Here is a 57,671-nt window from a genome sequence, read left to right as displayed (position 1 = left end):
AACGCGTCCGTGTAGGGCAGGAGCTCATCGATGACGGTCGGGAGCGTGCGCTCTCCTCGGTACACCGGAATGACGATGGAGATCCGGTGGAGGGTCTCGTTCACCTGATCAGTCATGACATCCTCTTCTTCAGGATTCGGTAGGAGACTCGTCGGCGCTGGGCCATCAGCCACGCCCGTCGATTTCCTACTCGCACGTCGGCCTCGCTCACCAAATCGGGCCTTCGCGCATGCAGCGCCCGGTGGAAACCCGACACCTGCTCGTACTGGTAGCCGGTCAGCGCGACGCTCCATTGCCCGTTGTTCAACCGGAACGCGGCGCCCGATCGGAATTCCGGAACGAACGAGCCGGTCATCAGCACGTTGACGTAGGTCGCTTCGTCGACCAGATAGGGGTGCGAGAAGTCCCAGTAGCCTGCCGCCTCGAGCGCGGAGCGCCGCATGAGGACAGAGCCCGGCTCACCGAAGATGTTCGACCCCGCTCGGACCGTTGAACGGATCGCGTCAGGCCCGCTCAGCGGGCCGCGGACGCCCTTGAGTCCGTAATCGCGCAGGAGGTCGGCGCCCCTTGCGTCCACCAGCACGCGTTTGCATGCCGTGAGCATCGCTCCCGGATTCGAGTCGAGAATCGCGACCTGGCGTGCGAGCATGCCCGGCAGCAGGTAATCATCGCCGGGCAGGAGCTTCACATACTCTCCGGTCGCCTCGGCCGAGACGCGGTTGAAGTTCGACTCGGCGCCGCCGCCCGCAGGCGTCGTGTGGAGGCGAACGCGCGGATCATCGGCGAACTCCGCCATTGCATCCCAGGTGCCGTCGGATGAAGTGTGGTCGGCGACGACCAGTTCGAGGTCGACGTCGGCCTGGTCGAGCACCGAGCGCATCGTCTGCCGGATGAACGGCTCGTTGTTGTACGCCGGAACGACGACGGACACTTTGGGGGCGGTCACGATTCTTCCGTCCTTCGGTGGAATGAGAAGTAGTTGTGCCCGATGTAGCTGACGATCGTCGTCACGACGACGATGACGACCTGGGCCCACAGCGGATGCCAGCCGAGCAGCTCCACGAGCGCGGGAAGCACCAGGAGGTTGATGCCGAACGAGACGGCATAGACGGACGAGAATCGGATCAGGTCTCGCCACACGTGCCCGCGGACGCGGAACACGAACCGACGATAGAGGACGAAGGCGCACAGCACGCTGACGATCTGCGCTGCGACGAGTGCGATCATGTAGCCGGCAGGCAGCGCCTGCAGGAGCCAGAGGAACAGCGTGTACCAGAGGAAGCCGATGACGGTATTGACTGCCCCGACGATCAGGAACGCCACTCTCTTGTCTTTGATGAGGCGCAGGAGCGGCCCGGGGGGCGCCTCAGGCTCGATGGGGTCGCTCAACGCGACACCTCCGGCGGAGTCCAGTCGGCAAGTTCGTCGAGCGTGACGCGGCGATGCTGTGCTGCGGAGCGGCGCACGGCCTCCATCACGGCCGCGTGTCGCAGACGGCGCTCGAGTTCGGCCGCGCCGTTGCCGGAGGCGACGAGGTCCCGGAAGTAGCCCATCTGCAGTGCGAACTGATCCGCGGGCGGCAGATCGATGCGATCAGCCACCGTGTTGCGGGTGATCGTGACGTCGGGCCGGCGGTCCGCCGGTATCGAGAAGGCGCGCTGGATCTCGATCTGACCGGAATCACCCCAGATCCGCGCTTCGTTGCGGTAGTCGTGAAGGAATCCGAACGACACGGCCGCCGTCAGGCCAGCCGTGTACTCCAGAAGTGCCGAGCCGATGACGTCGACCTCGTAGTCGGCGTCGGCAAGACTCGCGGTGACCGCGGTCGGCCAACGACCGAGGTAGAACGCCGCCATGTCGACGCAGTAGGCTCCCGCATCATTCAGTGCACCGCCGGCGAGCGCGCGCGAATTGCGGAGATCATCGGCCGGAAAGGGTGGAAAGCCGAACGACAAGGCGGCGTGGCGTATCGGTCCGACGGCGCCGTCGGCGATCTGAGCGCGGACGAACTCGTTCTGCGGATGGCGCTCGCACATGAAGTTCTCGACGACCACGAGGTGGTCGGCGCGCGCGGCGGCCACGATGTCGCGTACCTCGTCGTACGAGCCCGCGAGGGACTTCTCGCACAGAACGTGCTTACCGGACTGCAATGCCGCGAGCGCCCATTCCGCGTGCAATCCGACCGGGAGCGGAATGTAGACGGCATCGACGTCGTCGTCATCGATGACCGAGCGGTAGTCGGCATACGCGGCGATGCCGTGGACATCCGCGAACTCGCGCGCACGCGCGAAGTCCCGCGCCGCCACGCCCGCCACCTCGATGCCGGGCGTCGCGAGCAGAGCTGGTACGGACGAGCGATGGGCGATCTTCGCCGCGCCCAGTACGCCGATTCTCAGAGGTGGCACAGGATGCCTCGCACGTGGGGGTTGATGTAGTTGTCTTCCCGGAGCAGCTGCTTGATCTGCGACAGGGTGAACCATCGGTACTCGTCGGGAAGTACGGGCAGATCTTCGGCGGCGACTTCGACGAGCATGTTGAGGTTGGATTTGAGGAAGAACCGGCCGCCGTCCTCGGCGAGCCACTGACGATAGACGACCTTGCGTGGCGCCGCACCCTCCTCGACGAAGAACTCGCTGAAGCGGGGCACTCGTCCACCGTGGGCGGTCTTCAGATTCGAGTACGTCGCCTGCAGTGTGGGCGAGATCTGGTAAAGGAGCGTGTTACCCGGTTCTGCCTTCGCATTCAGCAGGTAGTGCCAGACTCCGTCGAACCGGGTGCGGATGATGCCGAGGATTCCGGCTTCCTTCTGATAGATGAACGGCTGATCCCAACCGCTCACCTCGCGCGCCGAGTTCGTGATTCCCACGCCGATGACGCGGAAGAACTCGCCGGAGGCGTGAAAGATCTCACCTGTGATCGGGTCGACGTGCCAGTTGCGCAGGTCCGAGATGTTCTTGCGGTCGAGCTGGATCGGCGATGCGGCGCGGATCGCATCGATCCATTCGCGCAGCTCATCGGTGTTGTAGAACGCGTTCTCGTCGCTCAGCACCAGATCGATGTATTCACGGATCTGATCGCGATCGGCAGCGTTCTCAAGCCGCGCCGCGACTGCGAAAAGTTCGTCTCTCAGCGTCATTGTTCCTTCTTCGAGCGTGTCGGGTTGTGCGCCATGATCGCGCTGATGCGGGTCGGGTCGCCCCACACTCCGGGCGAGTCGAACGGGCGGTCGGGGAACGCGCCGTACTCGAGGCGTATGGAGAGGCCCCGCGCGGCGATGAAGCCCTCGACAGCGTCTGCGAGTGACTGCGGGGTGCCCGAGCAGCAGTCGATGACGCCGAGAGCCTGTCGATCGAGAGCAGCGGTCACGAGCTGATCCGCGAGGTCAGCAACGTCGCTGAAATCGTAGAGATTGCGTCCGCTGGTGAACGGGAACGTCGTGTCGCCGCGCCCCTCGGCGAGCAGGATCTTGTTGAAGACCGAGTTGCTGCGCTCGTCATCTCCGGTGATGTAGTAGCAGCGCAGCCATGCCAGCGAGGTCTCCGAGCCCTCCAACGAGGTCTCCAGGAGGCGACGCAGTGCGTGCTTTGCGATCCCGTATGGAGTCGTCGGATTGCTAGGGGTGTCTTCGCCGATCGCGCCCTCCCAGTAGCCGATCTCGTGCATCGTCCCGAGAACCGCGATTCTGCCGATCCCTTCGTCGGCTGACCGCAACAGGAATTCGTAGTGACGGGACACATCCTCGCCGTGCGCACGCGAGCGAAGGACGAAGCCGTCGCGCCACGCCAAGTGCATGAGCGCATCGCACGCGGTCAGTCGCGTCCAGTCGGAGGTGTCGAGGTCGAACACGTCGGCTTGCATGATGCGGTCGCGTCCGAGCTCGGCGGCGAGCTCGGGATCAGGTTGCCGCACCACGGCGAGAACGTCGTCGCCCCGTTCGAGGATGCTGCGCACAACGTGTCGACCGATATAGCCTCCGGCGCCCGTGACAGCGACAGTCGCACCCATCGATGAAAACTCCTCCGCGCTCACCTGTGCCCGGCGGGCACGCCTACCCAGCGTACTAGGCGTGCCTCTGGGGTTCCGTCGGGGAGCGCTCGCGCTCGCCCGGTACCCTCGTATGGTGCAGACCGCTCCGCCCTCGCGTGCCCATACCGACACCCGTGCGCAGCGAACGTCGCAGGCCGGTGGCGGCGGAGCGCGGAGGATGCCGGAAGGAGCCGCCGTCTGGTGGCTCCTCGCGTGCGCCGCAACAGTTCTGATCGCGCTGGTCCGTGTGGTCGTCACCACCCGGTACTTCTTCTGGGACGACACGCAGCTCGGGGCGTACGGTCAGTGGTACGGACTGGGCTCGCGCCTGCTGTCCGGGAGCTGGACGATGCTCGATCCCGGCGCATGGCAGGGCGGGAACTACTTGGCCGAGGGTCAGTGGGGCCTGTTGAGCCCGCTCGCCTGGGTGATCGCCGTCGGATCCCATGCAGTCCCCAACGCGGTCGTCTATGCGACGGTCGTGAAGGTCGTCTTTCTGCTCGCACTGTGCACTGGCGTGTTTCTGCTCGCGCGCGAGTTCGGGGCCGCACCCCACTGGGCCGCGGTGGCAGGATTCATCGCGACGACGGGCGGGCAGACCGCCTATCTCGACGCCCCATCGTGGGTCACGGGATTACAGAACGTCGCCCTGTTCGCCCTGACGTGGTGGGCGGTTCGACGCCACGTACGCGGCGGCCGAAGCCCGATCCCGTTCTTCATACTCGCCCTCCTGCTGATCACGGTCGGCTACGTCTTCGGCGTGATCGAGCTCGCATTCCTCTTAATCGCCACAGTGATCGAGGAATGGGTCCGTCGCGGGTTCCGGGCGACGGTGAGACCCCTTGTTTTGGGTGTGTATGCAGCGCTCCTCACCGTGCTCGTGTATCTCCCCGGCGTCCTCACGGCGCCCGTGACGGAACGAGCGAACGCAGGCATTGCGAACGACCTGTTCCTCAACATGGACATCGGTGACCTGGCCACGTCTGCGATCCCCACCGCCGTGAGCACCGTGAAAGGGTACTGGGGCGACATCGCCCCGGTGCCCCTGCAGTACGTGACTTGGCTCCTGCCGCTGTTCGTTCTCTTCGCCCGTGCAGCCGTCAAGAACTGGCGCTCACTTCTGGTCCCGTATGCGATGCTCGCCGTGAGCGTCGCGCTCGTGATCGGACCGAGCGTCATCGGTCCGCTGCGGTATCCCGCGCGCATGATGCCGTACGTCGTGGTGGTCGTCGCCCTGGTCTTCGCCGTGCTGGCGAGCCGCGGAATGCCACCCGTGGTGACCTTCCGCCAGCGCGTGGGCATAGTGCTGATCACGGTTCTCTCGGCGTGGCTGGCCTGGGCGGCGCAGCCGGCCGCATGGGCGTGGGTCGGATTGGGACTGACGCTGCAGCTCATTCTCTATTGGCTGCTCGACCGGTGGTATCGAACTGGGGGATCCGCGGATACCGGATCGGAGCCCGATCTCGTGGCAGGGGGATCCGGCGCAGGACGCGAGGGCGGCGGGCGAGCCGGGACGTCGCGTGCGGCCACGCTGGCTCTGCTGACTCTCGCCGCATCCGTGGTCGTCCTCGCCCCACAGCTCGCAAAGTATCCGACGAGTCCGCTGGGCGACTTCCGCGTGCCGTCGTCCGTCGCGCAGCTCCGTTCGGTCGGTGACGGCATGGACTCGGGCATCATGAGCGTCGGTGACGTCTACTCGCTGCAGTCGCATCCCGAGTCGTACCAAGAGTCGCTGCTGGCGAATCTCTGGTACGTCACGGGGAAGGACTCCGCCAGCGTCTATACCGTCCTTCCCTTCAGTGCGTTCGTGAAGGACCTGTGCATCGACCTCCGTGGCTGGACGTGCCCCGGCGCGTACGATGCCCTGTTCGGCGGACAGGCGCCGCTCCTCGTCGATGACCTCTCGCTCAACACGGTCATCGTGATCAAGGGCGAGGGGCTCGAAGAAGAGCCTGTGGCGCCGGAGGGCTGGACCGTGGAGCCGGGAGAGTTCACCTGGACGCTTCATCGGAACGACCCGCTCCCGCCCGCTGGTGGCGTCGCGCGCACCGCAGGCGGCACTGAGGTCACCGTGCTGTCGCAGTCGGATACCTCCGTCACATTCACCGTGGACGCGGTCGGCGCGAGGGGCGGCGAGGTTGTCTTCAGCCGCTTGGCCTGGCCCGGGTACGCGACCGATCGTGGGGCTCTGGCAGACCCGGAGCGCGGGTACCTCCTGACGGTCGAAGTCGGCGCCGCCGATGTCGGAGAGACGGTGACGGTCACCTTCCGCCCGCCAGGGTGGGCGTTCGAACTGGGCGCCGGGATCGCCGCCGCGGTGCTCGCGATCGGGTGGTCGGTCGCCTCGCCGATCGTGCTTCGCCGCGCGGAGCGGACTCAGCCCGCGTCGGCCGCCGCGGCCTGATCTGCCAGCGCCTGGTCCAGTCGCTCGCCCAGAGGACCGCGAAGCGACCCTGCGAACGATCGAGTCAGGTGGTTGTCGTCGCTGTAGACGATGAGTCCTCCCACCTGCGGAAGGCAAAGATCGTCGTCGCAGAAGAGATCGTTGAGCGAGAGCAGACCCGCTCCGGTCATCTCGGCGGCCGCTCGCATCGGGTCGGCGAACTCCGCCTGGGGAGCCCGGAGCGCGCACGCTTCGACATCGCGAGTGCGCAGCAGGCAGTCTGAAGCGCTCTCCGCCTCTCTGGGGGGTGTCTCGTGCATCTCCGGCGTGTCCTCGAGCACGATGACCTGCTTCTGCGCGGCTTGGAGCAGTGAGATCGTGTCTGCGACCTGCTCGGCCGTCAGCGGGAGATCGGCAGGATCCGTGGGGAGGTACAGACGCGTTCGGTTGTTGAGGATGACGACGTCGATCGACTCGTCAGCGGCGATCTCATCCAGTGCGGCGGCGGAGGTCTCGCGACAGAGATCGGGGCGATCGGGCATTCCCCACACCGTTCCCACCTCCTCTCGGGCCACTGCGGCGCATCCGTTGATGAGGAATGTGCTCAGTCCGTGATCGCGCTCCCTCGCGATGTCGCCGAGAGGCTCGACGAGACGCACCGCATGCGAGTCTCCGAGCAACGCGTAGCGGCGCGGCGCAGACGGGTCTCCGAACTCGCATCGAGCGTACGTGCCGCTCTCCGCGGCGCGGCTGCAGCCGATGATCTCGGAGGGAGGGAGATCCTGCGCGAACGAGGTCGGATCCGCGATGAGCGGAGCGGCCGTGACATCGCCGCACCCTGCATCCAGCATCGCCATGGCGCCGAGACATCCGGCCGTCGTGGGTTCCGGCGCGGGCACCGGTTGGGCGGTCCATCGCGCCATCGGCAGCACAGCGACCATGGTCAATGCCATCGCGGCGGCCGTGACGGCGAACGTCCATCGCGGACGGTGCTGGGTGACAACCCGATGACGCCGGATGGGATCCTCGACCAGCTTCTTCGAGAGGAAGCCGAGCGCGATCGACGCGGCGAGGACGATCACCTTGAGCCACGTCGGGAGCGGCGCTCCCAGAGCGTATGGAATCAGGATGATGAGCGGCCAGTGCCACAGGTAGACACCGTACGAGACATCACCGACGAACTGGACAGGGCGCACCGCCATCACGCGGCTCGGTGCCCAGCGCACAGAGGGCATGCCGGCGACGATGACGAGGCACGTCCCAACCACGGGCAGCATCGCCGTGTACGACGGGAAGGGCGTGGCAGGGCCGTACGTCACCATCGAGACGATGACGCACGCGATGCCGGCCCACGACACGACGGACGCCGCCCTGGGACGCAGAGCGACGCGACCGGAGCTGAGCCAGAGAGCGAGGATCCCACCCGCCGCGAATTCCCACACTCGAGTCGACGTGAAGAAGTAGGCCGGACCCGGATCGCTCGAAGAGTACGAAACAGAATGAATCAGGCTCGCGACGGCGACAGCCACGAGCGCGCCCGCCGCCACCGCCCGCCGATTCTTCTTCATCCGCGTCGCGAGCCAAGCGGCAAGGAGCAGCAGGAGGGGCCAAACGACGTAGAACTGCTCTTCGACGCCGAGAGACCAGAAATGCTGGCTCGGGCTCTTGACGTTCGACAGCGCCATGTAGTCGACCGACTGCCAGGCCAGGTACCAGTTCTCGACATAAAAACCCGACGCGATGATCTCCTGGCCGAACTGTGGCCATCGACTAGCGGGAACGAGCGTGTATACGCCAACGGCAGTCGCGGCGATGGTTGCGAACGACGCGGGGAGGAGGCGCCGGATGCGGCGTGCCCAGAACCGCGGGAGGCTGATGGAGTTCGTCCTGTTGAGCTCCCGCATCAGGTGATCGGTGATGAGAAATCCCGACAAGACGAAGAACACGTCCACGCCGACGAAACCGCCCGGCAGCGCCGAAGGCCACAGATGGAAGAGCACGACCCCGAGGACAGCCAGAGCGCGAAGTGCTTGGATCTCGAGCCTGACGTCCCGGGGAGACGCGCCGGACCCGGCAGGGGCCACAGCGTCGACGTCGAGGACGCGAGCCGTCACCGGTCGGCCTCGTCGATCGCGGGTGTGGTCGTCGAGCGCGGAGTGGCGGTGGATGTGCGCGTGAGCATGACGTCTGGTCCGTAAGGCGTGGGATCCCGATGCGAGAACAGGAGTGAACGATGCCCGTGCTTCGTCCGTGGAAAGCGGCGTTCGCCGCCTCGTGAGTATATCCGGCAGTGCATCGCGCGGCGGCCGGGGCGCTCCCAGTCGGCATCCAGTCCGCTCGCCGATAAAATGGCACGTACGCGGCGGAACGATTCCGTCGCGTCGCCGTGTCGTCGGCGCCCGTCTCAGGAAAGCAGTTCGCTACATGGATCTCCTCGTCGTCGGCTCCGGCTTCTTCGGCCTCACAATCGCGGAGAGAGCCGCGGCATCCGATCGCAAGGTCACCGTGATCGACCGCCGCCCTCACATCGGCGGAAACGCGTACAGCGAAGACGAGCCGAACACCGGGATCGAGGTGCATCGCTATGGAGCGCACCTGTTCCACACGTCCAACCCGGGAGTGTGGGAGTACGTCAATCGCTTCACCACCTTCACCGACTATGTCCACCGGGTCTACACCAACCACAAGGGAGTGGTGTACCCGCTGCCGATCAACCTCGGGACCATCAACCAGTTCTTCAACGCGGCGTACTCGCCGGATGGCGCGCGGGCGCTCGTCCAGGAGCTGGCAGGAGAGTTCGACGCGAAGGATGCCGCGAACCTCGAAGAGAAGGGCATCGCCCTGATCGGGCGTCCGCTGTACGAGGCGTTCATCCGCGACTACACCGCCAAGCAGTGGCAGACGGATCCCAAGAATCTCCCGGCTGAGGTCATTAGCCGGCTGCCCGTGCGCTACAACTACGACAACCGTTACTTCAACGACACGTGGGAGGGCCTGCCGACCGACGGGTACACGGCGTGGCTCGAGCGCATGGCAGACCACCCGAATATCGAGGTGAAGCTCGACACGGACTTCTTCGACGAGTCGCAGCCGCTGAACAAGGGCACGACAGTCGGGCAGCTGCCGATCGTGTACACGGGGCCCGTCGATCGGTACTTCGACTACACCGAGGGCGCGCTGTCCTGGCGCACGCTCGACTTCGAGCAAGAGGTGCTCGAGGTCGCGGACTTCCAGGGCACGCCGGTCATGAACTACGCCGACGCGGATGTTCCGTACACCCGCATCCACGAGTTCAAGCACTTCCACCCCGAGCGCGCCGATCGCTACCCGACCGACAGGACGGTGATCATGCGGGAGTTCTCGCGGTTCGCCTCGCGCGAGGACGAGCCGTACTACCCGGTGAACACGGCTGAGGACCGGAACGGCCTGCTCGCGTATCGCGAACTCGCGAAGAGTGAGAAGGACGTCCTTTTCGGCGGGCGTCTCGGCACGTACCAATACCTCGACATGCACATGGCCATCGGCTCGGCGCTGTCGATGTGGAACAACCAGCTCCAGTAGGCGAAAGCTTGCACGGGGTGTCGACCGACCGTGAGGAGGGCGTGGCGCCGGTTGACAGCCGCGCTCGTCGCCGTCACGGTCGCGGCGGCGCTGATGGGATGCGAGGGTACGCCGAAATGGGATCTGAGATCGCGCGGCAGCTGGCGGCGGCGCTGCGCAAGTGACCACGGGATGCGCGGACCGTCGTGCTCCCGCCGCCTAGAATCGAGTGCGTGACCACCGCCGCCGTCGGCGCCCCCGGATCGCCCCGGCGCTACCTCCACTCCCTGTGGCTGCTGTCGGCGCGCGACCTCAAGGTCCGGTACTCGACCAGCGCGCTCGGATACCTGTGGTCGATCCTCGACCCGCTCGTGATGAGTGCGATCTACTGGTTCGTCTTCACCCAGGTGTTCCAGCGGACGGTCGGGCACGATCCGTACATCGTTTTCCTCATCACCGCGCTCCTGCCGTGGGTGTGGTTCAACGCTGCGGTCTCGGACTTCACGAGGGCATTCAATAAAGACGCCCGCCTGGTGCGGTCCACAGCGATCCCGCGGACGATCTGGGTCAACCGAATCGTGCTCTCGAAGGGGATCGAGTTTCTCTGTTCAATCCCCGTACTCGCCCTGTTCATCGTCGTCTCGCAGTTCACGAAGACTCCGGCGGAGATGAACTGGGGGCTGCTCTGGTTCCCGGTCGCCATCTTCCTTCAGACGGTGCTACTGATCGGCCTCGGACTGCTGGTGGCGCCGCTCTGCGTTCTCTGGACTGACCTCGAGCGCACGACGAAGCTCATCCTGCGTGCACTCTTCTACGCATCGCCCGTGATCTACGGGGTCGAAGACCTGCCTGGCTGGGCCGAAGCGCTCGCCGCGTTCAACCCGCTCTCCGGCATCTTCGCCCTCTATCGGGTCGGGTTCTTTCCCGGCGAATGGGATCCGTGGGTCGTCTGGATCGGAGCGGTCATGTCGTTCCTCTTCTTGGGCCTTGGTATCTTCACCTTCCGCCGGCTCGAGCGTCCCATGCTGAAGGAGCTGTGATGACAGCATCCGGTCTCGCGATCGAGGTGAAGGATCTCGGCGTGCGCTTCCGCCGCAACCGCCGTGGTCGCCGGAATATCAAGGACCTCTTCGCCGACTCGTCCCGGCGCTCGAAGCCCGGCGAGTTCTGGGCGCTGCGTGACGTGAGCTTCAACGTCGAGCCGGGGGAGTCGATCGGCGTTGTGGGGCGCAACGGTCAGGGCAAGTCGACGTTGCTCAAGCTCGTGGCGGGTGTCCTGCTCCCGGACGAAGGCACGGTGACCGTCCACGGCGGAGTCGCCCCCCTGATCGAGATCACCGGCGGCTTCGTCGGCGACCTGACGGTGCGTGAGAACGTGCGACTCACGTCGGGACTTCATGGGATGTCGAAGGCCGAGGTCTCGCGCCGCTTCGACGGCATCATCGACTTCGCCGAGTTGGGCGACTTCGTCGACACGCCCTACAAGCACCTCAGCAACGGCATGAAGGTGCGACTCGCCTTCTCGGTGGTGTCGCAGCTGGAAGAGCCGATCCTGCTGGTCGACGAAGTGCTGGCTGTCGGCGACAAGGCGTTCCGTGAGAAGTGCTATCGGCGCATCGACGAATTACTCGCCGATGGGCGGACGCTCTTCTTCGTCTCCCACAATGAACGGGATCTGCGCCGCTTCTGCACGCGCGGGCTCTACCTCGATGGGCACCGCCTGGCGCTGGACGCTCCGATCGACGACGTCCTGGACCGCTACAACGAGCAGTACAACAGCGGCATCTCCTGAGCATCGTGCGGCGCAGCGTCGCCGCGGACGTCATTCCGCCGTCTGGCGCAGTCGGAAGATGGCGATCGAATCGTTGGTGTACACCAGATCGGCGAGCTCGTGAAGGCGTGGTGAGACCGGAGTTGCTCCCTCCGTCGCTACGAGCCAGCCCACGCCCTGCGCAGCGGCTTCGTCGAGCAGCGCCTCGGTCGGGCGCTCGAAGAGGGACTGATTGAACGTGAGGAGTTGCGGGTCGAAAAAGGCTCCGTGTCCGGACTGAGGAGTGTAGGTCCACGCTTCGACGAGAACCCGCCGCTGTCCGAGCCCCGAAGCCCAGAACGTGCGGGCGTCGCATTCCACGGTCTCGTCTCCGAGGCAATGATCGTTGACGGCGAGCAGCGCATCCGTCGGCGTGTTGCGCGCGATCCAGCGACCCGCCTCGGCTTGCGCCGCCGCGATCGACGTCGCCGCTGCGGGCGGGGCATCGCGCATGAGAGCCGTGTAGGGGAGCGACGCGATGATGGCGCCGATCGTCAGAGACAGCGCTATGACGATCGCGGGGCCGTCGCCCACCCCACCGCGCCGGTGCCGGACGGTCTCCACCACGGCTACGGAGACGCTGGCCGCTAGCAGCACGACGCCGGCGAGCGCCGCACTGCGAAGAACCGACTCCGGACTCCATCCTGATGCATGTCGCGCTGTGCCCCACCAGTAGGAGCCCGTCGCGATGATCGCACCCACGATGCCTGCCACGACGGCCGTGCGGGCGGCCCAAGGGCGGTCGGCGATCGCTGTCACCAGCCACCAGGCGCCGGCAATCGCCCCGAGAGGAAACGCGGTGTACAGGAAGTAGAGCTGGCTGAATCCGGGATGACCGAGGACGAGGAACGCGAGAACGCCCGCGCCGCACGCACCGGAGATCATCCACGCCTCGGGTCTACGCCTCAGATTCGACTGGAAGAGAGCACCGGTGCCCAGAAGCGGACGCACAGCCCAAAGCGCCGCGAAGGTCACTCCTGCGGCAAGCCGTCCCGACGACGACAGAAGTCCAGCAGGGTCGAGGCTCCCACCATGCGATGAGGTCTCCCGGAACGCAGCGAACAACGTGAGTGACGCGAACAACGAAATGCCGGTACCGGCATCGCCGCCCGATACGAACAAGAGCGAGCCGACGAGGAGGGCCGCCGTGGCAGCGGCCGCGGCGAGCATCGGCCAGACGGGACGCCGGAGGATCGCACTCGCGGTGGCCGCAATCACGCAGCCCGCCAGCAGGAGCGGCAGAAGCGTAGGCTTCGTGCCGGCCGCCACCGTCAGGCTGAGGGCGAGGACGACAGCATCTCCAGGCCGTCGGTCTGGACGACTCCAGGCGAAGGCCGAGTGCAGTCCGAGGAGGAGCGGAATCATCCCGAACAGCTGCGAGGGCGAGAGGGGCCGGAAGGCGTCATGCGGGCCGGCCGCCTCCACCCACGGGATGAAGAACATCGTCGACGCGGCGAGCGCCGCAGCCAAGGGAGCCGCGGGACTCCTTTTGGACAGCGAGTGGGCGATCACGGCGGTGAGGGTCACGGCCAGTGCCGAGAGGGCGAGCGGCCAGAGCCGAAGCAGGAGCAGCGATGGATCGATGCCCGAGATGAGGGATTCGCCGGCGATCTCGGCGTTTGCGAACCAGTGGTAGCGCAAGGGCCCGGCCGTTACCGCTTGCGGGGTTCCGAGGGGAATGGACCGCATCGCTTCGCCGATGAGGCCCAGGTGCCAGAGCAGATCCTGATAGAGAGCGACGTCCGACGGCGGAAGCGGTGTCACGGCGAAGAAGGAGCGGTCGATATGAAGGATGATCGCTGCTGTCGACGCCCCCACGCCGATCGAGGCCCCGGCACCCCATGCGTCGCCAGCCGGGCGAGCCAGCACCCGCCCGCGAGTGCGGGACGGGATGAGCAGGGCGAGCGTCAGGACAGGCCAGATCCACAACGCGTTGCCGACTCCGGTGGCCACGGCGATCGTCGTCGGGACGACGAGCAGCACGAATCCGGTTGCGGCGCCGAGCGCGATGTCGTGCGGCCAGGCCTGCTGCGGCCCGCGAGCGCTCCTGTGGACGATGAAGCCAGGGAGGACCACGCCCCAGAGGAGAAACGCCAGATACCAGCCGACTGTGGCGAGCGGCGTACCTGACTGCACGAGGACGGCAGCAGCCAGCAGGAGAACAGCGGCAACCGATAGGGAACCGGCTATCCATCGACCGCGCGCGGCGGTCAGTCGAGCGGGGGCATCGGCTTCCACGCGGAATCCTTCGCGATCTTCCGTCCGTCGCGCAGGCCCCGGAACAGGTTCGACGTTCCGCGCACCGTCCGCTCGACGAAGACGAGGCGGATCAGCTCCTTGCCGAACGTGAGCGCCGTGCCCAGTGCGAACGGCACGCGCCGGTAGACCCCGAGCGACTGGTAGTAGCGCTTAATGATCGCGCGGTTGCGCATGATGTAGTAGCGGTACGCGTTGCTCGACGCGTTCATGTGGCGGATGCCCATGTCCCACTGCTTGATCTCGCGCGTGCGGCGCAGCACGAACTCGTCCACGATCACCGACTGGGTCTTGCGCGAGGCGAGCCAGCCGTACGTCTGGTCGTCCCAGTAGATGAAGAAGCGCGGATCGGGCAGCCCGATCTGCTTCACGATGTCGCGGTGGATGAACATGCCCTCGAAGCATCCGGAGTTCATCGGCTTGTAGCCGGAGGAGTCGAAGGATGCCGGCGCGAACGGGATCGGAATGCCCATCTTCTCGGCGATGCGGTACTGCCAGTAGAACTCGCTGCCGTCGTAGTCGTAGCGGCGGCCTTGGATGCTCTTGAAGCGAGGCGCCCACTTGCCCATCTTGGCCAGGCCGTCGTCGATGACTTCGACGTCGTCGTCCATGAGCCAGATCCACTGCGAGCCGAGCTCGTACGCGACGCGCATGCCTTCGCTGAATCCACCCGAGCCGCCGGTGTTCGTCTCCATGCGGCGGTATACGAGCTCGGTATCGCCGAGTCGGTCGCGGTACGACTCCACCACGTCCGTCGTGTCGTCGGTCGAGGCGTTGTCGATGACCACGACGTGACCGGGCTTCGGATCCATCGCTGCAATGCTCCCGAGAAGGCGCGTCAACAGGCCCGAGCGGTTGTACGTGACGATCGCGATGGTGGCGGTCGCCGGGTCGAACTCGGCGTCTGACGGAACGTGTGTCACGGGGGTGATCTCCGGGAGCGGGGCAACGGGCGCCGAGGCGTCGGGCCGGAGAGAAGCCTACCCTGCCGGTCCGTCCGGTCCCTGAGCGCCGGGTGGCCTGTCGGCCGCTGCTCCGGGGCGCCCGAAGCCCGGAACGTGGGGGAGGCCGGTGCCACCGGCATCCGTTCCGCCTCCGATGCGCTCGCGCCATGACCGGGACTGTCCGGCGCGCACGGCGCACAGGACGAGCATCATCCAGCCGAGCCCGGTCAGGGTGAAGCTCTCGAACATCGAGTCGACGAGCAGTGCGACGAGCATGAGCGGCGTCCACGCGTACACGACCGAGCGCCGCTCGCTCGCGGCCAGCCACGAGCGCACGAGTGCCAGACCGGCCAGGCCCACGAAGAGCACCAGGCCGACCCAGCCGAGCTGCATCAGCACGTCGAAGTAGGCGTTCAGCCCGGTGGCGTGCGACGCGTCGAGCTCGAAGTTCAGGTAGATGAACGGGAACTCCCGCTCAGCCCACGGCCCGTACCAGCCCCAGCCGTTCAGGGGGCGGAATCGCACCTGGTCGACCATCAGGTTCCAGAGGTCGACGCGCATCGAGAAGTCGCTTCCGGCGCCGAGCAGGGCGATGATCGGATGCCGCGCCGCATAGCCGACGAAGACTCCGACCACGACGACCCCGCCGAGGGCCAGCTGCAGGCCCGCCCGGCGTTCCGGGCGCGTGTGGCGCACCCACGCAAGGGCGGCGACCGCGAGGCCTACGCCGACGGCGAGGACGAGAACGGTGGGGGAGTCGCTGAAAGCCGCGAGACCGCCGGCGAGCACGACCGACGCGACCGAGAGCCCGGGCCGGATCGATTGCGTGCGGTACTCGATCAAGAACGTGATGAGAGCCAGCACCGCGACGAAGCCGAGCATGTTGCGCGTGCCGAAGACGCCCTGGATCGGACCCAGCTGGGCGAGATTGCCCTGCACGCCGAGGAAGGTGATGGGCAGGTCGAGCAGGATGCCCGACAGGACCTCCACGCCGAGCGAGATCGCCAGCAGCACCCGCAGCACGTCGCCGAGCGCCCGGACGGTCTGCAGGGTGTCGCGGATGTGGCCAATCACGACGGCGATGAAGGCGAGCGCCGCCGTCGAGACCCAGCTCCACCACGACGTGGACGTGTCCTCGCTCCAGAAGACGCTCGCGAGCGCCCACCCGACGAAGATGACCACGGTGGTGGGCACGAGGCGCAGCAGTGAGATCTCCTGCCAGCGTGCGACCAGCACCGCTATACCCAGCACGGCGAGACCCGCGACGATCGTGATGTAGGTGATGCGACCTGCGACCTGCTCGATGACGTACGACGCGAAGACGGCGCCGAACACGGCGAGCGTGTACGCACGGGCGAAGGATGCCGAGGCCAGCAGTGTGACCAGCCAGCCGTGCGGTGGGGTCTGGGCCGGCGAGGTCATGTCGCTCGCTTCGACGGGGTTTCGTCTCGCTGCGCTCGCTCGACGACCGGGGGGTGCGTGCGCTCGACCGGCGGATATGGCTCGTCCAAGGCCGGGGACCGCTCGCCGCGCTCGATCGCGGCGCTCTGCTCGGCCGGGCCCACTCCGACGTGGGGCGACTGCTTGATCTTGGCGCCGAGCATGACGACGAACAGCCACCCCCACAACAGCAGGGGAGTGGATTCGGCGAGCCCCTGCACGAGCAGGATCGCGCCGACGAGCGTGGGCAGCAAGGTCAGCGAGGAGTAGGGCCGGTCGGCCTTCAGATCCCACCGGGGCCGGTCGACGGCGAAGAACCACGACCGCCACACGAACGCGAAGTACACCGTCGCCATCAGCACCACGCCGATGATGCCCAGCTGCATCGACACGTCGATCCACATGTTGTGGGCCTGCATCACCGTCTGGCCGTGATCGACGACCCAGCGGTCGAAGGCGGGGTCCCACGGGGCCCACGGCGTGGCGAAGCCCCACCCGACCCAGGGCCGCTCGGCGGTTCGGCCGAGGACCGCCTCCCAGATCGCCTCGCGGCCGGTGAGGTCGGAGCTGCGCCCCAGGGCGCTGAAGATCGTGTCGCGCAGCAGCCACAGGCCGAGCAGCCCGCCGACGCCGACGACGGCATACGCGATGTAGTACTTGGTGCGCTCGCCGGGCCGGCGCGCGCGACGCATGAGCAGCACCGTGGCGAGCACCACGGCCACCGCGGCGGCGGCGAGGTAGGCCGTGGCCGACGACGCCCGCAAGAACAAGAATGCGGACAGTACGATCCACGCGTAGAGCAGAACCCGCCGCGGTGCCCCGGCCGCGATGCGGATTCCGAAGACGACGATGGCCAGCAACGCGACGGGGCCGAGCAGGTTGGCGTTGCCCATGATGCCCTGCAGGCGCTCGGGCCAGTCGAACAGGTTGTTGCGCGACCAGTACTCGATGGGGTCGTCGGCCTCCCCGACGACGAAGCCGGGCAGCATCGGCGCCTGCACGAAGACCGAGACCGCCAGCTCGAACAGCAGCGACAGCGCCATGACCCATTTGAGGGCGGATGCCACGGCCCGGACGAGTTCGCGCCACGTCAGGACGGTCCCGATGAAGAGCGCCTGGATCGTGGTGAGGTACAGCAGCAGCAGGGTGATCGCCGTCGTGCCGGGCCACGCCGACCACAGGATCGACAGCGTCGCCCACACCACGTACGCCGCGGCGAACCACGGCAGGCGGCGCCACTGCACAGGCGGGCGCAGGATGATCCACAGCACGACCGAGAGCACGCCGGCGCCGATCGTGATGGCCGCCGCGACGGGAGTGCCGAACGTGTGCACCCACGCCACGCCGGAGAGCGACATGAACAGCACGAAGATGCACCAGCCGCGCAACAGCAGATGGCCGGTCTTCTCACGGACCGGGGGCGTGGGCGGTGCCGACGCCGGGTGCTTCGAGTAGACGGCCATCGCCATCAGGTTACCCCGCGAGATCGGGCTTTCCCCGGTCGTTGAGCGAGGAGCCCAGCGACGAGACGAAACATGCGGATCGCGGTGTCGGACGGTGGTCCGGACGTGTCGTCTCGCTCCGCTCGCTCAACGAGCGGATACGGCACGTCATTAGGCTGGGCGGATGCTCATCCCCCTCGCCAACGACCCTCGCGACTACGCCTGGGGCTCGACGTCGTTGATCGCAGAACTCCAGGGCCGCGAGCCCTCGGGGCACGCCGAGGCCGAGGTGTGGTTCGGCGATCACCCCGGCGACCCGGCCGAGACGCCGGACGGTCGCACGCTCGACCGGTGGATCGCCGACCAGGGCGCCGAGGCGGGCGTGGCGCAGCCGCTGCCGTACCTGCTGAAGCTGCTGGCCGCGGCATCCGCTCTGTCGATCCAGGCGCACCCCTCCAAGGCGCAGGCCGAGGCGGGGTTCGCCCGCGAAGAGGCCGCCGGCATCCCGCGCGGCGCTGGCGACCGCACCTACCGGGACGCGAACCACAAGCCCGAGCTGATCGTCGCGCTGAGCGACACCTTCCGCGCGCTCGCGGGCCTGCGTGAGCTCGAGGCCACGCGACGTCTCGTCGCGGAGCTGGGCCCGCAGGCACAGCCGCTCGCGGAGCGGCTGGCGGGTCCGGATGCCTCGCTCGCCGCCGTGATCGGATGGCTCCTGTCGGACGGCGTCCAGGCCGCTCGCGACGTCATCGCGGCGGCGGTCGCGGCACACTCGGACGAGTTCGCCGCCGAACTGGACCTGGCACGGGCGCTGCAGGCATCCTTCCCCGGCGACCCCGGCATCGTCGTCGCACTGCTGATGAACCTCGTGACGCTCCGACGCGGCGAGGGTCTGTTCGTGCCGGCGGGCGTCCTGCACGCGTACCTCGAGGGTCTCGGAGTGGAGCTCATGGCGGCGAGCGACAACGTGCTGCGGGGCGGTCTGACGCCGAAGCATGTCGACGCCGGCGAACTGGTGAGCGTGCTCCGCGACGAGCCGGGCCTTCCGCCGGTGCTGACTGCTCGTGAGGTCGGCCAGGGCGTCGGCCGGTACGACGTGCCCGTCCCCGACTTCGCCCTGTTGCGGGTGGATGCCCCCGCCTCGGTGGCCTTGAACGGGCCCGCCATCGCGCTCGCCACGGCCGGCGACGTGACCGTAACGGGCGGGTCGTCAGGCTCGTCGGCCCGCCTCGCACCGGGGCGTGCCGTGCTCGCCACGCCGGACGAGGGAGAGCTGCACGTGACCGGTACAGGCGAGCTCTTCATCGCGCTTCCCGGTGCGTGAGCGAGGTTTCTCATCGGACCGTTATCGCGCACGACACGCCGTCGGCGCGTCGTGAAGGTTCAAGAACCGGTTGAGGCTTTAGTATCTGCGACTTGACCTCCGCGAACTACACGGGTGTAATTATGCGTACACGCACCAGCGTGGAGCAGGATTCACGGGGGGTGAGAACGACATGACGGTTTCGCAATTCCGTTCCGGCGTTCCCGACGACTGGTTCGTCGATCCGGTTCAACTGGGGGTTCCGGGGGTTCGTCGCAACACCGACGCGGAGGACGACAATCCGCTCGCATGGCAGACAGACGCCTTGTGCGCCCAGACCGATCCGGAGGCGTTCTTCCCCGAGAAGGGCGGCTCCACGCGGGATGCCAAGCGCATCTGCACGTCGTGCGACGTTCGCGACCAGTGTCTCGAATACGCGTTGCAGAACGACGAGCGCTTCGGGATCTGGGGCGGACTGAGCGAGCGCGAGCGTCGCAAGCTGAAGCGCCGCGCCGGTTGATCGCTCGCGCGCCGATCGTCCGCCCGATCCGGCGGACGCGGCGCGTGCGCCTCGGACCCCGGGGCACGCGCACCTAGGCTGACGACGTCATGCCCGCAGCCACGCCCGACGCCGCAGCGTCAGATCCCGCCGCGCCCGGTGCCGCCGTGCCCTCAGTCGCACCCGCGGAGACCACGCCGTCCGGCACGGCCCTGAGTGCCCCGGATCCGAGTGCCGGGTTCCACGTGTCACCGTCGCCGGCGGTGGTGGCCACGGCATCCGCTTCTCACCGCGTGCACGCCGTCGTGGTGGTCCGTCCTGACGGGCGTGCCCCCGCCGCCTTCCACCTCAAGCGCACGCTGGCATCGCTGCAGGAGCAGACGCGCCGGCCGGAAGCGCTCACGATCGTGCTGTGCGGCGGCGACGAGCGACTCCGGGACGTGGTCACCGGCGCCGGCGCGGACTTCGTCGTGAACGCCTCGGCCTCCACGGGATTCGCCGCGGCCACCGCTCTCGCTTCGCCCGAGCTCAGCCCCGGCGAGGCGGTGTGGCTGCTCGCGCAGGACGCCGCCCCCGTGCCCGACGCGCTCGCGCGACTGGCCGGTGCGCTCGAGCTCTCGCCCTCGGTCGCGTTCGTCGCTCCCAAGCTGGTGCGGTGGGACGACCGTTCCGAGATCGTCTCGCTCGGCGTCGGGATGACGCGATACGGGCGCACGGTCGGACTCGCCGACGGCGAGCTCGATCAGGGCCAGCACGACGCTCGCGAGGACGTCCTCGGAACGGACGTGCGCGGCATCCTGGTCCGCGGTGACGCGTGGCGTGAGCTCTCGGGACTCGACCGCGGCCTGGCGGGAGCGGACGAAGGCCTCGACCTCGGGGTGCGCGCCCGGCTGGCGGGCGCCCGGGTGTCCCTCGTGCCCGCTGCGCTCGTGGCGGTCGCGGGCGACGGCGCCGCCGGTCTTCCCGCTCCGAACACGCCTCAGCGTCGGCGCCGGATCGTGTACGCCGAGCGAGTCGCGCAACTGCACCGGCGTCTGGCGTACGCGCCACTCGCCGCGTTGCCGCTGCACTGGCTCTCGCTGCTGCCTCTCGCCGTGTGGCGGACGATCGTCGACCTGGTGCGCAAGCAGCCCGGCCGCATCGGCCCCGAATGGGCGGCGGCTGTCGTCGTGTTCGTACGCCTCGTCTCGATCGGCCGTGCGCGGCACCGGATCGCCACGACCAAGCGCATCCCGTGGGCGCAGCTGGCACCGCTGCGGATCTCGCAGGGCGAGCTGCGCGAGCGCCTCGACGACGAGCCCGAGGTCGCCATCGGCGGACACCGCCGCGGCGATCTGCGGTTCTTCTCCGGCGGCGGGGCTTGGCTGGTTCTCGGCGCACTCGTGGTCTCGGTGGCGGCGTTCCCGGCGCTGCTGGCCTGGCCGGTCCTGGGTGGAGGTGCGCTCCAGCCGCTGGCGAACACGGTGGCGGGGCTGTGGGACGAAGCCGCGTTCGGTCAGCGCGCGCTGGGACTGGACACCGTGGGACCGGCCGACCCGTTCGCCTCGGTGCTCGCTGTGATCGGTTCACTCGCGCCGTGGGAGCCGTCGCGCGCGCTCGTGGTCCTGTGGGTGCTCGCGCTCCCGCTCGCGGCACTCGGCGGATGGATGGCTGCGACACGCGTCACCGAGCGGCCGATCCTGCGTCTGCTCGGCGGAGCGACATGGGCACTGGCGCCCACCTTCGTGGTGGCGCTCGCACAGGGGCGGCCGACCGCGGTCATCCTGCATCTGCTGCTTCCGTGGCTGTTCTTCGCCGGTTCGGTCGCGCACCGGTCGTGGTCCGGCGCCGGTGCGGCGTCGATCCTGCTCGCCGCGGTGGTGGCCACCGCACCGTCCCTCGCGCCCGCGCTCGCCGTGATCTGGCTGGCGTCGATCCTCCTCGCCGTCGTCCTGCGGGCGGGCCGGGGAGTGGCACGACTGATCTGGACTGCCATTCCCGCCATCGCGCTCGCGCTGCCCCTCATCTGGAACGCCGCCGCGAACGGACGCCTGTGGGGGCTGCTCGCCGATCCCGGCGTACCGTGGGCGGGCCCACAGGTCGGTCCCGATTCCGCGGCGAGAGCACTGCTGGCGGCCGGCATCCCGACGCCCGATCTCGCCGGCTGGACGACGTTGATCCCCGAGGGGCCCACGTGGTGGGTCCCCCTCCTGACGGCGCCCATCGCGCTGCTCGCGCTCGCCGCCCCGCTCACGCAGCGCTGGGCGGTGGGCACCGCCCTGTTGGTCGTGACGGCCCTCGGCATGGGGACGGCCTTCGCCGCCGTCGGAATCTCGGTCGCGTTCTCGCAGTCGATCCCGGTCGCGATCTGGCCCGGCGCCGGCCTCAGTCTGGCGTGGCTCGGAGCCGTCGGCGGTGCGCTGGTCACGCTCGACGCGGGACTCGCCCCGCGGGTGACCTTCGTCCGCGGCATCGCGACAGTCGTGGTGCTCGCCGCCGTCGCGACACTGGCCGTGCCCTCGCTCACGGCCATGACCCGCCGCACCGCAACGATCGCGAACGGCCCCGAGAGCACCCTGCCCGCCTTCGTCGCAGCCCAGGGACGCGACGATCCCGACGTGGGCACGATCGTGCTCACCCCGCAGGCGGCGGGCGGTGTCTCGGCCACCGTCGTGTGGGGCGCGAGCGAGACTCTGGGCGGACAGACCACGATGCTGGCGACGCGGACGCGTCCCACGCCGCAGGATGCGGTGGTCGCCGAGCTGGCTGCCGACCTCGTCACCTCATCGGCCGACGACGTGGTCGCCGGGCTCTCCGAAGTGGGCATCAGCTTCATCCTCCTCGCGCCCGCGATGCCCACGGAGTCGGATGCCGCGCGCACCATGCGCCTCTCGGCATCGACCGCGCTGAACCAGCGCGACACGCTCGACAGCGTCGGCGACACGGCCAAGGGCGAGCTGTGGCGCGTCATCGGCGAGGTGGCGCCGCGACCGCAGGAGGCGGCATCCGTCGTCGGAATCGCGCGGCTCATCGCGATCGGGCAGTTGATCGTCCTCGGCATCGCGCTGCTCTTGGCCGTGCCCACCGCAGCCTCGCGCCGCGAGGCGCGCCGCACTCCCCGCGTGGTCGGGCCGCACTGGCAGGAGGGTCGATGAGCGATCGGCGAGTGTTCCGGTGGGCGACGACGAGCGCCCGCCTGCTGATCGGCACGATCGTGTCGGTCGCCGCGGTGATCCTCGTCGTGACGGCGATCTCGCTGCCGTGGCCGACGCTGACACGAGAGCCCGTGAGCGTGTCGGCCATGCCGGCGCCGGCCGCATCGACCGTCGCGTGCGACGGCGCGCTGCTCTCGCTCGGACGCGATCCGCGGGATGCCGCCTCGCTCGCCGCCGCCGCGCCCCAGACCGTGACCTCGGGTGTGACCGGAGGTGCGCCGGAGGCCGACGAGCAGCGCCTCGACGCGGCCGGCGTCTCGGGCGGCCTCGGACCCCTCGCCTTCACGGCGCAGCCTCTCGAACGCGAGCGGGTGGATGTCGCAGCCGCCGGTGCGTCGACGGTCTCCGCCGACGACCTCCGAGGCTTCGCCGCGTCGGCATGTCGCCCACCGCTCCTCGAGTCGTGGCTGGTGGGCGGCTCGGGCACGACCGGAGCCTCCGACCTCGTGCTGCTCGCAAACCCGGGGACGGTGGCGGCGACTGTGCAGCTGACGCTGTTCGGCGCGGCGGGGGAGCAGTCCCCTCCCGGAGGCTCCGACCTGATCGTGCCGCCCGGGACGCAGCGCGTCGTGCCGCTGGCCGGCATCGCCCTCGACGAAGCCAGTCCCGTGATCCGTGTCACGGCCACCGGCGCGCCGGTGCACGCGTCGCTGCAGACGAGCATCACGCGCACGCTGACGCCGGGTGGCGTGGACCAGGTCGGCGCGGTGCCTCAGCCCGAGCAGACGCAGACGATCGCGGGCATCAACGTCACCCGTTCGCCGGGGGCCGAAGGCGCCTCCGATGCCGCGACGGTGCTGCGCGTGCTCGCGCCGTCCGGCGACACGACCGTTCGGGTCACGGTCACTGCGATCGGCCGGGCGGAGCCCGCCGCAGACCCCCAAGAGGTCGCACTCACCGCAGGGCAGCCGACCGAGATCGCGCTGCCGGGGCTCGCCGTCGGCGCCTACACGGTCGAAGTCGTCTCCGAGGTTCCGGTGGTGTCCGCGGTCTGGCAGGCGACCGGCTTCGAAGAGGGCGACGACTTCGCGTGGTACACGCCTTCGCCCGAGGTGGCGGTGCCGAGCCTGTTCGCCGCCCCCAGCGGGCCGCCCCCCGCGCTGACCGTCGTGAATCCGGCGGACGAGGCGGCGACGGTGACGGTCACGTCTGAGGACGGCGCGTACCAGCTCGAGCTGACGGTCCCCGCCCGGGGCACGATGACGGCGCGCCTGTCGCCGCGCACGGTCTACCTGCTGGAGCCGGACGCCCCGGTGCGGGCTGCGCTGTCGCTCACGGGAGACGGCGCCCTGGCCGGGATCCCGCTGTGGCCTGCGGATGCCGCGACGCCCGAGATCGTCGTCTACCCCTGACCCGGGTCAGAAGAACCGGAAGCGCTCGGGACCGAGATCCCACGGGTCGCGGTCGAGGTATTCGGCGGCGGCGCGGAAGACGGCGCTCTCGATCATCATGCGGCGGTGCAGCTCGTCGTTGCGGTGCAGGTGGCTCAGCCGTTCGATGGGAAGCCGGTAGAGGATGATGCGCTTCGCGTCGCGAAGGATGGTCCACCGCGGGATGCCGTCGGCATCGGTCGCGGCCGGCATGTCAGCCACCTCGAACCGCACGTCGCGCAGGTCGGTCCATGCCGACCGCAGGAACTCGGCCGCGGCGCCGACGGCGATGTCGAAGCGCTCCACCCGGGTGTCGAGCGGGGGGAGCGGCGGGCGCACGACGGGGCTGCGGCCCTCGCGGCCGTGACGGCCGTGGCGCGGAGCGCGCCGGACGGCCCGCTCGCTCATCCGGGTGCGACGCCAAGCCATGCCCCCATCCTAGGTCGGCGGGACCCGTGGGTGCCGAGACGTCGCAGAAGGCCGCCCGCGGCGGGCGACGGCAGCCGTGTGCGACGTCTCGAGAGTTGGCGTGAGTCACGCGAAGGGTGCAAGAGGGTAGGGCGCGGCGCGGCATCCGCCCGGGCGGTTCGGGGCGCGGTAGCGTCGACCCGATGCGCGAGAGAGTCTGCTCCAAGGTCGGCTGTGCCCGTGAGGCCGTGTCGACGCTCACTTACGACTACGGCGACCAGATGGCCGCGCTCGGCCCGCTCGGTGCCGTGGGCGATCCGCACGCGCACGACCTCTGCGCGATCCACACCGACCGCCTCTCGGTGCCCAAGGGCTGGGTCGTCGTGCGTCACGAGACGATGCGCGCCTGACTGCACCCGAGTCGGCGTGGGAGAATGGGCGGATGCCGACCCAGACCTCCGCCGCCATGACCGGTCCGACCGCGCCCGGCGCGGCATCCGACTCCCCGTTCGAATACGAGGTCGCCGACCTGTCGCTCGCCGAAGCGGGCCGCCACCAGCTGCGGCTGGCAGAGAACGAGATGCCCGGGCTCATGGCGCTGCGCGAGGAGTTCGGTCCCTCGCAGCCGCTGAAGGGCGCCCGCATCGCCGGGTCGCTGCACATGACGGTGCAGACAGCCGTGCTCATCGAGACGCTCGTGGCTCTCGGCGCGCAGGTGCGCTGGGCGAGCTGCAACATCTTCTCCACGCAGGACGAGGCGGCCGCGGCGGTCGTGGTCGGTCCGACCGGCACTGTCGACGCCCCCGCGGGCGTGCCGGTGTTCGCGTGGAAGGGTGAGACGCTCGAGGAGTACTGGCGTCTCGCCGACCGCATCTTCGACTGGACGGCCGAGGGCTTCGACGGCCCGAACATGATCCTCGACGACGGCGGTGACGCGACGCTCCTCGTGCACAAGGGCGTCGAGTTCGAGAAGGCGGGGGCGGTTCCGGATGCCGCGGCCGACGACTCCGCCGAGTACCGCATCGTGCTCGACACGCTGCGAACCTCGCTCGCCCGCGATGCGCAGCGGTTCACGCGCATGGCGGCGGGCCTGCTCGGCGTCACCGAGGAGACGACCACGGGCGTTCACCGGCTGTACGAGCTGGCGGCATCCGGTGATCTGCTCTTCCCCGCGATCAACGTGAACGACTCGGTCACCAAGTCCAAGTTCGACAACACGTACGGCATCCGCCACTCGCTGCCCGATGGCCTCAACCGCGCCACGGACGTGCTGATCGGCGGCAAGGTCGTGTTCGTCGCCGGCTACGGCGATGTGGGCAAGGGCGCCGCCGAGGCGCTGCGCGGTCAGGGCGCCCGCGTCATCGTGGGCGAGGTCGACCCGATCTGCGCGCTGCAGGCGGCGATGGACGGATTCCAGGTCGCTCGGCTCGACGACCTGGCCGGCCAGGTCGACATCGTGGTGACCGGCACGGGCAACACCCGCGTCGTGACGGCCGAGCACCTCCTCGCACTGAAGCACCTCGCGATCGTCGCCAACGTCGGCCACTTCGACGATGAGATCGACATGGCCGGGCTCGCCGCGATCCCAGGTGCGGAGCGGGTCGAGATCAAGCCCCAGGTGCACGAGTGGCGGCTGCCCACCGGACGCAGCGTGCTCGTCCTCAGCGAAGGACGCCTGATGAATCTCGGCAATGCCACCGGGCATCCGTCGTTCGTCATGAGCGCGTCGTTCACCAACCAGGTGCTGGCGCAGATCGAGCTGTTCACCAAGCGCGAGACGTACCCGATCGGCGTGTACACCCTGCCCAAGACGCTGGACGAGAAGGTCGCCCGCCTGCACCTCGCTGCCCTCGGGGTGGAGCTGACGACTCTGACGGACGAGCAGGCCGCGTACATCGGGGTGCCGGTCGAGGGCCCGTACAAGCTCGACCACTACCGCTACTGAGTACCAACCCCCGGTCGTTGAGCGAGCGCAGCGAGACGAAACGCCTCGGACAGGCGCGAACGCTCGGCACGTTTCGTCCCGTCGCTGCGCTCCTCGCTCAACGACCGACGTGATCCCACCGTTCAGCGGTCGGGGAACCCACGCGGCGCGGCCGACACGGCGGCGGTGAGGGAGTCGGCGCGGGCGGCCTCGAGCTGCAGCGCGCGCAGCTCGCGCTCGCGGCGGACGGCGACGACAGCGACGAGGAACGTCTCGGGGTCGATCGACGGCACCGGCGAGACGTGCTCGGCGGCTTCACGGGCGAGGGATGCCGCGACCCGGGCGCGAGCGGACGGCTCCATGTTCGCCGCCGACCGTGCGAACTGCGCGAGTCGGCGGGACAACCGCTCCGGCAGGCGCGCGACGTCGGCCACGGCGGCCCACTCGACGAGCATCGGCGGCACGCCGAGTGAGGGGTCGGGAAGTTTCGGCGTGCGGGTGCGCTCGGAATAGGTGCCCGCCAGCAGGTCGCCGAGCCGCTGGGACCGGGGCGTGAAGGCGCCCACGAGTGCGGCGACCGCGCCGAGGGTGAACCACAGCTCGAACACGCCGACGAGGGCGCGGATGAACGCATGGCGGAAGCCGGCGGCACCGCCGTCGGTACGGACGATGCGGCCGCCGACGGCGAGCTTGCCGAGGCTGCGGCCATGGGTCGTGGTCTCGACGACGGTCGGGATCACGACGGTCACGAGAACGAGGACCACGATCGTGAGGATGGGGAACACCGCGCCGTCGACCGCCCCGAGGCCGATCAGCCATGTGGTCACGAGCACGAACAGCAGGATCAGGGCGGCTCCGAGCAGCATGTCGATGAACACACCCAGGGCGCGCATGAAGAACCCGAGCGGCTGGACGTCGAGGGCGACGGCTTCGCCGGTGAGCACCTCGTCCTGATGGATGTCGACGATGGCGGGGCGATCAGTGGCCATGGCTACAGTTAATCGCATGGACCTCGACGCTCTCACCGCCGCTCGCCGAGCGGAGTGGGCGCGCCTGGACGAACTGAGCCGCACGCGGCATCTGTCAGGCGCCGAGGTCGACGAGCTGGTCGCCCGATATCGGGCCGCGTCGGCCGACCTCGCCGATGCGAAGACCTCACTCGGTCGCACGGTGCAGGGCGACCACGTCTCGACGATGCTGTCGCGGGCGCGGCTGCGCCTGACCGGCGCCCCCGAGAACGTCCTGCGGCAGATCCCGCGATTCTTCGTGCTGCAGCTGCCCGCCGCGCTCTACCGTGTGCGCTGGCTGACGCTGGCGATCGCGCTCGGGTTCGTCGCCTTGGCCACCGTGGTGGCGCTGTGGGTGTCGGGCGATCCGGCGCTCGTGGCGAGCATGGGCAGCCGCGCACAGCTCGAGCAGTACGCCGAGAACGAGTTCACCGACTACTACAGCGAGAACCCGGCAGCCGTGTTCGCCGGCACGGTGTGGACGAACAACGCCTGGATCGCCGCGCAGTGCGTGCTGTTCGGAGTGACCGGCATCTGGCCGCTCATGGTGCTCGTCCAGAACGCGATGGGGGTGGGGACGGCCGCGGCGGTCATGGCGGCGTTCGACCGGGCCGACGTGTTCGTGCTGTACATCCTCCCGCACGGCCTGCTCGAGCTGACGAGCATCTTCGTTGCGGGCGCCGCGGGCCTGCAGATCTTCTGGGCGTGGGTGGCGCCGGGGCCGCGCACGCGGGGCGAGGCGCTCGCCGCCGCGGGACGCTCGCTCGCGACGATCGCGATCGGCCTCGTGATCGCCCTCGGAGTCTCGGGACTGATCGAGGGCTTCGTGACCGCCCAGCCCTGGCCGTGGCCGCTCAAGATCGGGATCGGAGCAGCAGCGCTCGGGCTGTTCCTGGCGTACATGCTCATCGTCGGCCGGCGCGCCCACCGGCTGGGCGAGACCGGCGACCTCACCGAGTACGAGGCCGGCACCCCGACACTCGTCGCGGGTTAGGCCCTCGTCGCGCGCTGGGCCCACGGCATCCGTCAGCTCTCGTTCAGCAGGACGACGCAGCGCTGTTGTGTGAGTGACGTTGTTTTGAGTGACTCAAAACAACGCGGTAGGCTGGGGGCATGACGAGCGGCTCCGCGATCGATGCGCACAGCGCCGACGCGGTGGAGCGGCTGCGCGGGGCGGGGCTGCGGGTCACCGAGCCCCGGCGGGCGGTCGTCGACGCGCTCCGCACGAGGCCCCACTCCAGCGCCGACGAGCTGTTCGAGGTCGTCGCGCGCACGGTTCCGGGCACCAGCCTGCAGTCGGTGTACAACGCGCTCGGCGACTTCGTCGACGCCGGGCTGGTGCGCCGCATCGAGCCGGCCGGGCGGCCCGGCCTGTTCGAACTGCGCGTCGACGACAACCATCACCACCTGGTGTGCTCCGAGTGCGGTGCCGTCGTCGACGTCGACTGCGTGGTGGGGGATGCCCCCTGCCTCACGCCGTCCGACGCGCACGGCTTCGTCGTGCACTCCGCCGAAGTGACGTTCTGGGGCGTGTGCGCCCCGTGCACGGCATCCGCGGCATCTCGCCGCGCCTCTTGATCTGCGACGACCCCCGACCACCTGTCAAGGAAGGACGACATGACTGACAGCAACCAGGCGATCCCCGAGATCGGCGAAGAGGCGAGCGGCGCCGACCAGGCGGTCACGCCGATCGACACGCCCGTCGACGAGCGCGCCGACGGCGAGACCCGGCCGCGGCCGAACGAAGCGGACGCGTGCCCGGTCATCCACGGCGGCCAGCCGCACCCGACCACGGGCAGCGCCAACCGCGTCTGGTGGCCGAACCAGCTGAACCTCAAGATCCTCGCGAAGAACCCCGCGGTCGCCAACCCGCTGGGCGAGGACTTCGACTACAAGGCCGCGTTCGAGTCGCTCGACCTCGCCGAGGTGAAGAAGGACATCGAATCCACCCTCACCACGTCGCAGCCCTGGTGGCCCGCCGACTTCGGTCACTACGGCCCGCTGATCATCCGCATGGCATGGCACAGCGCCGGCACCTACCGCATCACGGACGGTCGCGGCGGCGGCGGCGCCGGTCAGCAGCGCTTCGCACCGCTGAACAGCTGGCCCGACAACGTCAACCTCGACAAGGCGCGCCGCATCCTGTGGCCGGTCAAGAAGAAGTACGGCCAGAGCCTGTCGTGGGCCGACCTCATGATCCTCGCCGGCAACGTCGCACTCGAGTCGATGGGCTTCAAGACCCTCGGCTTCGGCGGTGGCCGCGCCGACGTGTGGGAGCCGGACGACGACGTGTACTGGGGCCCCGAGACCGAGTGGCTCGGCGACGAGCGCTACTCGGGCGACCGCGACCTCGAGAAGCCGCTGGCGGCGGTGCAGATGGGCCTCATCTACGTCAACCCGGAGGGCCCCAACGGCAACCCCGACCCGCTCGCCTCGGCGCGCGACATCCGCGAGACGTTCGGCCGCATGGCCATGAACGACGAGGAGACCGTCGCCCTCATCGCCGGTGGCCACACCTTCGGCAAGACCCACGGCGCCGCCCCCGACACGAACATCGAGGACAACCCCGAGGCGGCCGGTCTCGAACAGCAGGGTCTCGGATGGAAGAACAACCACGCCTCGGGCAAGGGCGACGACACCATCACGTCAGGCCTCGAGGTGACGTGGACCTATCACCCGACGCGCTGGGACAACGAGTTCCTGCACATCCTGTATGCGTACGAGTGGGAGCTCATGGAGAGCCCGGCCGGCGGCCACCAGTGGCGGCCGAAGCACGGCGCCGGCGCCGACATGGTGCCGTTCGCGCACGACTCGTCCAAGCGCCGTGAGCCGCGCATGCTGACGAGCGACATCGCGCTGCGCACCGATCCCGAGTACGCCAGGATCACGCGACGCTTCCTCGAGAACCCGGACGAGTTCGCCGACGCGTTCGCCCGCGCCTGGTTCAAGCTGACGCACCGTGACATGGGCCCCATCGAGCGCTACCTCGGCCCCGAGGTGCCGCAGGAGGAGCTCATCTGGCAGGACCGGGTCCCCGCGGTCGACCACGAGCTGATCGACGCGGACGACGCCGCCGCCCTCAAGGCGCAGATCCTCGGCGCCGGGCTCACGACGGCCCAGCTCGTCTCGACCACCTGGGCTGCGGCATCCACCTTCCGCGGCAGCGACAAGCGCGGCGGCGTCAACGGTGCCCGCATCCGTCTCGAGCCCCAGAAGGACTGGCAGGTCAACCGTCCGACCGAGCTGGCGACCGTGCTGTCGGCCCTCGAGGGCATCCAGGCGTCGTTCAACGAGGGTCGCACCGACAGCAAGAAGGTGTCGCTGGCCGACCTCATCGTGCTCGCGGGCAACGCCGCGGTCGAGCAGGCGGCCAAGGCCGCGGGCGTCGACGTCGAGGTGGTCTTCCACCCGGGCCGCACCGACGCCACGCAGGAGCAGACCGACGTCGAGTCGTTCCACTTCCTCGAGCCGGTCGCCGACGGCTTCCGCAACTACTACGGCGCGAAGGCGTATCTGCCGCAGGAGCACCACCTCATCGACAAGGCGAACCTGCTGACGCTCAGCGCGCCCGAGATGACGGTGCTCGTGGGCGGCCTGCGCGTGCTCGGTGCGAACTGGGACGGCGCGCAGTACGGCGTCTTCACCGACCGGCCGGGCGTGCTCACGAACGACTTCTTCGTGAACCTGCTCGATCTGGGCAAGACGTGGAAGCCCCTCGACCCGGGCTCGCAGGCGTTCGAGGCGACCGTCGACGGCAGCGGTGAGGTCTTCGGCCGCGGCACGCGCGTCGACCTGCTGTTCGGCTCGAACTCGGAGCTGCGCGCGCTGGCAGAGGTCTACGCGAGCGACGACGCGAACGAAAAGTTCGTGCGGGACTTCGTTCAGGCGTGGGGCAAGGTCACCGAGCTCGACCGCTTCGACCTGGTCTGACCCACCGCCCGGCCACAACGAGAGCGGCCCGCCCCGATCCGGGGCGGGCCGCTCTGCGGTGGACGGGGATCAGCGCGCGTCGGGCACGCGGGCCTCGGCACGGGCCGGCGGCACCGAGCCCTTCGGCTCGAACAGCGCACGGTGCAGGATGCCACCGAGGATGCCGCCGATGATCGGGAACACGATGAACACCCACACCTGCGACAGCGGTCCCACCCCGCCGTAGATCGCCGCTGCGATGGAACGGGCGGGGTTGACCGACGTGTTGTCGATCGGGATCGAGATGAGGTGGATGAGGGTCAGTGTCAGACCGATCGCCAGCGGGGCCAGCGCGGCGGTGCCGCGTGACGGGTGCGTCACGCCGAGGATGATGAGCACGAACACCGCGGTCAGCAGGATCTCGGCGACGATCGCGGCGCCCAGGCCGAATCCGCCGGGCGACAGCTCGCCGAAGCCGTTCGACGCGAATCCGCCGTCCTGCGCGGTCGCCAGCCAGTCACCGGGACCGAACAGGCCGATGAGCACGATGACCGTGGTGGCCAGCGCACCGCCGATCAGCTGGGCGATGATGTAGCCGACGCTGTCCTTCCAGGCGAAGCGACCGGATGCCGCAAGGCCCAGCGTGATCGCGGGGTTGAAGTGGCCGCCCGAGACAGGGCCCCACGCGTAGGCGCCCACCAGGACGGTGAGACCGAAGGCCAGTGCGACACCGACGAAGCCGACGCCGAGCGGATTCCCCTCGGACCCGGCAGGGAACGTGGCGGCGAACAACGCGGTGCCCACGCCCCCGAACACGAGCAGAAACGTACCCACGGCCTCGGCGACGAGCTTGGTGGCCGTGCTCGGCAGGGTGTTGGTATCCGACATGGCGGACTCCTTTCCTCGTCGCGAGAGTATCGGCATGTTCAGCCGATTCCCAGGAAACCCGTGCGGAGTGTCCGCGCATTACGCCGTCCGGGCGACAGGTTTCACCCGCTGTTCAGGTATTCGTCGCTCCTCGCGCGGCGCCCCTGGGCTTTCGAATCGCGCACTTTGCAGATTGGCGGGCGGCGAAGTTGCAAAGTGCGCGATTCGAAAGCCGACTGGCTAGCGCGGCAGAAGGCCAGGCGGTGAGCGACGGGCAGCGGGTCGGAGTCGAACCGACCTCGGGAGTGGGGCGAGAGGGGCAGCGGGGAGGGCAGAGAGGCGGATCAGAGTCGCCCGGCTGCCTTGAGTGCGAGGTAGCGGTCCGCGATCTTCGGGGGAAGGGCCTCGGGAGTGTCCGCGATCGCCTCGGCACCCGCCCGGCCGATGGCCGCGGCGACGATCGCGGCGTCGCGTGCCGAGCGCTCGACCGCGGCGGCGTGGTAGACGTCCGCCGCATCGGGTCGCTCGGGTGCCGGGGGCCGCTCATCTGTCACGGTGCCGACCAGCACATGGGCGCGCTGCGTGAGCGCGGGGAGCGACCCCAGGAAGCCGCGCGCGGCCTCGGCGGCATCCTGCGCGGTCATCAAGACGACGAGCGAGGGTCGTGAGGCCAGGGTGCTCAACTGTGCGAACGCGGCATCCCAGTCCGTGTCGATCAGCTGTGGTTCGACCGGCGCCATCGCGTCCACGAGGGCGGGGAGCAGGCCGGGGCCGTCGACGCGCGTCACGCGCGCACGCACGACCCGGTCGAACATGAGGAGGTGCACGTGGTCGCCCGCGCGCGCGGCGAGCGCCGCGAGCAGCAGCGCCGCCTCCATCGCGGCATCCATCCGCACGCCGTCACCGACCCGGGCCGCGGCGGTGCGACCGGTGTCGATCACGATCACCACGTGGCGGTCGCGCTCCGGGCGCCACGTGCGCAGCATCGTGGTGCCGGCGCGAGCCGTCGCACGCCAGTCGATCGAGCGCACGTCATCGCCGCGCACGTACTCGCGCAGACTGTCGAACTCGGTGCCCTGGCCGCGCACCTGCACGCTGGTGTTCCCGTCGAGCTCGCGCAGCCGGGCGAGGCGAGAGGGAAGGTGGCGTCGCGCCGTGAACGGCGGCAGCACGCGAATCGTTCCCGGGGTGTCGATGCGCGCCTGACGCCCCGCGAGACGCAGAGGTCCGTCCGACCGCACCACCACGAAGCGGCTGGCGAGCTCGCCACGGCGGCGGGGGAGGAGCGGGATGCCGAAGACCCGGCTCTCACCCGGCGGGATGACGATCGCGGGGTGATCGCCGGGCGCGCCGGCCGTCGGCTGCCACGCGTCGCGGAACCGTCCCCGGACCGTTCGCGTGCCGTCGTTGCGGAGAACGACCTCGGCGGCGACGGACTGGCCGAGCAGCACGCGGCGAGGCATGCGCCGCTGGACGGTCACGCGGCGCGGGTCGGGTGCCGCCGCGACGTCGGCCAGTGCCGCGGCGGCGCACACCAGCACCCAGACCGCCGCGCTGAGCCATGCGTCGACGCCCGCGACGGAGAGCAGCGCGACGGGCACGGCGCCGAGGGCGACGAGGAGCGGAAGGCGGCCGGTGACGTACATCGATTCAGATCGGAACGCGGGTCTGCTGCAGCACCGAGCCGAGCACGGCGTCCACCGAGACACCCTCGAGCTCGGCGTCGGGACGCAGCCGGATGCGATGGCGCCATGTGGGCACGAGCATCGTCTGCACGTGGTCGGGCGTGATGGCTGGGTATCCGCCGAGCCAAGCCCACGCCTTCGACGCCGCGAGCAGCGCCGTGGCGGCGCGCGGGCTGACGCCGAGCTGCACCGACGGGCTGCGCCGCGTGGCCTGTGCGAGGTCGACGACGTAGCCGAGCACATCGTCCGAGACGGTGACGGATGCCGCCGCCCGCTGCGCGGCACGGATCTCGTCCGCCGTCGCGGCCCGCGTGAGCCCCGCGGCGGCGAGGTCGCGCGGGTCGAAGCCGCTCGCGTGGCGGCGCAGCACCGCGAGCTCGGCATCTCGCGCGGGAACCTCGACGACGAGCTTGAGAAGGAACCGGTCCAGCTGCGCCTCGGGCAGCGTGTACGTGCCCTCGTGCTCGATCGGGTTCTGGGTCGCGGCGACGAGGAACGGATCGGGGAGGGGCCGCGTGACGCCATCGGTTGACACCTGACGCTCTTCCATCGCCTCCAGGAGCGCCGCCTGCGTCTTGGGGGGCGTGCGGTTGATCTCGTCGGCCAGGACGACGTTCGTGAACACCGGGCCCTCGCGGAACTCGAACTCGCCGGTCTTGGCGTCGTAGACGAGCGACCCCGAGACGTCGCCGGGCATCAGGTCGGGCGTGAACTGGACGCGCTTGGTGTCCAGCCCGAGTGCCGTGCTGAAGGCGCGCACGAGCAGCGTCTTGGCGACGCCGGGGACGCCCTCGAGCAGGACGTGGCCGCGCGCGAGCAGGGCGATCAGCAGCCCGGTCACGGTGCCGTCCTGGCCGATGACCGCCTTGCCGACCTCCACGCGCACGCGGTTCATCGCCTCGCGCAGCGCGGCGTCATCGGGCGCGACGGTCGTCGCGGGGGAGGTGTCGGTCATCTCGGATTCCTTTCCGGGCGGACGGCCGCGTGCACGGCGTCCTCGAGGTGTCGGAGGCGGGAGCTCAGCTCGACGAGGTCGGCGTCGCTGCGTGGGAGGTCGTCGATCAGGATGCCGCGCACCGCGCCCCGATCCAGCCCGGTGCGTCCTGCTGCGGCGTCGGCGATCTCGGGAGCGGACGTCCCCGGGCCGAGCCCGAGCAGGCGGGCGAGCCGCTCCAGGGCGCCGATCCGCAGCTGGTCCGCGGCGTGGACGGCATCACGCGAGCGGGCGTACAGGCGGGCGCGGCCCTCGGTCGTCTCCGAGACGCGCACCATCACCGGCAGTCGCTCGGCCACGAGCGGGCCGAAGCGCCGGCCGCGCCAGATCGCCGCCGCGACGCCGGCGATCAGGAGCAGCACCATCACCGGGCTCACCCACGGCGGCGTGAGCTCGCCGAGCGAGGGGTCGGTGTTCTGGAGGTCGGTGTCGCCCGGTCCCGGCACGTACCAGACGACGAGCGGATGCCGCCCCATGAGGTTGGCCGCCAGCGCTGCGTTCCCGTTCTGGGCGAGGCTCTCGTTCGAGAACAGCGTGCGACCGTCGACGGCCGCGACCCGGTCGTCGCCGCGCGCGCCGACGACGAGACCGTAGGCCCCGTCCACGGGATAGCACCCGGTCACCCCGTCCGCATCGTCGATCGCGAAGATCGAGCCGGGTTCGACCGCACCGGAGCGCTCGGCCTCCGGCAGGTCGCAAGCCGGCGCCGCCGTCCCGGACGGTGCGACGCCGGCAGGGCTCGTGCCGGGAAGGAAGAGGTCGAGGGTGCGCGCGCGGGGATCGATCAGCACGACGTCTCGCGCACCGGAGGCCAGGGCCTCGACGGCGTCGTCCGACAATGCGGGCGTGTCGGGAAGGATCAGCGTGGCGTCGTCGTCGGCGAGCGCTCGGGCCGCAGCATCCCGGTTCCTCACGATCTCGACTTCGACACCGTTGTCGCGCAGGATCTCGGCGATGGCCCGCGTGCCGGCCGGTCCTGCGGAGGCGGGGTCGAGCGCGCCGCGGGCCGCCCACTCGTTCGCGGCGGTGATCGCCGCGCCGGCGCCGCCGATCACCAGCAGCGCGACGCCGATCGCGATCCATGCCGCGACCCGCCGGCCGCGGCGAGGGGCGGCGGACGCGAGCTCGGCGGGCGCGGCGGTGGTCACGAGATCGCCTCCTGCGGTTCGCGCACCGCCGGCCGCGCGGCGGCCACCGCGTCGTCGACTTCTGCGACCAGCCGGTAGAGCTCTGCCGTGCCGGGACGACGCAGGTAGCGGACGTCGTCGAACGCCACCGCGGCCTGCTCGAGCCGGGCCGCGTGCTGCGGGAAGACGCCCGCCGCGGCGCGCGCGAACGCGTGCACAGTGGCTCCCGGTGGTGGATCGACCACGCCGCGCTCGAGGCAGCCGCGCGCCAGTGCGCGGAAGCGCAGGACGACAGCCGCCTCCCACTCACCGGCGCGCGCGTGGGTTGCCGCCGCTGCGCGCAGTTCGCTCGCCGACCGATGCTCGCTCTCGCCGAACAGCAGCGGCGCCGATCGCGCCGCGCGCCGGGTCGCGCGCGGCATTCCCCACACCAGGAAGGCCGCGACGATGACCCCGACCACGACGATGGCGGCGACCACGGCGAACGCCGACGCCCAGCCGCCCGAGACGTCGGGCGAGAGCAGCGACGCGATGAAGTCGCCGATCGCGCGGGCGATGCGATCGAAGGGCGTGGGCTCGGCGATGTCGTAGGCGGGGTCCGACAATTCGGTCTCGGCCCACTCGCGCCCTTCGTCGCCATCGGGCGTGAGCGGCGGGACGCCGTCGGCGCGATGCACGATTCCGCGCACGACGCCGCGCGCCAGGGAGGTCACGCCCACGGCGACTCTCGGTCGGTGCCGTCGGGGGCAGACCCGGGTGCGGCCCAGGTCGTGGGCGACGGCGGCTGTTCGGCAGGATCGGATGCCGCGGGCGCGGGAGCCTGTTCGGCAGGATCGGATGCTGCCGGCGCGGGAGCCTGCGGGGTCGGTGCCTGCGGTGCCTGCGGCTGGGGTGCGGCAGCCTGCGGAGCGGCGTACTGCACAGGCGGCTGCTGCGCGTGGGGCGGCTGGGCGGCGGGCGGCTGGGCGGCGGGCGGCTGGGCGGCGTACGGCGGCTGCGCCGGCTGGCCGGGGTATCCACCCTGCGCGGGGGTGGCGCTCTGGGCCGCGTACGCCGGCTGGCCGGAGTACGCCTGCGGACCAGGGAAGCCACCTGGCGCCGGGTATCCCTGCTGCGCCGGGTAGGCACCTTGGCCAGGGAACGGCTGGCCGGGATATGCACCGGGACCGGGGTACGCTCCGGCCGGCCATCCGCGGGGCGCCATGACACGGCCGACGTGCTCGCGGTACGGGTCGTCGAGAGGGCCGGCTCCGGCATCCCGCTTCTCCACGTACGCGAGCAGATCGAGATCGAGCCCCTCACGGCGCATGCGGCAGTCGATGTAGATGATGGCGGTCGCCGTCGACTGCACGACGATCGCGACCGACTGCAGCAGCAGCGTGAGCACCTGCGTGAGCAGACCCGTCGCGAGGATCGCGATGATGGCGCTGGGCTCGGGGTCTCCGGTCGGCGCGATCACGGTGGTCAGCCCCATCGAGAGGAACCCGAGCGGAATGCTGACGACCTGCGCGACCGCGCCGAAGATCACCGAGATCACCAGGATGATGCCGAGAGCGGGCCAGAACCGGCCACGCGTGAGCGCCCAGGACCGCTTCAGCGCCTGGACGATCGTGGCGTGCTCGACGATGATCGTGGCCGGCGCGAGCAGCAGCTTGATCATGAGCCACCACGTCAGCGGGATGGCCGCGAGGATCAGCAGGATCGTGAGGACGATCGCCGCCGGGGGCGCGACGATCGCGATGCCGATCATGCCGAGGACGACGAGCACGATGACGGCGATGACGGCCAGGATCACGAGCATCGAGTAGCCGATGAGCCGCCACACGATCGGCTTGATCTGGCGCCACAGCTGACCGAGCGTGAGCTTCTCGGCGACGGCGGCGTGCGTCACCTCGACCACCACGATGCCCTGCACGATGACGCTGAGCGCGCCGGCGGCCAGGCCCAGGACGATGCCGGTCACCGCGGTGATGGCGATCGAGCCGGCCAGCACGGTCTCGTACTCGTCGGTTCCGGGCTGCAGGGTGTCCAGCCGCGAGAACGACGCGAACGACACGCCCAGGACGGCCGCGAGGACGACGAGATAGGCCAGGGTCTGCACGATCAGTGCGAACCCGAGCAGCACTCGGGGATTCTGGCGGAGCGCCGCGAACGAGCGGCCGAGGATCGTGCCGAATGTCAGCGGGTGGAGCGGGATGATGCCGGGGCGGGATGCCGGCGTCCAGGCCGGGTACGCGGTCACGGTCTTCCCCTCTCCGTCGGGCCCGCGTGCGTCCGCGAAGCGGAGCGCCGGGCGGGCCGGACCCCTATCGTTTCACATCGGACGAATGCCCCGCCCCGGCCGTTCGGCGCGGTCACGGCCTGTGCTCGGCCTGCGCTCAGGCGCCGTCGACTACTCTGTGGGGAGCGCATGGGGACGGCGCGTGCCGTGGCCCCGTGCCAGGACGTAAAGGAACGAACGCGCGCGATGACATCACGCATTCTGGTGGTCGACGACGACACCGCCCTCGCCGAGATGATCGGCATCGTGCTGCGCACCGAGGGATTCGAGCCCGTGTTCTGCTCGGACGGCACGCAGGCCGTCGACGCGTGGCGCGACGAGAAGCCCGATCTGATCCTCCTCGACCTCATGCTGCCGGGCATGGACGGCATCGAGATCTGCACGCGGATCCGCGCCGAGTCCGGCATTCCGATCATCATGCTCACCGCCCGAACCGACACCGCCGACGTGGTGAAGGGGCTGGAGTCCGGTGCCGACGACTACATCGTCAAGCCGTTCAACCCGAAGGAACTGGTCGCGCGCATCCGGACGCGGCTGCGGCCGTCGACGCCGCAGGGCAACGACACGCTGCGCATCGGCGACCTCACCGTGGACGTCGCCGCCCATGAGGTGCGCCGAGACGATTCCCCGATCGCGCTGACCCCGCTCGAGTTCGAGCTGCTCGTGGCCCTCGCCTCCAAGCCGCAGCAGGTGTTCTCGCGCGAGATGCTGCTCGAGCAGGTGTGGGGCTACCACTACAAGGCCGACACCCGCCTGGTGAACGTGCACGTGCAGCGGCTCCGGGCCAAGGTCGAGCAGGACCCGGACAACCCCCGGATCGTGACGACGGTGCGCGGCGTCGGGTACCGCGCCGGCGCCGTGGTGTGAGGATCCCGTGACAGCCCCGATCACGGGGGTCACGGCGACCCGGACGCCGCTCAAGGGCTGGCGCCTGTGGCGCGCATGGCCGGGCAACATCGCCACGCTGTGGCGGCGGTCGCTGCGCTTCCGCACGCTTCTCGTGACTCTCGGACTGACGGCGCTCGCCGTCGCCGTCGCGTGCGTGTGGATGGCGCTGGCGATCCAGAACGACCTGTTCGGATCACGGCGGCAGCAGGTTCTGGTCGATGCGGCCCAGGCGCGGTCCTCCGCACAGGAGAGGCTGAACGCTGCCGTTCAGACCGACGGCGTGCAGCTGCAGAACGTCATGACTCTCGCGTACTCGACCCTCAACAACGAGTCATCCAGCAGCCTCCTCGCGGCGCTGCGCATCGGCCCGCCCGTCCCCAACGCGCCGCAGGATTTCACCAGTTACGAGCCGATCGACGAAGTCGTGAGCGACGCCCTGCGTCAGGCCGTGCGAGACAACCCGGACCGGCAGATCTGGCAGTCCGTGGCGCTTCCCACGGCGGACGGCGGGACGACACCCGGGATCATGGTCGGCCAGCAGCTGTCGGTGCCCGGCGTCGCGGAGTACGAGCTGTACCTCGGCTACGACCTCGCCAACGCGCCGCAGACGCTCGGTTTCGTGCAAGGGACGCTGTGGGTGGTCGGAATCGGGCTCGTGCTGCTGATCGGCGGCGTCGCCTGGTTCGTCCTGCGCTCGCTGACGCTGCCGATCAGTGAGGCGGCGGACACCAGCGCACAGCTCGCCGCCGGCGAGCTCGGCGTGCGTCTTCCCGTGCGCGGCGAGGACGAGCTCGCGACGCTCGGCCGCTCGTTCAACGCCATGGCCGACAGCATCGAGTCTCAGATCAAGGAACTCGCCGAGCTGTCGCTCGTGCAGCAGCGATTCGTCTCGGATGTGTCCCATGAGCTGCGCACGCCCCTGACCACGATCCGCCTGGCGGCCGACATGATCAACGACCAGCGCGACGAGTTCGACCCCGCCACGGCGCGTGCGGCCGAGCTGCTGAACAACCAGGTGCAGCGGTTCGAGCTGCTGCTCACCGACTTGCTCGAGATCAGCCGCTACGACGCGGGATCCGTGCAGCTCGACCTCGAGCCGACGAGCCTCGCCCACCTGGCCGAGGACGTCATCGGGTCGATGCAGCAGCTCGCCGAGCAGCACGGCAGCGACGTGCGCCTGGTGGCACCGGGCGGCTATTCGCCGGTCGACATGGACCCGCGCCGCGTTCGGCGGGTCGTGCGCAATCTGCTCGGCAACGCGATCGAGCACGGCGAGGGGCGCCCCATCGTCGTGACCGTCGACAGCAATCAGCAGGCGGTCGCGATCGGCGTGCGCGACTACGGCCTCGGCATGAAGCCCGAAGACGTGGAGCGCGTCTTCGATCGCTTCTGGCGTGCCGACCCGTCCCGCACGCGCACGATCGGCGGGACCGGGCTCGGGCTGTCGATCGCCCTCGGTGACGCCAAGCTCCACGGCGGCGAGCTCGCCGTCTGGTCCGAGCCTGGACGGGGCACTCACTTCGTGCTCACGCTGCCCCGGCGCGGGGCGTCCGTGGCCGGAGCATCGCCGATCCCCGTGGACCCCGGTGACGACTCGATCGCGGCCGTGGAGGAACTGGGGCTGACCCAGCCGATCGAGCTGCCCCACGGAGGTGCGTCGTGACCCCCGTGACAGCCCGACGCCGCGGCCTGGCGCTGCTCCTCGCGGCGTGCGCCGTGGCACTCACCGCCTGCGCCGGCTTTCCCACGAGCGGCCCCATCCAACCCGGAGTGGACCCCGACGACTTCGCGGACGAGTCGCAGAACGTCGCGTTCCTTCCCAACCGGCCGCAGCCGGGCGCAACCCCCGCGCAGATCGTCGAGGGATTCATCGAGGCCGGCACCGGCCCCGGCGTCGGAGGCGACTGGGCGCGCGCCAAGGAGTTCCTCGCGCCGGAACTGCAGGAGACCTGGCAGCCCGAGGTCGGCGTGACGGTGGATGTCTTCACCGAGCGCACGTACACCGAGGACGAGGACGGCGGGGTCACCTTCGGTCTCGATGCGGTCGCCACGGTCGACGATCGCGGCGAGTACGAGCGGGCCGAAGTCCCCGAGCGGACCTTGCCGTTCAGCCTCGCCAAGCAGCCCGACGGCGAATGGCGCATCACCGCGGCACCCGACGGCGTCGTGCTCGACCGTGAGCGGTTCCCGCGGGTGTTCCAGCGCTTCTCGGTCATGTACTTCGACCCGACGGGGGAGTACCTCGTTCCCGACGTGCGGTGGTTCCCCACCACCAATGCGCCTGCCCGCATCACGGCCGCATTGGTCGACCAGCTGCCGAGCGAGTGGCTGGCCGCATCCGTCACCTCCGCGTTCCCCGAGGACGTCACGGCTGTACCGGCGGTCCCCGTCGAGGACGGCGTGGCGCAGGTCGAGCTGTCGGAGCAGGCGCTCGGCGCCGACCAGCGTCAGCTCAACCGGATGCTCACCCAGCTCGAGGCGAGCCTCGCACCCGCGGGCGTGCTCGACGTCGTGATGAGCGTCGGGTCGACCCCGATCCCGGCCGAGGCCGTCGTGACGCACTCGACGCGCGTGCCCGGTGCGCCGCTCGTGCTCACCGAAGCCGGCTTCGGCTTCCTCACCGGCGGTGAGGTCGACCCGATCCCCGGGCTGTCCGAGGCCGTCGCGGCAGCGACGCCGGTGTCCGTGCAGGTGGCACCGAACCGCGACTTCGCGGCGGCCCGGCTGCAGACCGGCACGGTCGCCCGCCTCAGCGCCGAGGGTGCGGACTTCGTGGAGGTCGATCCGCGCGCGGGTCTCATCGACCCCACGATCGACCCCTTCGACATCGTATGGAGCGTGCCGCGCGAGCAGCCGGCGGCGCTGCGTGCCTATCTGCCGTCGGGCGATGCCGTCGACGTCGCCGATGCGTGGCCCGACGCGACCGCCATCAGCGCGATGTCGCTCTCCCGGGACGGCACGCGCATCGCGGCGACCGTGACGGCCGGCGGACGAACAGCGCTGTGGGTCGCGGGAGTCGTCCGCGAGGACGGCATCCCCGTGCGCCTCGGTGCCCCGGTCGCGCTCGCGATCGTGGGCGGCCCCGCGCTCGGCGTGACGTGGCTCGACGACCAGACCATCGGCGTGCTGGCCACGGGCGAAGAGGCCTCGATCGTGCTGGAGCAGGTGGTCGGCGGCCCCACGACAACCACGAACGCGCCCGCCGGGATGACGTCGATCGCCGGCGGCAGCGGAGTCTCGAGCCTGCGTCTGCGTGCGGCCGACGGCACGCTGTACGGGCGGCGCGGCACCACGTGGCAGCCCACCGCGACCGGCGTCGTGGTGCTCGCCACGCAGCAGGGCGCCCCGCAGTAGGCTCCGGGCCGCTTCCTCCCCAGCGGCGGCGGTGCCGCGATTGTCCACCGAACCGGCATCGCGGGTCGCGTGAGGCGCGACGCCAGGCCAAGGTGGCGGCATGATCGCCGACCTGTCCGACGCGTTCCGCCAGGCGTGCGCCGAGGCGCTCGCCCTGCTCCTGCCCGTCGCGTGCGCGGGCTGTGACGAATCCGACGTCGTCCTGTGCGAGCGATGTGTCCTCGCACTCTCGCCCGAGCCGCGTCGCCGCCTCATCGGCGCGGGCGAGACGTCCTTCCCGGTGTGGAGCGGGCTGCGGTTCGAGGCGGTGCCGGCGCGCGTCATCCGGGCGCTCAAAGAAGACGGACGCACCGGACTGGCGCGCGCACTGGCACCCGCTCTCCGCGCCGCGCTCGAGGCGGCCGGCGGTGTCAGCGGAGTGACGGTGGTCGTCATGCCGACGTCGTGGGCGTCGTTCCGTCGACGCGGCTACCGCGTGCCCGACCTGATCGCGCGACGGGCAGGCGTGAGGGTTCATCCACTGCTGCGGCAGACCCGTCGGGTGCACGATCAGCGTCGACTCGACCGTGACGGACGGCGACGCAACGTCGAGGGAAGCATGCGGGCGACGGATGCCGCGGGCCGCCGTGTCATCGTCGTCGACGACGTCGTGACGACCGGCGCGAGCGTCGCCGAAGCCGTCCGCGCACTGCGGGATGCGGGCGCCGAGGTCGTCGCCGCGGTCACCGTCGCCGCGACGCCGCGGCGCGCAGCACGGACGGATGAACCGCAACCAGCCGCATTCCAAACTCACAGGTGACAGAGTCCGAACGCGAGGCTACGGTGGGGCACACAAGGCGACTGATGGTCCGCCGTCCGCTTTCTCCCGATTGGGCCCGGTGGACCGGAACTAGGAGGTCAGGGATGGAAACCAGCATCGTCGGCGTGGGAGTGGGGATCACGGATCGCTTCCGCACTGTTGTCGAAGAGAAGGCCACCCGCATCGAGCACCTCGCGCCTCGCGCGCAACGTGTGGACGTCAAAGTCACACATCGCGCGTATCACAACGGGCGCATGGAGGACGAGACGGTCGAGCTGACTGTCAACGGCCGCGGGCCGGTCGTCCGCGCGGAGGCGACGGACGGCGACAAGTTCACGGCCCTCGATCTCGCCGTCGACAAGCTGTGCGAACAGCTGCGTCGCGCGAAGGACAAGCGCGTCGACGCGCGCAACCACCCCCGAGGAGCGAAGTACGAGAAGGAGCGCGGCACGATCCAGGGCATCGACCTGCAGCCGGCTTCGGTCGAGATGCTCCATGCCGTTGCGACGGGCGAGATCCCGATCGTGAGCGGCAACGAAGCCGAGGAGGGCTACACGCCCGTCGTCATCCGGACCAAGGAGTTCGAGCCGGAATGGATGTCGGTCGAGGAGGCCGTCGACCGCATGGAGCTGGTCGGGCACGACTTCTTCCTGTTCATCGACGCGGCCACCGATCACCCGAGCGTCGTGTACCGGCGCAAGGGATGGGACTACGGCGTGATCTCGCTGGCGACGCAGGCCCAGCCCCAGGAGCTCGCCTCCTGAACAGGCACTGACACACGTCGGGGGCGGGCGGGGGCGGCCCCCCCCGCCGGGGGGGGGGGCGGCCGGGGGTGGGACCCCGGCGCACGCCCCCTCACCCGGCCCGGCCCCCCGGCGGGCGCGGCCGGTTCCGGCCGCGCCCGACGTGTGTTCGGCCGGCGTGAGGTCTCACGCCGGCCGCGTAGCATCGGGGAGGCCGCCGCGCCGGGTCGCGGCATCCGCCCCGCTGCTCTCTCGGAAGGACCGCACGTGATCATCCGCAATGCCCGCCCCTGGGGCGCCGACGCCGCCGACATCGTCGTGGAAGGCGACCGCATCACGGGTCTCCGGCCGCACGACGAGTCCGCCCCGCCGTCGGCGGGCGACGTCGACGGGCGCGGGCGACTGCTGCTGCCGGCCTTCAGCGATGTGCACGTGCACCTGGACTCGTCGCGGATCGGCCTGCCGTTCCGCCCTCACAGTGCCATCGGTAAGGACGGTGGTGCGCCGGGCGTGTGGGGCATGATGCTCAACGATCGCGACAACTGGCGGAACACCGACGTGCCGCATGCCGAGATCGTGGCGGGCACCCTCGAGCGGATGATCGCGAACGGCACCACCCGGGTGCGCACCTACGCGCAGGTCGACGTGGACTGCCGGCTCGAGAAGTACGAGTCCGTCGTGGCCGCCAAGGAGCGCTTCGCGAACGAGGCCGACGTGCAGGTCATGATCTTTCCGCAGGCCGGCATCCTGCGCGAGCCGGGCACCGTCGACGTGCTCGAGGCCGCGCTGCGTGAGGGGGCCGACGTCATGGGCGGCATCGACCCCTGCCAGCTCGATCGCGACCCCGCGAAGCACCTCGACATCGTGTTCGGCCTCGCCGAGAAGTATCAGGTCGAGGTCGACATCCACCTGCACGAACCCGGCGAGCTCGGCGTGTTCAGCACCGACCTCGTCCTCGAGCGCACGCGAGTGCTGGGCATGCAGGGCCGGGTCACGATCTCGCACGGATACGGGCTGGGCTCGGTCTCGGAGGCCGTGACCCGACGGCTCATCGACGAGTTCGCCGAGCTCGACATCGCCATGGCGACGATCGCTCCCTCGACGAGCGGACATCTGCCGCTCGTCGCTCTCGCCGAGGCCGGCGTCCGCGTGGGCCTCGGCGAGGACGGTCAGCGCGATTACTGGAGCCCCTATGGCAACTGCGACATGCTCGACCGCACGTGGCAGCTGGCCTTCGTCAACGGCTTCCGCCGCGACGACCACATCGAGCTCGCGCTCTCCGTGGCCACCGTGGGCGGCGCCTCGATCATGAGCCACTCCTCACCGCGGGTCGCGGGCGTGGGCGACCGGCCGGGCGTCGAGGTCGGTGACCGCGCCGATCTGCTCCTGGTCGACGGCGAGACCCCGACGAGTGCCGTCATGGATCGGGGCAGCGACCGCACGGTCATCCATGACGGCCGTGTGGTGGCCGAGGGGCTGCGGGTCGTGGGCAGCTGACCGGGCACCGACCCGGGGGCCACCCGACAAGAACGAGCCGAGACGACGGATGCCGCGGACCTGCAGGTCCGCGGCATCGGTCGTTCTGCGGGTCAGTCCATGAAGCCGTCGAGCAGGCTGCCGATCACGAGGCCGCCCAGGATGCCGCCCATGAGGTCGCCCCCGCCGCCGCGGCGGCCGCCACCCCAGCCGGCCTGCTGCCCGTACCCGGGTCCGCCCCACTGGTCCGGCTGCGGCCGGGCCGCATCGATGTCGCGCTGCGCCAGCTGCAGGGCCTCGCTCGCCAGGAAGGCGGAGCGGCGGGCCATCGCGAACGCCTGCTCGCGGTGATCCTCGTCGATGTTCGTCGCCGCGGCGGCCGACGTTCCGAGGTACCGGTCCAGGTCGGCGCGGACCCGCTCCGACTCGGCGAGGCGCGTGCGCGCGTCGGCGCCGATCCAGCCACGATGCCCGGCGATCACGTCGCGGGCCACGGCCAGCTGCCGGTCGGCGTCATCGATCGCGTGGCGCACATGCTCCAGCGGCGGGATGGGTCGCGCGGCGCGCTCGCGTGCGGCGGCGATCGCGGCATCCAGCCCGGCATTCGCCTCGCGCAGACGGGTGAGCTGCTCGAACGGGTCGGTGTTGACGCCCGCGGCGGGCAGCGCCGCCAGCGCTGCCTGCAGCTCGCCGATCGCCGTGCTGACGGCCGGGGTCTGCGGCTCGCGCAGAGCGACCACGAGGTCGTCGCGCGAGTCCTCGACGATCGCGGCCAGCGTGGACTCGGCGCGGAGCGCCTCGACCTCGAACGTCTCGACGGCATCCAGCAGCGTCTCGGCCCGGCGCACCGACTCGGTCGCCGCCTCGAGCGCCATGTTCGCCTGCTCGCGCTGCCCGGCCTCGCGGCGACGCTCGGCGACGCCGGCGCTGTGCTCGGCGAAGCCCAGCAGCTGCTCGGCCTCGGACGGGTTCTGCACGACCTGCGACAGCGCGTGCGCCGAGTAGCGCGCGCTCAGGCGCTCGACGGTGGAACGGGCATCGGGCACCCGCAGACGCAGACGCCCGGCATCCGCCCGTACTCTCGCGATGATCTCGGGCGCCCGGCGCGCGCGTTCGATCGGCTCCGCCAGCGCGGTCGTGCGGTCGTCGAGCAGCTGCTCGGCCCACTCGCACAACTGCGCGATGCGCGCATTGCGCGTACGCAGCTCTTCGGGCGTGTCGGGGATCTCGTCGTGATTCAGCTGGTGCAGGTGGAAGGCCTCCTGCAGATGCGTGCGCACCGCCTCGAGCGCCTCGCGCAGGTCCTTCGTCGCGTTCGGGCCGAGTTCGGCCTCGGCGAACGCGAGCTCGTCGGTGGTGAGCCGGATGCGCTCGTCGGCCGCGACGAGCGACTTCTGCGCCTGACGCGCGAGGTCCGCGTCCTGTGCGGTCAGCTCTTCCTGCTCACGTTTGCGCTTGCCCCAGAATCCGGCCATGGATCGATCCTACGGGCGCGGCTGGGAGCGAGCTGTCGGCTGTGCGTTCCGGTGCCCGACGTTCGCGCACAGCGTGCTGCCGTGGTCGCCGGCGCGGGTTCGTCTCGACGCCTGCTGGCCGCGCCCGGGCGCAGAATCGGATCCGCAGGAGCGGATCGCGTCCGTGACACGCCGCCGGCCCCCCAGCCGTTATCGGCGTGTGAGCCTGGCGATCCGCAGGTGCGGATCCGATTCTGTGTGCGCGGCCCGCGGACCGCTCCCGAGCGTTGGTGCGTGCGGGGTCGTATCGACGCCGGTGCCGGCGACGGATGCCTCAGCCGTCGTTGCGCTTGTGCCGCGGCTTGCGGGAGTCGCGGTCGCCGAAGCTGCGGTCCTCGCGCGGCGGCCGGCCACCAGCATCCGTTCGCCGCTGCGGACGCCCGGTGTCGGGACGGATGTCGATCAGCCGACCCGAGATCCGCGTGTCGGACAGACGCGCCATGGTGTCGCTCGAGAGGTTCGCCGGCAGTTCCACCAGCGAGAACTCGGGCTTGATGTCGATCGCACCGAAGTCGTCGCGGCGCAGACCGCCCTCGTTCGCCAGAGCACCGACGATCTGGCGCGGCTCGACGCGGTGGCGGCGGCCGACCGCGATGCGGTACATCGCGAAGCCTTCGCGCGCCTGTCGGTCGCGTCGCTCGCCGCGCGGTGCGCCGGGTCCGCGGTCGTCGCGGCCGGGGCGATCGTCGCGGTCGCGAACCGGTCGCTCGCGGCGCTGCGGCTCGGGGTCGGGCTCGAGGAGGAGCGGCGTCTCGCCCTGCGCGACGATCGCGAGAGCGGCGGCGACGTCGACCTCGGGCACGTCGTGGTTGCGGACGTAGTGGGCCACGATGTCGCGGAACACCTCGATCTGCCCCGACTCGCCCAGCGCAGTCGTGATGCGGTCGTCGAACCGCGCGAGACGGGTCTCGTTGACCTCGTCGACGCTCGGCAGCTGCATCTGCGTCAGTTCCTGGCGAGTGGCGCGCTCGATCGCGTTGACGAGGCCGCGCTCGCGGGGAGTCACGAAGCTGATCGCGTCGCCCGAGCGACCGGCGCGGCCGGTGCGCCCGATGCGATGCACGTACGACTCGGTGTCGGTCGGGATGTCGAAGTTCACCACGTGCGAGATGCGCTCGACGTCCAAGCCACGGGCCGCGACATCCGTCGCCACGAGGATGTCGAGCTTGCCGGACTTCAACTGGTTGACCGTCTTCTCGCGCTGCGGCTGGGCGATGTCGCCGTTGATCGCGGCGGCCGAGTAGCCGCGGGCGCGGAGCTTCTCGGCGATCTCTTCAGTGACGATCTTGGTGCGGCCGAACACGATCATGCCGTCGAAGTTCTCGACCTCGAGGATGCGCGTGAGTGCGTCCATCTTCTGCTGCCACTGCACGATGAGGTAGCGCTGCGTGATCGTCGCCGATGTCGTCGTCTTGGTCTTGACGGTGATCTCTGCCGGATCGTTGAGGTACTGCTGCGACATCCGGCGGATCGTCGCGGGCATGGTCGCCGAGAACAGCGCGACCTGCTTGGTGCTGGGCGTGTCGGCGAGGATCGTCTCGACGTCCTCGGCGAAGCCCATCTTGAGCATCTCGTCGGCCTCATCGAGGACGAGGTACTTCAGCTCCGAGAGGTCGAGCGTGCGCTTCTCGAGGTGGTCGATGATGCGGCCCGGCGTTCCCACGACGATGTGCACGCCGCGGCGGAGCGCCGAGAGCTGCACGCCGTAGCCCTGCCCGCCGTAGACGGGGAGGACATGCACGCCTTTCAGATGCCCGGCATACTTCTCGAACGCCTCGCACACCTGCAGTGCGAGCTCGCGCGTAGGGGCCAAGATGAGCGCCTGCGGGGTCTTCTGCGACAGGTCGAGGCGGTCGATGATCGGCAGCGCGAACGCCGCGGTCTTGCCGGTGCCGGTCTGCGCGAGGCCGACGACATCGCGGCCGGCCAGCAGCGGCGGAATGGTCGCCGCCTGAATCGCCGAGGGGGTTTCGTACCCGATCTCGCGCAGCGCCTTGAGGACCGGTTCGCCGAGGGCCAGATCTGAGAATGTCATCGCCGCGGGCTCGACAGGAGCCTCTGCGTCGATGGAAGTATCCGTGGAAGTCACGCTTAAGGGTAGTGCGTACCGCCTGTGAGGCGACAGGATGCCTCGAGCCCCGGCATCCCGTCGGTTTCACGCGCTTGCCGAGGACAGGTGTTCTGGCGCACACAGGCTGTTCCCCTGCAGGCAGCCTGTGTACCGCAGAACACCTGTGCCGGGCGAGGCCCGAGCGCGCTGCGGCAGCGCCGGGCGAAGGTCAGTGGGGGATGACGCTCTGGGGTGGTCGTCTCACGTGATCGCGGTGCGGCGGGTGAGATCCGGATGCCGCGGCGGGACGAGCCACGACACCGCGGCGATCGCGAGGGGGAGGCCGACGGCCAAGCCGGCCAGCAGCCACCACGGGATGTCCTCGACTCGGAGGTCCGTTTGGGACTGGATCGCGAATCCGATCGGCGGCAGGATGCCGGCCGCCGTCCCCGCGATCGTGCCGAACCCGGCGATCACGAGGCCTTGCCAGAATCCGATGCGGCGCCGCAGACCACGCGTGCCGCCGACCGCCGTGAGAGTGGCATCGTCCGGCCGTCGCTCGAACCGTGCGAGACCGAGGGCGACCGCGCTCGCACCGAGCACCAGCACGGCGACAGCCGCGAGCAGGGGAATGACCCACACCGCATCGCTCGGCGGACCGGACTCATACCGCGGCGCGAGCACCCAATCGGCGGTGCCCGCAATGGCGGCCTGCTCCATCAACCTGTCGATTTCGACGGTCTCCGGCGGCGTCGCGAACGACGCGATGACGGACTCGGGCTGCGCCACAATTCCCGAGCGGGCCGCGGTCGCGGGCGAGATCGCGACCGAGATGGGCTGGAGGGGCAGATCGACGACGACCGCTTCGACGTCCGTCGTCCACAGCGGCTCGCTGACTTCGGGCATTCCCCACTCGGCGGGCCGCTTCGCGGGGTCCCAGATGTTGTCGGGGATGCGGCCCTCGCTCGCGTCGCCGACCGGCCACGCGGCCACCTCGATGCTGCCGTCGGCGACGTAGCGCGGATCGGCGACGAGGGCGGCGCCGTCGCGGTAGGCGGCGAGGTCCGACGGCGACAGCGACGTGCCCAGGGCAGTCTCGAGGTCCTGAGGATCCACCACCGAAAGGGGATTCTGCGGGCTCTGCCCCATGGTGGAGAAGCTGTTCTCGACCGACGGATCCAGCAGGTACCGGTCGGGCAGCAGCGCCATCGCGAACTCCGCGTCGGCGCCGTTCTGGGCGTTCGCGGTGAACCAGGCATTCTGCTGCCGGCTGATCACCGCCGCCTCGGCCGCCCCGACGCCCTCTGCCAGCTCCACGGCGGCACGAGCCGCGAGTTCGGCATCGGCTGTCGGCACCCCGTCCATCCCGGGTGGCATCACGTCGATGGCGAGGCTTCCGAGCGGCGCCTGGTAGAACCACGTCCGCGCGGTGTTGGCCGTCTGCATCGAGGACTGGCCGAGCGCGAAGACCCCGATGAAGACCGTGGCCGCGATCGCCGCGAAAGCGGGCACGGTCCGCGAGGCGTTGGCCGCGGCATCCCGCGAGGCGATCCGCGCGGCGAGATCGATCCTCGACAGCACGCGCGATGTCCGCCACAGCAGCCAGCCGCCCGAGATCAGCACGCCGATCTGCACCAGGATCGGCCCGATCACGATCCCGAACGGCGGGATCGCGCGCAGCGGGGAGTCAGGTGCCATGTCCGGCATGGTGTGCAGCGCCGCGGCGGCAAGCCCCGAGCCCAGCGCGATCAGGGTGCCGGTCACCAGCAGCACCGAACCCCAGATGGGACGGTTGGCGCGCGGAACCTGCGGCCGCCGGGCACCCCGCAGCGCGCTGATCGTGTCGGACCGTGTCACCGTCCTGGCCGGAAGGAGAGCGGATGCCGTGCCCACCAGCACTGCGAAGCCGAAGACGCCCGCGAGCACCGGCCACGGCAGGTGGAACCCCCAGTACTGTGTCGCACTGCCCGTGGCAGTGAGCCCCATGACGGCGGCCGCGACGCCGATGCCGCCTGCGACGCCGAGCACGCCTCCGATCACACCGAGCGTCGTGCCCTGCAGCGCGATGGTGCGCGCCAGGTCGCGCGGTCTCGCTCCCACGCTCGCGGCCACCGCGAGCGCGCGCTGCTGTCGCCGGGCCGAGACGGCGAAGGCGGCCCCCGCGAGCATCACGGCCACATAGGCGGCGAACACTCCGGCGACGGCGAGCACGGTGAGCGTCATCCAGATCGAGTTCAGCCACGCCTGGTGAGCGTTCGCAGCCTCGACGGTCGTCACGGTCGGGGGGTCGAGCACGACCTCGCGCGAGTAGGCGACGATGCCGTCCTCATTGAGTGCTGCGACGTCGCTCCAGGCGAGGGGGAGCGTGGGCAGATACCACCGCTGCTCGCCGGCGACGAGGGCGGCGTCGGGGAGGAAGACCGCGGCAGCGGAGTCGGGAAGAGTCGCGGCATCCAGCGTGCCGACGACCGTGTAGGTACCGGACGGATCCGCCCCCTCGATCGTCAGCTCGCCGCCGATCGCGATGCCCAGCCGCTCCAGCGCGGCCTCGGTCACCATCGCCTCGCCGGGCGCCGTCACCCGGGCGCCGTCCGCAAGGTCGAATCGGCCTTCGAATCGCCGATCCCACGCAGGACCGCCCCACGCTTCGAGGCGGGCGGTGCCGCCCACTGTCTCGACGGTCGCCTCGCCGTGAGTCAGCTCGATCGTCGCCGTCCCACCCGGGAGCGACCCTGACGGATCTTCGAGCGGCGCGCCGTCCGGCGCTTCCCAGCCGCCGTTCTCGGTGGCGGGGTAGCCGTTCCAGTCGGGCTGCGTGGGTGCCTGCCAGAACCCGGCATCGGGTACGCCCACCGGTGCGACCCACGCCTGCATGGCACCGAGCTCGACGGTGGCCTGCTCCTCGGGAGTGCCGACGGAGCTCATCGCGTACACCGAGTACGCGCTCATCGCCGCGATCGGCAGGGCGATCAGCGCCACGACCAGGACGCTCGATCCTTTCGCCCGCACGACCTGGCGGCGTGCCAGCCGCGCTGCGACGCGCCACCTCGCCCATCCGCCGCCGCGCCGGGGGGCGGCATCCGTCGCCCTGTCGTCGGTTCCGGATGCCTCGACCGGCGCCTCCAGAAGCTCGGTCATCGCGCGGCCAGCAGCGTGTCGGCGGCGTCCCGACGCGACTCGTCGACGATCCGGCCGTCGCGCAGGAACACGATCCGGTCGGCGAAGGCGGCATGGCGCGCCTCATGGGTGACGAGGATGCCGGCGGCTCCGGCATCCACCCTCGCGCGCAGCATCTTCAGCACCATCTCGCCGGTCACCGAGTCCAGGGCTCCTGTCGGCTCGTCGGCGAGGATCAGCCTCCTGCCCCCGACCACCGCGCGCGCGATCGCGACGCGCTGCTGCTGTCCGCCGGAGAGATCGTCGGGGTACGCGGCGGCCTTGTCGGCCAGTCCGACCGAGGCCAGCGCATCCCGGCCGGCGCGACGGGCGACGCGGGCGCGGAACCCGTCGAGCTCGAGCGGGAGCGTGACGTTCTCGAGGGCGGTGAGCGTCGGGATGAGGTTGAAGTCCTGGAACACGAAGCCGAGCGACCGTCGCCGCAGCTGGGCGAGCTGCTTGGCGTTCTGCTCGCTGAGGAAGGATCCTTCGATCACGACCTCGCCCGTGGTCGGCGTCGCCAGACCTCCCGCGATCGTCAGCAGCGTCGACTTGCCCGAGCCGGACGGCCCCATGACCGCGACGAGTTCGCCCTGCCGCACCTCGAAGTCGACGCCCGAGAGCGCCGAGACGGCGGTCTCGCCGTGGCCGTACTGCTGCGTCACGCCGATGAGCCGCAGCACCGCGTCGGTCATGCGGATGCCTCGGCCTTCGCCGGGCGGCCGCGCTTGGGTTTGTCGGTCGACAGCTCGAGGGCCATCGCGTGGTCGGGATGCAGCGCCAGACGCTGCTCGGTGTGGTCGAGCCAGCGCACCTCGGCCTCGGCCGCGAAGATCATCGAATCGACGACGAGCGACCAGGCGAGCTCCTCAGGACCGTCGGGGTTCGAGCCGGCGTACTTCGCACGGTTGAGTTCCTGCAGCTGCGCGAGCGACGATCGGCGCTGCGTCTGGATGATTGCCGCGACATCCACCCCCGGAAGGGTCATCGCGATCGCGAGTTTGATCGCGAGCTCGTCTCGCGTGCCCTGCCCGCGCTGCACGGGGGAGTCCAGCCACGAGCGCATCTCGGCGGTGCCGGCATCCGTGATCTGCCAGTAGACGTGCCCGTGCTCGTCGACGTCGCCCTTCTCGACGAGCCCGTCGCGTTCCAGGCGATCCAGCGTGTTGTAGATCTGACCCACGTTCAGCGGCCAGGTCGACCCGGTGCGGCGGTCGAATTCCGCCCGCAGCTGGTAGCCGTAGCACGGCCCCTGATCGAGGATCGCGAGCAGGCTCTGTCGTACCGACATCCGGGACTCCTTCGGTGCATACCGGGTATGTAATTGCCGAGTATATACATACCGGGAAATGAGCGGAGGTCATGACCGCCCGTGTCGGCGACGGTCAGCTCAGCCGGCGGCGGTCAGCTCGTCGAGCGCCTCGGTCACGCCCGGCTTCGGGATGTTGCATCCATCGACCGGGTACGCGGGTCGGATCGCCCGGCCATCGGCGTCGACGAGCCAGACGTCGGGAACGATCACGCCGATCGCCGAGCACGGCCCCGGCCACTTCGGGTCGTTCGGCACCGCGAACGCCGCCAGGAGCGGCGCGAGATCGCCTTCGAGCCGACGCGGCTCGACCGGCTCGGCAGTCAGAGCCGGTTCGGGCGCGTCAGGGGGAGCCTCCGCGAACTGCTCCGGAGTGATCAACTCCAGCGGGGCGTCGGGCCGGGGTGCGAGCTCGAGCACGGGATCGCACACGTACACGGCGACCGGCTCGAAGCCGTCTGGCACGGCACCCCAGCCGACGTCCCATTCGGCGGAGCAGTCCACCGCCGCAACCGCCTGCGACGGCGGCGTCACCGGCGGCGGCACGGGCACGGCCTCGGGGTGCGACGCGCAGGCCGTCACGCTGAGCGCGAACGCTGCGACCACGACTGCCCGCCAGGGCACCGGCATCCCGCGCGGCCGTCGTCTTCTCACATCTCCATGCTGTCCTCACCCAGCGCACGTCAAGGTCACGGGTGGATAACATAGGCAGGTATGCCTGGGGCCATGCGTCCCGGCGGCACCGGCGCCGATCGCGCCACCCGACAGATGGAGACACTCCGTGGCCAACCCCCTCGAGAAACTGCTTCGCGCCGGTGAGGGTCGCATCCTCCGGCGGCTCCAGCAGGTCGTGAAGGCCGTGAACGCCCTCGAAGAGGACTACGAGCACCTGAGCGACGAAGAGCTCCGGGGCGAGACCGCCGAGCTGCGTGCCCGCTTCGAAGCGGGGGAGACGCTCGACCAGCTCATGCCGGAGGCGTTCGCCGCCGTCCGCGAGGCGGCGAAGCGTACACTGGGCCAGCGCGCCTACGACGTCCAGCTGATGGGTGGCGCCGCCCTCCACCTCGGCAACATCGCCGAGATGAAGACCGGTGAAGGAAAGACGCTCACCGCCGCGTTCCCGGTGTACCTCAACGCGATCGCGGGCCAGGGCGTGCACGTCATCACGGTCAACGACTACCTCGCGTCGTATCAGTCCGAGCTCATGGGACGCATCTACCGTGCGGTCGGCATGACCACCGGCACCATCGTCGCGGGTCAGACGCCCGAGGTGCGGCGCGAGCAGTACAACGCCGACATCACGTACGGCACCAACAACGAGTTCGGCTTCGACTACCTGCGCGACAACATGGCCTGGCGCAAGGAAGACCTCGTGCAGCGCGGGCACTACTTCGCCATCGTCGACGAGGTGGACTCGATCCTCATCGACGAGGCCCGCACGCCGCTCATCATCTCGGGTCCGTCGTCGGGCGAGGCGAACCGGTGGTTCGTCGAGTTCGCCAAGATCGCCAAGACCCTCGAGGTGGGCGTCGACTACGAGGTCGACGAGAAGAAGCGCACCATCGGCGTGCTCGAGCCTGGCATCGAGAAGGTCGAGGACTACCTCGGCATCGACAACCTGTACGAGTCGGCGAACACCCCCCTCATCTCGTTCCTCAACAACTCGATCAAGGCGCTCGCACTGTTCAAGCGCGACAGCGACTACGTCGTCATGAACGACGAGGTGATGATCGTCGACGAGCACACCGGCCGCATCCTGGTCGGACGCCGCTACAACGAAGGCATCCACCAGGCCATCGAGGCCAAGGAGGCCGTGCCGGTCAAGGCCGAGAACCAGACTCTGGCCACCGTCACGCTGCAGAACTACTTCCGCCTCTACGAGAAGCTCGCCGGCATGACCGGTACCGCCGAGACCGAGGCGGCGGAGTTCATGTCGACCTACAAGCTCGGCGTCGTGCCGATCCCGACCAACAAGCCGATGATCCGCAAGGACATGCCCGACCTCGTCTACAAGAACGAGCAGGCGAAGTTCGACCAGGTCGTCGAAGACATCGCCCGGCGGCACGAGTCGGGCCAGCCGGTGCTGGTGGGCACCGTCAGCGTCGAGAAGAGCGAGTACCTCTCGCGACTGCTGGCCAAGAAGGGCATCAAGCACGAGGTCCTCAACGCGAAGAACCACGCGCGCGAGGCTGAGATCGTCGCCCGCGCCGGACGCCTGGGCGCCGTGACCGTCGCGACGAACATGGCCGGACGAGGCACCGACATCATGCTCGGCGGCAACGCCGAGTTCCTCGCTGTGCAGGAGATGAAGGCGAAGGGCCTCGACCCCGTCGAGACTCCCGAAGAGTACGAGGCCGCGTGGGATGCCGTGTACGAGGGCACGCGCGACAAGGTCGCCGAGGAGGCCACGAAGGTGGTCGAAGCCGGCGGTCTCTATGTGCTCGGCACCGAGCGCCACGAGTCCCGCCGCATCGACAACCAGCTGCGCGGACGCTCGGGCCGCCAGGGCGACCCCGGTGAGAGCCGCTTCTACCTGTCGCTGACCGACGACCTGATGCGCCTGTTCCAGTCGGGCGCCGCCGAGGCGATCCTGGCGCGGACGAACTTCCCCGACGACGTCGCCATCGAGTCGGGGATGGTCTCGCGGGCGATCAAGTCGGCCCAGAGCCAGGTCGAGGCGCGCAACGCCGAGATCCGCAAGAACGTCCTGAAGTACGACGACGTCCTCAACCGACAGCGCGAGGCGATCTATTCGGACCGCCGGCACATCCTGCAGGGCGATGACATCGCCGACCGGGTGCAGCACTTCATCGAGGACGCGATCAACGCCGTCATCGACGACCACACCGGCTCGGGTCACAGTGAGAACTGGGACTTCGACGCGCTGTGGACCGAGCTGAAGACCCTGTATCCGGTGGGTGTGACCATCGATGAGGTCGTGGCCGAGGCATCCGGCCGTCGCGGGGGCATCACGTCGGAAGGCCTCAAGCGCGAGATCCTGTCGGACGCCCGCATCGCGTATGACAAGCGCGAAGAGACGCTCGGCACCGCTGCCACCCGCGAGCTCGAGCGCCGCGTCGTGCTGCAGGTGCTCGACCGCCGCTGGCGCGACCACCTCTATGAGATGGACTACCTCAAGGACGGCATCGGCCTGCGTGCCATGGCCCAGCGCGACCCGCTGATCGAGTACCAGCGCGAGGGCTACCAGATGTTCCAGGCGATGATGGGCCAGATCAAGGAGGAGTCGGTCGGCTACCTCTACAACCTCGAGGTCGAGGTGCGTCGCGCCGGCGAGGGCGAGGCCGCCCAGGTCGAGGCGAAGGGTCTCGGGGCCGAGCAGGTCGAGGGTCAGCGTCTGCAGTATTCGGCGTCGAACGACGCCGGCGAGGTCGAGGTGCGCAACGACCGCGGCCAGGTGCAGCAGGCGGCGACCACGCGTCTGCGCCAGGCGGCTGCGGCTGCCGCGGCAACGCCCGCACAGGCGCCGGCGCAGGCTGCTCCGGCGGCCGAAGCGCAGCGCGGGGCCTTCGGACAGCGGACGGATGCCGCGGCTCAGCCGCCGCAGCAGGCTCCGCAGAACCGGGCCCAGCGTCGCGCGGCCGAGCAGCGCAAGAAGTAGGCGCCGCGTTCGGGTCACATCGAGATCAGGTGATTTCGCCGAGGTAGGACGATCTCGCGCGGAACGTCCTGCGCTGGCGAGATCACCTGATCTCGCGACGGGCCGTCCGGGCCACGGGCGGTCGATTGGACCCGACCCGGCGCGGATATCCTGAGGCGATGAGTCCACTCCGCTCTCTCGACCAGTCCAGCAAGCTCAAGAACGTTCTCTACGAGATCCGTGGGCAGGCACTGGCCGAGGCCGACCGGCTGGAGAACGAGGGGCACTCGATCCTCAAGCTGAACACCGGCAATCCCGCGGTGTTCGGCTTCGAGGCGCCGTTCCAGATCGTGCGCGACATGATCGAGGCGGTGC

At 69.9% G+C, this 57,671-nt stretch carries 46 protein-coding genes (2 of these 46 cut by a window edge); 21 read left to right on the top strand and 25 right to left on the bottom strand.

The features are described 5' to 3' along the window. The 6 genes in view from HF576_RS08665 to HF576_RS08640 are tightly spaced (each overlapping or abutting the next) and all read right to left on the bottom strand, a layout consistent with a single transcriptional unit that may run on beyond the window. Positions 1–116, bottom strand: the beginning of a protein-coding gene (locus HF576_RS08665) for a glycosyltransferase (protein WP_205835064.1). The gene continues 907 nt to the left of window position 1, outside the view; the window shows 116 of its 1,023 coding nt (coding positions 1–116); the start codon lies at positions 114–116; its stop codon lies off the left edge, out of view. Continuing rightward, positions 113–946, bottom strand: coding sequence for a glycosyltransferase (locus HF576_RS08660; RefSeq protein ID WP_168912400.1), 834 nt, complete (start codon positions 944–946; stop codon positions 113–115). The genes HF576_RS08665 and HF576_RS08660 overlap by 4 nt, the downstream gene beginning before the upstream one ends. After that, positions 943–1,389, bottom strand: a complete 447-nt coding sequence (locus HF576_RS08655; RefSeq protein WP_168912399.1) for a GtrA family protein — start codon at positions 1,387–1,389, stop codon at positions 943–945. The genes HF576_RS08660 and HF576_RS08655 overlap by 4 nt, the downstream gene beginning before the upstream one ends. Continuing rightward, positions 1,386–2,405, bottom strand: a complete 1,020-nt coding sequence (locus tag HF576_RS08650) for a Gfo/Idh/MocA family oxidoreductase (protein WP_168912398.1) — start codon at positions 2,403–2,405, stop codon at positions 1,386–1,388. Before HF576_RS08650 ends, HF576_RS08655 begins: the two co-directional genes overlap by 4 nt. After that, positions 2,393–3,136 (bottom strand): NDP-hexose 2,3-dehydratase family protein, encoded by a 744-nt coding sequence (locus tag HF576_RS08645; RefSeq protein WP_168912397.1) that lies wholly within the window; start codon positions 3,134–3,136, stop codon positions 2,393–2,395. Before HF576_RS08645 ends, HF576_RS08650 begins: the two co-directional genes overlap by 13 nt. Further along, positions 3,133–4,005, bottom strand: a complete 873-nt coding sequence (locus HF576_RS08640) for an NAD-dependent epimerase/dehydratase family protein (protein WP_168912396.1) — start codon at positions 4,003–4,005, stop codon at positions 3,133–3,135. Before HF576_RS08640 ends, HF576_RS08645 begins: the two co-directional genes overlap by 4 nt. A 199-nt stretch (positions 4,006–4,204) precedes the next feature. Between HF576_RS08640 and HF576_RS08635 the strand changes: the two genes are divergently transcribed. Continuing rightward, positions 4,205–6,430 carry a glycosyltransferase family protein gene (locus tag HF576_RS08635; protein ID WP_168912395.1) on the top strand — a complete coding sequence of 742 codons (2,226 nt, stop codon included), beginning with the start codon at positions 4,205–4,207 and terminating at the stop codon, positions 6,428–6,430. Here the strand turns inward: HF576_RS08635 and HF576_RS08630 are convergent. Next, positions 6,403–8,523, bottom strand: a complete 2,121-nt coding sequence (locus HF576_RS08630) for an SGNH hydrolase domain-containing protein (protein WP_168912394.1) — start codon at positions 8,521–8,523, stop codon at positions 6,403–6,405. The two genes, HF576_RS08635 and HF576_RS08630, sit on opposite strands and share 28 nt — an antisense overlap. 310 nt (positions 8,524–8,833) lie before the next feature. Here HF576_RS08630 and glf point away from each other — a divergent pair, with 310 nt between their 5' ends. The 3 genes from glf to HF576_RS08615 all read left to right on the top strand — a co-directional run bounded on the left by glf (position 8,834) and on the right by HF576_RS08615 (position 11,741). Next, the gene (glf, locus tag HF576_RS08625; protein WP_168912393.1) at positions 8,834–9,970 is read left to right on the top strand and encodes a UDP-galactopyranose mutase; all 1,137 of its coding nucleotides are present in this window, start codon (positions 8,834–8,836) and stop codon (positions 9,968–9,970) included. Between the two features lie 212 nt (positions 9,971–10,182). Continuing rightward, entirely contained in the window at positions 10,183–10,989 is an 807-nt protein-coding gene (locus tag HF576_RS08620; protein WP_168912392.1) for an ABC transporter permease, read from the top strand. Next, the gene (locus HF576_RS08615) at positions 10,989–11,741 is read left to right on the top strand and encodes an ABC transporter ATP-binding protein (protein WP_168912391.1); all 753 of its coding nucleotides are present in this window, start codon (positions 10,989–10,991) and stop codon (positions 11,739–11,741) included. Before HF576_RS08620 ends, HF576_RS08615 begins: the two co-directional genes overlap by 1 nt. Positions 11,742–11,771: 30 nt before the next feature. On the opposite strand, the gene HF576_RS08610 is transcribed toward HF576_RS08615, so the two are convergent. Genes HF576_RS08610 through HF576_RS08595 form a run of 4 tightly spaced genes read right to left on the bottom strand, consistent with a single transcriptional unit; the run spans position 11,772 to position 17,862 of the window. After that, a complete protein-coding gene (locus HF576_RS08610) occupies positions 11,772–13,997 on the bottom strand; it encodes a hypothetical protein (protein ID WP_168912390.1) in 2,226 nt (741 codons plus the stop codon). Then, complete coding sequence (locus HF576_RS08605; protein WP_168912389.1) at positions 13,970–14,938, bottom strand: glycosyltransferase; 969 nt, start codon at positions 14,936–14,938, stop codon at positions 13,970–13,972. The genes HF576_RS08610 and HF576_RS08605 overlap by 28 nt, the downstream gene beginning before the upstream one ends. Positions 14,939–14,995: 57 nt before the next feature. Further along, positions 14,996–16,381: an O-antigen ligase family protein gene (locus tag HF576_RS08600; RefSeq protein ID WP_168912388.1), complete on the bottom strand. Its 1,386-nt coding sequence runs from the start codon at positions 16,379–16,381 to the stop codon at positions 14,996–14,998. Continuing rightward, complete coding sequence (locus HF576_RS08595) at positions 16,378–17,862, bottom strand: O-antigen ligase family protein (RefSeq protein ID WP_168912387.1); 1,485 nt, start codon at positions 17,860–17,862, stop codon at positions 16,378–16,380. The genes HF576_RS08600 and HF576_RS08595 overlap by 4 nt, the downstream gene beginning before the upstream one ends. 163 nt (positions 17,863–18,025) lie before the next feature. Between HF576_RS08595 and manA the strand changes: the two genes are divergently transcribed. From manA to HF576_RS08575, 4 genes are all read left to right on the top strand, one after another. Then, on the top strand, positions 18,026–19,165 hold the full coding sequence (gene manA, locus HF576_RS08590; protein WP_168912386.1) for a mannose-6-phosphate isomerase, class I: 1,140 nt from the start codon (positions 18,026–18,028) through the stop codon (positions 19,163–19,165). A 172-nt stretch (positions 19,166–19,337) separates the two neighbouring features. Further along, positions 19,338–19,664 carry a WhiB family transcriptional regulator gene (locus tag HF576_RS08585; RefSeq protein ID WP_168912385.1) on the top strand — a complete coding sequence of 109 codons (327 nt, stop codon included), beginning with the start codon at positions 19,338–19,340 and terminating at the stop codon, positions 19,662–19,664. Between the two features lie 89 nt (positions 19,665–19,753). Next, entirely contained in the window at positions 19,754–22,777 is a 3,024-nt protein-coding gene (locus HF576_RS08580) for a glycosyltransferase (protein WP_168912384.1), read from the top strand. After that, complete coding sequence (locus HF576_RS08575; protein WP_168912383.1) at positions 22,774–24,189, top strand: DUF5719 family protein; 1,416 nt, start codon at positions 22,774–22,776, stop codon at positions 24,187–24,189. The genes HF576_RS08580 and HF576_RS08575 overlap by 4 nt, the downstream gene beginning before the upstream one ends. 6 nt (positions 24,190–24,195) lie before the next feature. Here the strand turns inward: HF576_RS08575 and HF576_RS08570 are convergent, their stop codons facing one another. Beyond that, positions 24,196–24,636: a metallopeptidase family protein gene (locus tag HF576_RS08570; RefSeq protein WP_205835063.1), complete on the bottom strand. Its 441-nt coding sequence runs from the start codon at positions 24,634–24,636 to the stop codon at positions 24,196–24,198. Positions 24,637–24,818: 182 nt separating this feature from the next. Between HF576_RS08570 and HF576_RS08565 the strand changes: the two genes are divergently transcribed. Together HF576_RS08565 and ahcY are read left to right on the top strand one after the other, a co-directional pair. After that, positions 24,819–25,025, top strand: a complete 207-nt coding sequence (locus tag HF576_RS08565; RefSeq protein WP_168912382.1) for a DUF3499 family protein — start codon at positions 24,819–24,821, stop codon at positions 25,023–25,025. Positions 25,026–25,081: 56 nt separating this feature from the next. Continuing rightward, on the top strand, positions 25,082–26,560 hold the full coding sequence (gene ahcY, locus HF576_RS08560) for an adenosylhomocysteinase (protein WP_168912763.1): 1,479 nt from the start codon (positions 25,082–25,084) through the stop codon (positions 26,558–26,560). A 122-nt stretch (positions 26,561–26,682) separates the two neighbouring features. Here the strand turns inward: ahcY and HF576_RS08555 are convergent, their stop codons facing one another. Continuing rightward, positions 26,683–27,528, bottom strand: a complete 846-nt coding sequence (locus HF576_RS08555; protein WP_168912381.1) for an RDD family protein — start codon at positions 27,526–27,528, stop codon at positions 26,683–26,685. A gap of 16 nt (positions 27,529–27,544) precedes the next feature. Here HF576_RS08555 and HF576_RS08550 point away from each other — a divergent pair, with 16 nt between their 5' ends. The 3 genes from HF576_RS08550 to katG all read left to right on the top strand — a co-directional run bounded on the left by HF576_RS08550 (position 27,545) and on the right by katG (position 31,476). After that, entirely contained in the window at positions 27,545–28,540 is a 996-nt protein-coding gene (locus tag HF576_RS08550) for a stage II sporulation protein M (protein WP_168912380.1), read from the top strand. 119 nt (positions 28,541–28,659) lie between these two features. Next, a complete protein-coding gene (locus HF576_RS08545; protein WP_168912379.1) occupies positions 28,660–29,124 on the top strand; it encodes a Fur family transcriptional regulator in 465 nt (154 codons plus the stop codon). Between the two features lie 39 nt (positions 29,125–29,163). Beyond that, on the top strand, positions 29,164–31,476 hold the full coding sequence (gene katG / locus HF576_RS08540; protein WP_168912378.1) for a catalase/peroxidase HPI: 2,313 nt from the start codon (positions 29,164–29,166) through the stop codon (positions 31,474–31,476). Between the two features lie 69 nt (positions 31,477–31,545). On the opposite strand, the gene aqpZ is transcribed toward katG, so the two are convergent. The 6 genes from aqpZ to HF576_RS08510 form a co-directional block, all read right to left on the bottom strand. Beyond that, on the bottom strand, positions 31,546–32,343 hold the full coding sequence (aqpZ, locus tag HF576_RS08535) for an aquaporin Z (protein WP_168912377.1): 798 nt from the start codon (positions 32,341–32,343) through the stop codon (positions 31,546–31,548). Positions 32,344–32,666: 323 nt separating this feature from the next. Beyond that, entirely contained in the window at positions 32,667–33,968 is a 1,302-nt protein-coding gene (locus HF576_RS08530; RefSeq protein WP_168912376.1) for a DUF58 domain-containing protein, read from the bottom strand. A 4-nt stretch (positions 33,969–33,972) separates the two neighbouring features. Continuing rightward, entirely contained in the window at positions 33,973–34,962 is a 990-nt protein-coding gene (locus tag HF576_RS08525) for an AAA family ATPase (protein ID WP_168912375.1), read from the bottom strand. Beyond that, a complete protein-coding gene (locus tag HF576_RS08520; protein WP_168912374.1) occupies positions 34,959–36,149 on the bottom strand; it encodes a DUF4350 domain-containing protein in 1,191 nt (396 codons plus the stop codon). Before HF576_RS08520 ends, HF576_RS08525 begins: the two co-directional genes overlap by 4 nt. Further along, positions 36,146–36,847 (bottom strand): DUF4129 domain-containing protein, encoded by a 702-nt coding sequence (locus tag HF576_RS20735; protein ID WP_168912373.1) that lies wholly within the window; start codon positions 36,845–36,847, stop codon positions 36,146–36,148. Before HF576_RS20735 ends, HF576_RS08520 begins: the two co-directional genes overlap by 4 nt. After that, the gene (locus tag HF576_RS08510; protein WP_168912372.1) at positions 36,838–38,370 is read right to left on the bottom strand and encodes a DUF7847 domain-containing protein; all 1,533 of its coding nucleotides are present in this window, start codon (positions 38,368–38,370) and stop codon (positions 36,838–36,840) included. Before HF576_RS08510 ends, HF576_RS20735 begins: the two co-directional genes overlap by 10 nt. A gap of 225 nt (positions 38,371–38,595) precedes the next feature. Here HF576_RS08510 and mtrA point away from each other — a divergent pair, with 225 nt between their 5' ends. From mtrA to HF576_RS08480, 6 genes are all read left to right on the top strand, one after another. After that, positions 38,596–39,276, top strand: a complete 681-nt coding sequence (mtrA, locus tag HF576_RS08505) for an MtrAB system response regulator MtrA (RefSeq protein ID WP_168912371.1) — start codon at positions 38,596–38,598, stop codon at positions 39,274–39,276. Between the two features lie 7 nt (positions 39,277–39,283). Continuing rightward, on the top strand, positions 39,284–40,960 hold the full coding sequence (gene mtrB / locus HF576_RS08500; RefSeq protein WP_343234217.1) for an MtrAB system histidine kinase MtrB: 1,677 nt from the start codon (positions 39,284–39,286) through the stop codon (positions 40,958–40,960). Then, positions 40,957–42,651: an LpqB family beta-propeller domain-containing protein gene (locus HF576_RS08495; RefSeq protein ID WP_168912370.1), complete on the top strand. Its 1,695-nt coding sequence runs from the start codon at positions 40,957–40,959 to the stop codon at positions 42,649–42,651. Before mtrB ends, HF576_RS08495 begins: the two co-directional genes overlap by 4 nt. Before the next feature lie 100 nt (positions 42,652–42,751). Continuing rightward, the gene (locus HF576_RS08490) at positions 42,752–43,450 is read left to right on the top strand and encodes a phosphoribosyltransferase family protein (RefSeq protein WP_168912369.1); all 699 of its coding nucleotides are present in this window, start codon (positions 42,752–42,754) and stop codon (positions 43,448–43,450) included. A gap of 104 nt (positions 43,451–43,554) precedes the next feature. After that, positions 43,555–44,214, top strand: a complete 660-nt coding sequence (gene hpf / locus HF576_RS08485; protein WP_168912368.1) for a ribosome hibernation-promoting factor, HPF/YfiA family — start codon at positions 43,555–43,557, stop codon at positions 44,212–44,214. 246 nt (positions 44,215–44,460) lie between these two features. After that, positions 44,461–45,690 carry an amidohydrolase family protein gene (locus HF576_RS08480; protein ID WP_168912367.1) on the top strand — a complete coding sequence of 410 codons (1,230 nt, stop codon included), beginning with the start codon at positions 44,461–44,463 and terminating at the stop codon, positions 45,688–45,690. Positions 45,691–45,782: 92 nt separating this feature from the next. Here HF576_RS08480 and HF576_RS08475 read toward each other — a convergent pair whose 3' ends face one another. From HF576_RS08475 to HF576_RS08450, 6 genes are all read right to left on the bottom strand, one after another. Then, on the bottom strand, positions 45,783–47,144 hold the full coding sequence (locus tag HF576_RS08475; RefSeq protein ID WP_168912366.1) for a coiled-coil domain-containing protein: 1,362 nt from the start codon (positions 47,142–47,144) through the stop codon (positions 45,783–45,785). A 313-nt stretch (positions 47,145–47,457) separates the two neighbouring features. After that, positions 47,458–49,218: a DEAD/DEAH box helicase gene (locus HF576_RS08470; RefSeq protein WP_168912761.1), complete on the bottom strand. Its 1,761-nt coding sequence runs from the start codon at positions 49,216–49,218 to the stop codon at positions 47,458–47,460. A 276-nt stretch (positions 49,219–49,494) separates the two neighbouring features. Then, positions 49,495–52,371: an ABC transporter permease gene (locus tag HF576_RS08465; protein ID WP_168912365.1), complete on the bottom strand. Its 2,877-nt coding sequence runs from the start codon at positions 52,369–52,371 to the stop codon at positions 49,495–49,497. Then, positions 52,368–53,084 (bottom strand): ABC transporter ATP-binding protein, encoded by a 717-nt coding sequence (locus HF576_RS08460; RefSeq protein WP_168912364.1) that lies wholly within the window; start codon positions 53,082–53,084, stop codon positions 52,368–52,370. Before HF576_RS08460 ends, HF576_RS08465 begins: the two co-directional genes overlap by 4 nt. After that, positions 53,081–53,680, bottom strand: coding sequence for a PadR family transcriptional regulator (locus tag HF576_RS08455; protein ID WP_168912363.1), 600 nt, complete (start codon positions 53,678–53,680; stop codon positions 53,081–53,083). The genes HF576_RS08460 and HF576_RS08455 overlap by 4 nt, the downstream gene beginning before the upstream one ends. A 99-nt stretch (positions 53,681–53,779) precedes the next feature. Next, positions 53,780–54,352: a hypothetical protein gene (locus tag HF576_RS08450; RefSeq protein WP_168912362.1), complete on the bottom strand. Its 573-nt coding sequence runs from the start codon at positions 54,350–54,352 to the stop codon at positions 53,780–53,782. A 127-nt stretch (positions 54,353–54,479) separates the two neighbouring features. Here HF576_RS08450 and secA point away from each other — a divergent pair, with 127 nt between their 5' ends. Beyond that, complete coding sequence (gene secA / locus HF576_RS08445) at positions 54,480–57,317, top strand: preprotein translocase subunit SecA (RefSeq protein ID WP_168912361.1); 2,838 nt, start codon at positions 54,480–54,482, stop codon at positions 57,315–57,317. A 158-nt stretch (positions 57,318–57,475) separates the two neighbouring features. Continuing rightward, a protein-coding gene (locus HF576_RS08440) for a pyridoxal phosphate-dependent aminotransferase (protein WP_168912360.1) crosses the window boundary here: on the top strand, positions 57,476–57,671 show its beginning. Its footprint extends 1,031 nt past the window's final position; only the first 196 of its 1,227 coding nucleotides appear in the window; its start codon is at positions 57,476–57,478; its stop codon lies off the right edge, out of view.

This window comes from Microbacterium salsuginis, from assembly GCF_012524205.1.
Taxonomy (GTDB): domain Bacteria; phylum Actinomycetota; class Actinomycetes; order Actinomycetales; family Microbacteriaceae; genus Microbacterium; species Microbacterium salsuginis.
Note: the sequence above shows the minus strand (reverse complement) of the source record. Positions and strands in the feature narration are given on the sequence as shown.

Bases quoted from the DNA above. Each gene is read 5' to 3' on its own strand.
- HF576_RS08645 (WP_168912397.1), bottom strand. From the start codon at position 3,136: ATGACGCTGAGAGACGAACTTTTCGCAGTCGCGGCGCGGCTTGAGAAC.
- HF576_RS08600 (WP_168912388.1), bottom strand. From the start codon at position 16,381: ATGACCTCGCCGGCCCAGACCCCACCGCACGGCTGGCTGGTCACACTG.
- HF576_RS08530 (WP_168912376.1), bottom strand. From the start codon at position 33,968: ATGTACGTCACCGGCCGCCTTCCGCTCCTCGTCGCCCTCGGCGCCGTG.
- HF576_RS08585 (WP_168912385.1), top strand. From the start codon at position 19,338: ATGACGGTTTCGCAATTCCGTTCCGGCGTTCCCGACGACTGGTTCGTC.
- HF576_RS08525 (WP_168912375.1), bottom strand. From the start codon at position 34,962: ATGACCGACACCTCCCCCGCGACGACCGTCGCGCCCGATGACGCCGCG.
- ahcY (WP_168912763.1), top strand. From the start codon at position 25,082: ATGACCGGTCCGACCGCGCCCGGCGCGGCATCCGACTCCCCGTTCGAA.
- aqpZ (WP_168912377.1), bottom strand. From the start codon at position 32,343: ATGTCGGATACCAACACCCTGCCGAGCACGGCCACCAAGCTCGTCGCC.
- manA (WP_168912386.1), top strand. From the start codon at position 18,026: ATGCTCATCCCCCTCGCCAACGACCCTCGCGACTACGCCTGGGGCTCG.
- HF576_RS08640 (WP_168912396.1), bottom strand. From the start codon at position 4,005: ATGGGTGCGACTGTCGCTGTCACGGGCGCCGGAGGCTATATCGGTCGA.
- hpf (WP_168912368.1), top strand. From the start codon at position 43,555: ATGGAAACCAGCATCGTCGGCGTGGGAGTGGGGATCACGGATCGCTTC.
- HF576_RS08565 (WP_168912382.1), top strand. From the start codon at position 24,819: ATGCGCGAGAGAGTCTGCTCCAAGGTCGGCTGTGCCCGTGAGGCCGTG.
- HF576_RS08580 (WP_168912384.1), top strand. From the start codon at position 19,754: ATGCCCGCAGCCACGCCCGACGCCGCAGCGTCAGATCCCGCCGCGCCC.
- mtrA (WP_168912371.1), top strand. From the start codon at position 38,596: ATGACATCACGCATTCTGGTGGTCGACGACGACACCGCCCTCGCCGAG.
- HF576_RS08635 (WP_168912395.1), top strand. From the start codon at position 4,205: ATGCCGGAAGGAGCCGCCGTCTGGTGGCTCCTCGCGTGCGCCGCAACA.
- HF576_RS08595 (WP_168912387.1), bottom strand. From the start codon at position 17,862: ATGGCCGTCTACTCGAAGCACCCGGCGTCGGCACCGCCCACGCCCCCG.
- HF576_RS08455 (WP_168912363.1), bottom strand. From the start codon at position 53,680: ATGTCGGTACGACAGAGCCTGCTCGCGATCCTCGATCAGGGGCCGTGC.
- glf (WP_168912393.1), top strand. From the start codon at position 8,834: ATGGATCTCCTCGTCGTCGGCTCCGGCTTCTTCGGCCTCACAATCGCG.
- HF576_RS08470 (WP_168912761.1), bottom strand. From the start codon at position 49,218: ATGACATTCTCAGATCTGGCCCTCGGCGAACCGGTCCTCAAGGCGCTG.
- HF576_RS08575 (WP_168912383.1), top strand. From the start codon at position 22,774: ATGAGCGATCGGCGAGTGTTCCGGTGGGCGACGACGAGCGCCCGCCTG.
- HF576_RS08545 (WP_168912379.1), top strand. From the start codon at position 28,660: ATGACGAGCGGCTCCGCGATCGATGCGCACAGCGCCGACGCGGTGGAG.
- katG (WP_168912378.1), top strand. From the start codon at position 29,164: ATGACTGACAGCAACCAGGCGATCCCCGAGATCGGCGAAGAGGCGAGC.
- HF576_RS08490 (WP_168912369.1), top strand. From the start codon at position 42,752: ATGATCGCCGACCTGTCCGACGCGTTCCGCCAGGCGTGCGCCGAGGCG.
- HF576_RS08460 (WP_168912364.1), bottom strand. From the start codon at position 53,084: ATGACCGACGCGGTGCTGCGGCTCATCGGCGTGACGCAGCAGTACGGC.
- HF576_RS08555 (WP_168912381.1), bottom strand. From the start codon at position 27,528: ATGGCCACTGATCGCCCCGCCATCGTCGACATCCATCAGGACGAGGTG.
- HF576_RS08475 (WP_168912366.1), bottom strand. From the start codon at position 47,144: ATGGCCGGATTCTGGGGCAAGCGCAAACGTGAGCAGGAAGAGCTGACC.
- HF576_RS08615 (WP_168912391.1), top strand. From the start codon at position 10,989: ATGACAGCATCCGGTCTCGCGATCGAGGTGAAGGATCTCGGCGTGCGC.
- HF576_RS08550 (WP_168912380.1), top strand. From the start codon at position 27,545: ATGGACCTCGACGCTCTCACCGCCGCTCGCCGAGCGGAGTGGGCGCGC.
- HF576_RS08465 (WP_168912365.1), bottom strand. From the start codon at position 52,371: ATGACCGAGCTTCTGGAGGCGCCGGTCGAGGCATCCGGAACCGACGAC.
- HF576_RS08570 (WP_205835063.1), bottom strand. From the start codon at position 24,636: ATGGCTTGGCGTCGCACCCGGATGAGCGAGCGGGCCGTCCGGCGCGCT.